This is a genomic window from Francisella sciaenopsi, from assembly GCF_045862875.1.
GTDB lineage: Bacteria > Pseudomonadota > Gammaproteobacteria > Francisellales > Francisellaceae > Francisella > Francisella sciaenopsi.
In genome coordinates, this window is sequence record NZ_BTHG01000001.1 from 57,672 (window position 1) to 115,342 (window position 57,671).

A 57,671-nucleotide genomic window follows, 5' to 3' on the forward strand; every position below is an offset into this window, starting at 1 on the left:
TGTAGAAATCAAAAAATGGAGCTACACCTGTAGCATGATTTAATAAATCTTGAATAGTTGGAATATAAGAGGTATTTTCAAATTTAAACTCTGGAATATATTTTATTATCTTATCATCTAGTTTAATTTTTTGTCGCTCATATAAATACATAATTGCATAAGTAGTTGCAAAGATCTTTGTCAGAGAGGCAATATCAAAAAGCATGTTATCTTTTAAAGCTTGTGGATTACTGACAAGATTTCCTTCTTGATTATATCTATATGCATAACCAAAATTATTTTTATAAATAGGTTTATTATGAAAAACCACACTCACAGCTACCCCTGGGAAGCCATGTGAAATATCATGGTTAATAATATTTTCTAAATTCTGAAAATCCATTTTTAATATGTATCTATACTACTTACAAATATTAAAGCATAACTTGATACAAAATAGATATTTAAAATTTTTGTAAGGGATATAAAAGAAATTTAATTATGAAAAAGAATTAACAGAAATAGCAACTAGTTTTGGTAAGCCTCATCCCAGTTACCAGTTAGACCTGCAACCTCATATTCAGTCACACGGTTTTCAAAGAAGTTTGTATGATCAGCACCATTTAAGATCCACTCTAACCAAGTAAGCGGATTTTTATCAATATTATATATTTCATTTAAACCAAGCTGATTTAAACGTCTATCTGTAATATGTCGGATATATTCTTTTACTTCATCAGCTTTTAGACCTTCGATAGTACCAATCTCATAAGCTAAATCAATAAATTTATCTTCAAGCTCAACGGCTTCGCTAGCCATTAGGTATATTTCTTTTTTAAATTGATTATCAACTATATAGGGATTTTCTTGACAGTACATTCTAAATAATGCAGCGTTACCTTCGACATGCATTGATTCATCACGGATTGACCATTCAACGACTTTACCCATTCCTTTCATTTTACCAAAGCGTTGGAAGTTAAGTAACATTGCAAATGATGCAAATAGAGCCACGCCTTCATTAAAGACAGTCTTAGCAAGACAAAGTCCTAAACCACGACGAGTACTAGGATTAGCATCCATCATAAACTCGATTTTATCTGTCATTGCTTTATATTCTAAGAAAGCGTGATATTCAGAGTCAGGAAGACCAAGAGTATCATTTAGAAGGGCGTATGCTCTTTGATGAATACCTTCACGAGCTGCAAATGAACCTAGCATATTTCTAACTTCATTATTTTTAAAAGCTGGGATGAATTGATCATAATAGTTTTGACCAACGGCTACATCAGATTGAGTAAATAGCCTTAGAATATTAGTAATATACTCTTTTTCAACTTTAGTGATTTTGCCATTTTTCCAATCAGTAACATCTTCTGACAAATCAATCTCATCTTCTATCCAATGAGCTTTTTCATGTTTGACAGTTAGATCAACAGCCCAAGGATAGCTAAAAGGTTTATACGTTTTTGAAAAGGTTGTTAATGATGAACCTTTAACACGAGCAATAACCTCGCCAGCTCTAGCCATAAGGTTGTCATAGCCACCAATATGGACATCACCAACAAATATCTGAGGCACAGATTTAATATGCTCTTCAACAAGAAGAATATTCTTATTTACTTCAGTATAGAAATTTAATCTTTCTTGATCATCATCAAGAGTAATTTGTGTAAAAGGAATATCATTTGCACCAAACCAACTTTTTGCAAGGTTGCAAAAAGGACAGTTTGTTTTTGTATATATTTTTACTTTCACTATTATTTACCTATTTTTTAGCTAAAATTTCTTTTGCATTAGCTTTAAGATCTGTAAAGCCACCAACATGTTCATCATCAATAAATATTTGTGGTACAGTTGAAATTGGAAATGCAACCTTACCACTTTGATTCATTTCTTCATAGAATCTAAGACGTTGAGAGTGATCATCTATTATGGTTTCTTCAAATATTATTTCATTTTCATCAAACCATTGTTTAGCCCAAACACAAAATGGGCAACCATTTCTTGTATATATTTTTACTTTCATCTTTTATCCCTCGCAAGCTATACATTCATTCTCAGATTGCTTTAATTCAGAGAATTCTACAAGCCTATTCTTTTCAACTTTTTTAGAGATGTTTTCAGCTCTATTAGAAGTTTCAGTTCTCAAGTAATATAGTCCTTTACAACCATACTTCCAAGCATTAAAGTGTACTTTGTGAATATAACCACGTGAAGCACCAGCTGGAAAAAATATATTTAAAGACTGCCCTTGACACAGATATTTTTGTCTTTGACCACCTAAGTATACTACCCAATCTTGATCCATTTCAATAGCTGTTTTAAATACAGACTTAATTTCATCACTTAAAAAACCTAGCTGTTGGACTGAGCCACCGTTAGTAATAATATCTGACCATACCTCTTCAGTATTTTTGCCAATTTTTTCTAATTCTCTTTCTAAATATTTATTTTTAGTTAAATGCGAACCCACTCTAGTTCTAGATGTAAAAGCATTTGCTTTCCAAGGCTCTATACTTGGAGAAGTATTTAATATTAAGGAGCTATTAGCATTAGGAGCTATTGCTAATAAATGGGCATTTCTACGACCTGTACTAGCCATATCAGGAGCTTCTCCTTTTTCACGACCAAGTATTAGAGTTTCTTCTACAGCTTGTTCTTTTATGCGCTTAAATATCTCTTCATTAATTTCTTTTGCTCTTTGAGATTCGAAAGGTACATTGTGTTTTTGTAAATAAGAATGAAAACCCATCGCACCTAAGCCAAGACTTCTTTCACGAGAAGCACTATATCTAGCTTTAGCGATCTCATCACCTGCATGATCTATAAAGAATTGTAGAACATTGTCTAAAAATCTAATTAAATCTTTGATAAGAGATGTGTCTTTCCACTCATCGTATTTCTCTAAGTTTACTGAAGAAAGACAGCAAACTGCTGTACGTTTTTCATCAGTTACTAAGTGAATCTCGTTACATAAATTAGAACCTTTGATTGTCAAACCTAGTTCTTTTTGAGACTTTGGTAAAGCTCTATTTGCTGTGTCAATAAAGTTTAGATATGGTTCACCTGTACGATAACGCGTTTCAAGTATAGTTTCCCATAATTTACGAGCTTTTATAATATCTCTGACCGTTTTATCATCTGGATCTATAAGTTTCCAATCTTCATCATTAGCGACTGCTTGCATGAAGTCATCAGTTAAGTTGACAGCATGGTGCAGATTTAAGCATTTTCTATTTACATCACCAGTAGGGACACGTATGCCCACGAATTCAACTATATCAGGATGAGATATATCCATATAAGCAGCATAAGAGCCTTTACGAGTCTTGCCTTGTCTATAAGCAACCATATCTGCATCAACAGTATGCATAAAAGGTATTGGACCAGGAGCTTTATCGGAAACTGCTCTTACATTAGACCAGTGACCACCAACACCACCACCTTTTACAGATAGCCACCTTAGTTCAGATGAGTGCTCAATAAGACCTTCTAATGAATCAGGCACGTAAGACAAAAAACAACTAATTGGCAATGATTTAACTTTTGCACCCGGAAGAGGTGCGTTTGAAAGCACAGGAGATGCAAACATAAACCAACCTTTAGATGCAGCATCATATATACGTTGTGCAAGATTAATATCACCAAAAGAATATGCAACAGAAGCTCTTGCAAACGCATATTGTGGAGAGGGTTCATTCTCAAGACAATAATAATTAGTAAGTAATTGTTGTGCTTGTTCTGAAAGCTCACGATCCTTAGATATATCTATATCTATGCCAAGGTATTTTTCATTAGACATAATAAATAAAAACCCTATTTAATTTTAAAGTATTTTCAAAAACTACTAAGTTGAGCATAATCTATACTAAACTAGTATAATTGATATTTTAGATAGTGAAATTTTATCAATTTTTTCTAATTTTAGAATACTAAAAAGTCAAATATTATACTTGACTTTGTTGAATCAGTTATGAAATGTAGACAGTACAATACTTGCTGTCTAAACTTGTCAGAAAATTAATTTGCTAAAATCTCAGCAGCGGCTTTGTTTAATTCTTTTACAGCATTGATTGATACTTGTAATTGCTCTTTTTCTTTATCAGAAATTTCAACTTGTATAGGTCTTACACCATTTGCAGAAATTTCAGTAGGTACACCTACAAATAGATCTTCATCAACACCATACATACCAGCTTTTATTTTTGCAGCACATGGAAGAATCATTTTTTTATCTCTTAGATAACTTTCTGCCATTTGAATACCTGCAGCAGCTGGAGCATAGTAAGCAGAACCAGTTTTTAGTAGAGCAACAATCTCACCACCACCATTTCTAGTTCTAGCTACTATAGAGTCTAGTCTTTCTTGGCTGATTTTGCCTTCTTTGACTAGTTGCTCTAGAGATACGCCAGCAACATTAGACATTTTTGTAAGAGGTACCATAGTATCTCCATGTCCACCCATTACATAAGCTTGAACTTGTTGTACAGAAACATTTAGCTCATCTGCTAAGAAAGTTCTAAATCTAGCTGAATCTAGTACACCAGCCATCCCAACGATTTTATTATCAGGAACACCTGAGAACTTTTGTAGCATATTTACCATGATATCAAGAGGATTTGTGATACATATTACAAATGCATCTGGGCAGTTGTGTTTGATACCTTCACCTACAGCTTGCATTACTTTGATATTAATACCAAGTAAGTCATCACGAGACATACCAGGTTTTCTTGGTACACCAGCTGTTACTATTACTACATCAGAGTGTTCTAGATCTTTATAATCATTTGTACCTCTAACTTTGAAATCAACTCCTTCAATAGGGCAAGTTTGTAATAAGTCTAGAGCTTTACCTTGAGGCATGCCTGGAGCTATATCAAAAAGAACCACATCACCTAGCTGCTTGATTAGTGATAAATGAGCAAGTGTTCCACCAATATTACCAGCACCAATAAGCGCTATTTTCTTTCTAGCCATTAAAATCTCCTTAATTATGCTAAAAAATGAATCAAAAAAGATATTTCATAATTATAACTAATAGTTTAGCTGTTATTCAATGAAAACTTTTGTAACGATTATAGTTTATAATTATAATAGTTTTCAATTAAACTTATTTGATTTTTTGTATGTTAAAAAAAGTTATGAATAACTCCGGCTTATTGGTGGGAATTATAGGCTTAATTATATTCATGTTTGGTTTAGTTGAAACAGATGTTACTCAAAAAAATCTTATAGTTTTTTTTGCGACTTTTTTCTTGTTTTTATCAGCTGTTATTCAAAAGGAACCATTTTTTAGTGGTTTGCAAGGTATTGCATTTGTTAGCGCTACAATGGTCTTTTTTAATTTTCCTCAAACATATAATTTGTTAGTATTTATGATCCTAGCAGTTGTGTTTTCAATCTTTTATTTTAGCAAATATAAAATAAATATAGCTAGAGTTTGTGCTTTTGTAGGGCTTGTGGCTTTGTGTTTTGGTATACTATTAGGTAGAAATGAGCCCATGGTAGTTTGTGGTATAGTGTTGGCTATCTATGCTATGTTTTCTATTAAAGAAGGATACTCTGTGGGTTGGGTATTTTTGATACTTAATTTGCTTTTTTCATTTGTCGCTGTTAATGCGCTATTTGGTTTTATTTAACTAGGAAGATTAGTTATGAGAAAATTATCTTTTTTAGACAGAGTTGTTGAGGAAATTGATAGTTATGCAAGATTTACAAAACAGCCTCTTAATCCTAATAGAAAGTCACCAAGTGGTGATACGGTAGATGGTCAACTATCAGATGATGATAAAAAACATGCTGCTGGATTAATGCGAGTTGATTATACAGGAGAGATTTGTGCTCAAGGACTCTATAGAGGGCAGGCATCTGTAGCAAAATCAGCGCAAACTAAAGAGCATTTATATCATGCTGCCGATGAAGAATATGATCATCTAGCATGGTGTGCGGAGCGATTAGAAGAACTAGGAGCTAAGCCAAGTTTATTTAATCCTTTTTGGTATTGGGCATCATTTGGAATAGGGGCTACGGCGGGCTCTATCAGTGATAGTTTAAGTTATGGTTTCGTTGTAGAGACAGAAAAGCAGGTTATGAAACACTTGGATTCACATTTGAAAAATTTGCCGGTGAATGATAATCGCTCACGAGAAATACTTAAACAGATGTATCTTGATGAATCAGATCATGCGATAGAAGCAGAGAAAGCAGGAGGTAAAAAGTTGTCTAAACCTATAAAAGCTATAATGAAACTTCAGTCAAAGGTAATGACTACACTGGCATATAGATTTTAGATTTTGCAGTCTTTAAGCTGAGATTTATAAAGAGTGGTATATGCTTTAACTTTATTTGCTATATTTTTATCTTCTTCAATCTTAGCTTTATTTTTAAATGTGCCAGCTTTATAGCGTTTAAATCCTGTTGCTCCAAGCATATATGCCATGTATAGATTTTCGCTATCACTAATATTAAGTTTTAAAGATTTTGCAAGTTGGGACATATACCAACCTATAAACTGTACGCTATCATCAAAATTATTTCTTTTGGCATTTGACTTAACCTCATCTTGAAAATGTTTCCATGTGCTATTTATTGCCTGGGCATAACCGTAAGCGGTTGAGTAGTTACTTTTTGCCTCAGCATCAAAGCGAGATTCTTGATAGATTAGCCCCATTGCAAAAGCAGGAGGAAGGTTATATTTGTCTTGAGCTTTTTTAAGAGATGATTTCCAGCTATGATTTTGATCTAGTATCTCACAAGCTCCCATATTAGCGTCAACTTGTATATCAGATGATCTATTTAAGAAAAAAACTGCGACAACTACAATTACTATAACAAGTAGTACATATCTAAGTCTGATCTTTTTTGGCATTCTTTTAAATGATTTATTGATTGTATTATATCTATTAGGGTAAATGATATAGAAGCATATTTCTAGGTTTTGAATATTATTTATTAAAATCATCACCAATAATATCGTTGATGACAATACCTGCTATTGTAAGACCAAATAGTGAAGGCATATAGCTGAGGGTTCCATTTGTTGCTCTAGATCTACCTTGTTGATTTGGCTCTGGATCACTTGGTGGAAGAGGGCTGATGCCTTTCTGTGTTGAGAATACAGCTTTGATCCCCTTTGAAACAAGCTGTTTTTTTAATCTTGTTCGCATCGTTCGTGCTAGGGCACATACATCAGTTTTATATATATCTGCTACTTTTATTTGTGTGGGATCAGTTTTGCCTCCAGCCCCCATACTTGATATTGTTTTTATACCAAGATCTTGATGAGCTATTTTTACGAGATTAACTTTAGCATTAAGAGTATCTATAGCATCAATTACATAGTCGTATTTCTCATTGCTAAGTAGCTCAAGGGTATTTTCTGGATTTATAAAAGTTTCTAAAGCATTAACCTTACATAGAGGATTGATATCATTGATGCGTTGCTTCATAACTTCTACCTTAGGCTTACCAATAGTGCTATGTAAAGCAATAAGTTGGCGGTTAATGTTTGATGAATCAACCCTGTCCATATCAACTATAGTAAGATTACCAATCCCCGCTCTAGCAAGAGCTTCAATCACATAAGAACCAACGCCACCACAACCTGCAACAAAAATATTAGCATTCTCAAGTTTTGTAATTCCAATTTCATTTACTAAAATACTAGTTCTTTGAGTAATTGCATCAATCATAATCTTATAAGTATACCTTATTCATATCATCAATATATTTGTATGCGAAAATATTAGCATAAATTTCACCAGATATATGATCAACATCAGATATATTGAAGTTTGTAAATGGAATCCAGCTTAAAATACTAGTAGCTATTATTTGTTTATTATCTAGAGTGAAACCTGTGACATTATCATTAGCATCTTTCATGAATTTATCATAATTGAGAACTGTAACAACAGAATCCTCTTTAAGACTGAATAGAAATAGTGGTGTAGTTGTAGTTTTACCATAATCTATTATATCTGCATCTTTCATGGTTTGTATAAGTTCGTGATCTTTGAAAGTTTCTTTATTAAATAAATCATACATTGAATTATTTCCACTAGGAAAATAGTAATGAGATGCTGACTTTTGAGGATATTTACGATAGATAGAGTTATAAAATATGGCTAAAACAAAAGAAAATTCTGAAAACCTCTTTAATTTAAAGATATCTTGTAAATTATATTGTTTACCATTTATATTACATAAAAATTGAAATGTACAATCCATGTTGAAGAAATTTTTATCAAAATCATTTATGCTAATAGTTTTTCCAATATTACTATAGAATAGATATCCTATCATTGCATTAGTAACTAAAGCAGGCTTGAGCATAGTAGTTAATGATTTGTTATGTAGTTTATATTCTTTTACATTATTATTATCGATTAAAAAATTAAGAGTAATATTTGATATGTCGTAAGCTCCTGCTAAACCAGCTGCTGCTATGTAGTTATATAGAGTATCTAATTTACTTACATTCGGACAGTTTTTTTCATTTTCAAAACATTTTGCTGTCCATATTGAGTATGCACCGCCTTCAGAGTAACCAGCAGAAAAAAAGTTTATTTTTGTAGTAGATGATAAATTATATTTTTCTCTAATAATATTTGCAGAGCTATTAAGTAAATCAATAGCAGAATTAACAGTTTGTTTCGGATAAAAAACATAGGGATGATAATTAGAATAGTCTATGCCTTGGCCAATATAATCAGGTGCAACAACTATATAGCCATTTAAAGCATATATGGCAGCATATAAGTTATCGAACATTTGTGTAGTTATATTTTTACTTTTAAAGTTTGATGGAATGCCTGAATTATTAAAAACAGTTGGATGATAATATAAAATTATACCTTTGGGCTTATTTGTATTTGGCATCATTAAAAGTCCAGAGACTTTTGATGTAATTTCACCTGTGGCTGGGAAAGTATTTGTTGTGTAATATGAAATTTTGTCTAATGTAACTTCATTGATATTTTTATCTGCAAAATTATCAATATTTATTCCAGATAGTTTAGTTATATTTGTAATATTATTATTACATGCACTTTCAGAAATAGTTAGATTACAGAAATATTTATTTTTATAATTATCCTTGATGTCTTTAGCTTGCCATATACCAGTAGCTATTACATTTGCAGAAAGTAATTGGTAACTGATAATTATGATTATTAAACAAGATAAGAGTTTTTTATACATTGATATCAATATTGTAAAAATGATATATTGATTATATCTATAGGAAGTTTAAATTACCATATGAAGCTAATTTAGATATAAACCCTATTCATATCATCAATATATTTATATGCAAATAGATTTGCATAAGTCTCACCAGTAACGTGATCTACTTCATTGATATCAAGTTGAACTGGTAGCCAATCTGTAGTATTCGTTAGAATTTTGTTGTTATCTAATACAAAACCATCAACAATGGCATTAGCATTTTGCATGAATTTGTCATAATTAAGTCGAGTTACTACTGAGTCCTCTTTGAGTGCAAATAGATATAAAGGAGTTCTGGTTTTTTTGCCAAAATCAACAATGTCCGCAGCTTTCATGGTTTCAATGAGTTCTTTATTGGTAAATATTTTTTCATTAAATAAATCATACATTGAGTTATTACCAGTAGGTATGGCATAGTGAGAAGCGGATTCTTGGTTAGGGAACTTTTTATATAATGCGCTATTAAATATAGCAGCAGCAAATTGATTGTTTGGTAAATGCTTTTGTAAGAATAATGTGTCAAAGTTATAATGTTTGCCTTCAATATCACACTTTTCTTGAGAGAATGTTGAGCATTGCATTTCAAAAAAGCCTTTATCAAAATCATTTATGCTAATGGTTTTTGAAACGTTACTATAATTTAGGTAGCTCATAAAAGTATTTGCCATTAATCCAGGTTTTAGCATTGATGTGATAAGCTTGCTATGCAGGAAATATTTACTAGAATCATTGTTATCAGTCATGAAATTTAAAGTGGTCTTACTGACATCGTAGGCTCCACTTAAGCCAGCTGCAGATCTATATCTATATAGAGTATCTAATTTATTTACACCTTCACAGTCACCACGCAAACCTAAACATTTGGCTGTCCATATAGAGTATGCGCCACCTTCAGAATAACCAACAGAAAAAAGATTTAGCGTAGAATTATCTTTTAGACTATATTTCTTACGAATATTAGAGCTAACATTATTCAATAAATCAACTGCTGTATTAATAGTCTGTTTGGGGTATAAAACATAAGGGTGGTAGTTTTTATAGTCATATCCTTGACCAATATAATCAGGAGCAACAACAATATATCCATTAGCAGCATATATAGCAGCATAAATTGTATTAAGATATAAGCTCGTTTCATTTTTTTTATCTAAATTAGAAGGGACGCCAGCATTATCAAATACTGTAGGGTGATAGTATAAAACTACTCCTTTTGGATTATTAGTATCAGGAAGCATTACAAGTCCAGATACATGAGACGTTATCTCTCCAGTAGCTGGAAAAGAATTAGATGTTGTATATGATATTTTGTCAAGCTGGATATCTTTTACGTCTTGGTTACCAAGAGAATTAACATCTATACCATATTCTTTCATGTTTTTAAAATTTTTATCACAATCCTCTTTTGATAAGTTTTTATTACAAAAGTATTTTGTTTTAAAATTCTTTTCAATATCCTGAGTTGTCCATGTTGCTGTATCTACAACCTGTGTATATCCTAAAGAGGAGAACAACATCATGCTCAAAAGTATACTTTTTTTCATAGTTTAAATTTGCTCTTTCTTATCTTAAGTTAATATTTCTAACATCAGTAATAGTCATTCCAGCCTGCAATGCGCTAATAAGACCTGGTACGCCATCTTCAAACACGTGACATTCACGAGGTTTGACATTGTATTTATTAGCTAATAATGTGAACGCTTCAGGCGAGCTTTTATTTGGATGTGAGTCATCCGCTGTAATTATCTTATCAAAATAATCAGTAAGTCCTAGAACATCTAGCGATCTAAGTACATTGACTTTTTTACCACCAGATATAACAATCATGGGCATTTTATTGTGATAATGGATAACTAAATCAACTATAGGTTGTATAGGTTTTGTTTGGCTTAGCAGTTCGTAAGAAGCTTCTTTAATTTTTTCAGCAATTATTGGAGTTTCAACATCACTGAATTTAAAGACTTCTTTGAGTATATATTCACTTGGTAGTCCATTATATTTATCGAAATCAATAGATTCTACTTCAGGCTTGGTATTTTTTAAAACACTAAGCCAAGCATCTATATGAATATTCATATTATTTGCAATTGTTCCATCACAGTCAAAAATTAGGAGTTTAGTATCATTATGAACAGGTAAAAGCATATTAAATTTTGTTAATAAGTATTATTATCAATATTATATACGATAAATAGAGTTGACATAAGTATAATTAGTAAGCAAAATTAGAAGCGTTAAATTTAGAAATTGACCATAAAACTTTGTATAAATGGAGGATAAAATTATGGTATTAGTAGGTAAAAAAGCCCCTATATTCAATGCACCAGCTGTATTGGGAACTGGTGAGATTGTTGATAGCTATGACTTCGCTAAAGCTATTCAAGGCAAGTATGCGGTTGTTGTATTCTATCCATTAGACTTCACATTTGTTTGTCCATCTGAGCTTATCGCTTTAGATAAAAGAACAGCTAAATTAAAAGAACTTGGAGTTGAAGTAGTTTCTGTATCTATAGATTCTCATTTTACACACAATGCGTGGAGAAATACTCCAATTAATGAAGGTGGTATAGGTCAAGTTCAGTACACTATGGTTGCAGATATTAATCAAGAAATAGTTAAAGCTTATGATGTACAATCAGAAGGCGGTATGGCATTCAGAGGTACTTTCTTGATTGATAAATCTGGAGTTGTTCGTCATCAGGTTGTTAACGATCTTCCACTAGGCAGAAACATGGATGAAGTAATAAGAATGGTAGAAGCATTACAGTTCCATGAAGAGTATGGTGAAGTTTGTCCTGCTGGTTGGAACAAAGGTGATGAGGGTATGAAAGCATCTCCTGAAGGTGTAGCTGAGTACTTATCAGGTCATGTTGTAGATTTATAATTTATCGATTATTCTATTATTTTCTATTTAAATTTAATCAAGTTTATTGCGCATAGATGAAAAATATTTTTCTAATACTAATAAGTTTGCTTATGCTGACTTATAATGTCTATGCTACAAGTGATGTTACAGACATCAATACACAACAAAAATTAGTTGATACTGATGAATCAAAAGGAAATGTTTCTCAAGATGATTCAGCTTTGGATACTGTTGAGCAGTACGAAGGAGAATCTATCACACCAGGATCAACTTTTGATGTGGGAGAATCACTTTTAAAATTATCTCACGCAGATAAGGTTAAACCACCATTCTATCAAGGAATAAAAAATAATGTAATATTTTCTCAAGCAATGCTTAATACACAGCAAGAAACCGGTGATCCAGAGTTTGTTATTTTATCGCGTCAGAATGGTTTGTTAGATGATGATTATTTATATGTAGGGGGTATGGCTTCCTTTACACCCACTTGGGGTAGAAATTCTCAAAATGGTGTATCAGCAAATTCAATTAATAATTATGCACTAGAATATTATGTGGCGAGTACATTGGGTGAGTGGACTTCTATATATGCCTCTTTAAGTACCTACACGATTAACGGTAAGTGGTCTGCAACTCCAGGTGGCGTGTACTTTATATTAGGTAATCTCAATAAATTACCTGTTTATACATATGCTGCATTATCAACTGTAAATTTTGGTAATTTTGATGAAACTACTAACATTATACCAACATTAACACGTTTATATTTTATGCAGTCAGGTGGTAATGTTAATCTTTCATATAACAAAGATGGCTTGCAGACTAATTTTGTATTTTTAGCTACATCTAAGGATGGTTTTTTGAAAGTAGCTAATGCGTATGAAGGTAATTCTAAATTAAGTTTTGCTGTTAATATGAAATACACTCAAGATTTACAAAGCGTAGGAGATTACTGGTATGTTGGTGCTGCCTACTCAAATGTTTCGGGTTTTACAAATGATCATAATGACAATATTGGTGTAGTAAATTTTAATTTAGGAATGAATATTAGTAAACTTGAATTTGTTAATGAGTTTGTATTTACAGATAAGGGTGTAACGTCAATGACGGATGTATCGGGAGGTTTTAATCTAAGAGAATCTTTTGCATCGTCAATATTTCCAGATTTAACTTCAAATCAATTTTTAACAAGTGGTGGTAATGTTTTTGGTTGGTCATCACAGCTTGATTATACAGCAAATGTTATGAACAAAGATCTAGTTCCTTTTGTTAGTTATTCTCAAATTCAACAAGCATCTGATAATTATGCAGCATCAGTTTCTACAGGATTTAGATATAATGTTTTTGCTGATGGGTGGTTAGGTTTTAGTTATACATACGTTAAAGGACAGGCAAAAAACTTTTCCGAGCAAGATAACATTATGACTATGTACTTAAGAATATTTATCTAAAACAGATTGTTAATAATATAATAAGATAAATAAATATAATGAATAGTAATTCGAAGTCTATAATGTTATATTAATGCACACTAAAAAAGTTATAGGAATTTTATGTCTGATTATCCTTTATGTCCTAAATGTCAATCTGAATATGTTTATCAAGTTGATGAAATGTTAATATGTCCAGAATGTGGTTATGAATGGCAAGCAAATGAAACAGCTGAGGAACAATTGGTTGTCAAAGATTCAAATGGTAATCTTCTTGCTGATGGTGATACAGTTACTGTAATTAAAGATCTCAAATTAAAAGGGTCGTCACAAGTTATTAAAGTAGGTACTAAAGTTAAAAATATTCGTTTAGTAGAAGGAGATCATGATATCGATTGTAAAGTTGATGGCTTTGGAGCTATGAAATTAAAGTCTCAATTTGTAAAAAAAGTATAAAATGAAATCTACAAGGATATTTTTTCTTATTATTTTTGGATTTATTTGTAGTTTTTGCTACGCATATTATATAGAAGAAAATGGTAAAAAAATTCCTGTGAGCAAAAAAGTAGCTGATACTGTGGATAATATTGAAATAAAAGAAGGTGAAGCACTAAGTCAGCAACAGATTGTTGACATAATAGAACAAAATGACAAGGACTTAGGTAACAAAGAATTATAGTTTCATGCTTAGAAAATTAATGGCTTTAGCAAGTGTTTTAACAATATTTACATTTAGTATGGCGGTTAGTGCTACGCAAAGTACAGATTCGGATTTAGACCCTGATATTTCAGACTCTGGAGAAAGTAGCTATGATCCTGATAATATTCGTAGACTTGAATCCAATGCTTATAGGAGAGTTTTTCCTAATCAAGATTATATATTCAATAAAGCTCCTTTGAGTGTTGAACAACAAGAAAAAATTGAAAAGCAAGCGATTCAGGATTTAGCAGTTAAAGAAGGTGAGGCTCTTACAGATGGTGAAAAACGTGCATTAGCTAAGAAGACCTTTGATACTAAAGTCAATCAAGCATTGAATATTAATGCTATAAAAACCTCATGGTTTAATGGCTTTAGGGTCAGTGAGACATTAACTCACGCCATGCTTAACGTACAGTCAGATACTGGAGATCCTTTATTTATGCTCCAAGCTAGACAACAAGGTATCTTAGATGATGACTATATCTATTTTGGAACTAAAATAGCTCTAATAGACTGGCAAAGATTAAATAAGGTACCGCCTGGAGGAGAAAATAAACTTTTTTCTTATGCGGTGGACTTTTATGCTGCTTCAACAATTTCTAAATGGTTTACATCTTTAGTTGGTTTTACATTATACCAAGATCATAGTGATGGCTTTAATATTGATCCTAATACGATATATTTAATTGTAGGAAATTTATCTGAAAGCCCATTTTTCGGTTATGTAGCAAACTCAACTGTAATGTATGGTAACTTTGATATTGTATCAAACTATGTTTCAACATTGACTAGAACATATTTTATGCAGTCTGGAGGTAATATAAATTTTTCTTACCATACTGAAGATCTGCATTTAAATGCGGTACTTCTAAATGCAAATTCTAATAGTTATTTTGGTGTTACTAATGCACAGAGTAAAAGTGGTGTAGGATTTTCTTTAAATAGTAAATATGTTTATGATATGGATACTGTTGGAGACTATCAATTTTTTGGAGCAGCATATTCAAATGTATCAGGTTTTCAAACTAAAAATGGTGGAAATGTTGGAGCATTTGATGTTAACTATGGTTTAGCTATTTCAGATATCAACTTTGAAGCAGAGGCTCTTTTAACAGATAGAGGAGTTGGAGGTATCAATAATTCTTCTTCTGTTAGCCCAAATAATATTGCAGGAGTTCCATTTTTTGGCTCAGTAAGACCTAGTGCTGCACTGATATATGATAATTTCTTAGGTACAGGAGAAAATGTAGGTTCCTGGTCTTTACAGTCAAGCTATACAGCAACAGTTTATGGCAAAAGACTTATTCCTTATATTGACTACTCACAGGTTTTGCAAAACAAATCAAACTTTGCTTATCAGTATGGAGCTGGTTTGAGATATAACGCTTTTTATGGTTCCTGGTTAGGTTTGGATTATACAAATATTTATTCACGCAGTAGTAATTTTAGAGAACGACAGAATTACCTTTCTCTAAACTACACTATATACTTATAGACCTGCACTGTTATAATTAAACGTTAGTAAAGTTAATGAGGTTTTTTGATGTCTAGGCAAGTTTTTATAGATACAGAGACAACTGGTTTTGATTATAAGATTGGTAATAGGATCATAGAATTTGGAGCAGTTGAGGTTATCGATAGAAAAATTACAGGTAATAATCTGCATTTCTATTGTAATCCTAATTATGAAGTAGAAGCTGGTGCATTAGCTGTTCATGGACTTAGTAATGAATTTTTAGCAGATAAACCACTTTTTGAAGAAAATGTTGAAAAAATGATCGATTTTTTAAAAGGTGCTGAAGTGATCATTCATAATGCAGCATTTGATGTGCCATTTATAAATTGGGAACTTGGGCTTCTAGAAAATAATAAATACGGTACTTTAGAGCAGCATGTTGCAAAAATTATTGATAGTTTAGAACTTGCTAGAAAAAAACATCCTCTTCAAAAAAATAATCTTGATGCTCTTTGTAAGAGGTATCACATTAGGAATGACCATCGTACTTTTCACGGAGCTTTATTAGACAGTGAGTTGTTAGCTGATGTCTATCTTGCTATGACTGGTGGACAGACTAATCTTGTTTTACAAACCACAAAAAATGCTAGTAAGAATAGTATAGATATTGACTTTGATAAGTTAAATTTGCGTTCAGCCTCAGAAAATATTATAAATATCTCAGCGCATGATAAATATCTTTGTGATATATTGAAATTAGAAGAGTCTGCTAAATGGTAAAAAAAATAATATTTCCTGAGGCTAACAAAGAAAGTTTATCTCATGTGGGTAAAGACTTCTTTGATCGAGATATATTTCTAGAAAAATCTACACATCTAGCGTGGTTAGAATTACATAAGGCAGCAACAAAAGAAGGTATTTTTTTATATATAGTATCGGGCTTTAGAAGCTATGAATATCAACAGAAAATAATAGATAGAAAACTAGCTAATGGCCAAACTCTAGAACAAATTATGAAAGTGAATGCTTTGCCAGGAGAAAGTGAGCATCATACAGGAAGAGCTATTGATTTAACTACTGATGGTGAAGAAGAGGTCTTAACAGAGTTGTTTGAGAGTACATTGGCTTTTAAATGGTTAAGCAAAAATGCTTATAGATTTGGATTTAAAATGAGTTTTCCTCGTGATAACGAATATGGATATATTTATGAACCTTGGCATTGGTGTTATCAAAAATGAAGAGAAATAAAATAAGTAGACTTCTAATACTAGTTATATCTATAGTTTTTTTAAACGCATGTACCACTACTGATAAAGAAGTGACAAAAATAAAATTTACTTCTTATAACTATCCTTGGATATTTGCTCCAGTAAGAAAGAATCTTGTGGAAAATAATATATCTGAGGCTATAAATAAAAATAATAATATTGCTAACATAAAGCAGTTAAAAAATCTTAATTATCTTGAATCAGGAAGATTGCTTCAGCTTAATGATAATTACCCAGAGTCAATAAAATTCTATGATAAAGCAATTCAATCTATACCAAAGAATGAAGAAGAATCACTAGAGCAAGCAAAGAAAATTTTATTAGATAAAAATACATATAATTATTATGATATTAGAACAGCATATAACATTCCTGATTATGCAATAAGCTTTTTGTATACATATCAAGCGCTTAATTATTTAAAAACAAATAATGTCGATCAAGCACTTAAATCATTAGATAGCTTAGGTACTGCTAAAATATGGCGTAATGAACAAGAGTTAATCGCAGGAGGCATGAAAGAGCTTGGTAAAGAAGATCTTGATAGAAATGATATTACTAATGATAATTTAGGGCTTGATAGCTTCAAATCATTAAAGTCGATGCTTGAATTTTCAGCAGTGATTCCAAATGCTTATGGTAATCCAATGACCTACTATCTAAAAAGTTTATTAGACTCAGCTATTTCAAAAAATTATCAAGAATCATTAAATGATCTTGAAAATGCTCAGAAGTATACAGTTGGTAATAGATATCTTGATCAAACTGCTAATGAATATCGATCTGCAATAATTGGAGAAATATCGCCTTTTTCTATGGGTATGGGAAGGGTTGTAGTTTTTTATGAACAAGGTCTTGTCAATATACGTAAGTCTGCCAAAGCTAATCTTGATCTAGGAGATATAGGAATTAGAAAAATGGAGTTTCCTGTATATAAAACTAAGTATAGTTTTTTTGATCCTAAGAGAGTAATAATATCATCAGGTGATAATATATTAGCGGATACCTATACAGAAACTTTACTTGATACGACTTTGTATGCCATGAAATCACTTATTGAAAGTTATTCAAAGGTTGTTACTCAGAATGTTGTGATCGAAGCATTCAAATATGATTATGATAAAAATTTCCCTTTAGGAGGTATTTTAGGCAGCCATTTAAAATTTGATTTGTCAAACACCGATCCAAAAAGAGCAGATATGAGATCGTGGTTGTTATTACCTAATAGCGTTGATTTATTTGAACAACAGATCGATAGTGGTAATTATACAATTCAAATTAATAATATTCGTCAAAAGATAGATGTAAAGCAAGGTAAAACTACTTTATTATGGATTGTAGATATTGGGAAGTTTAAAAAAGTATACTATTTCATTTTTTAAAATATAAAGTTAGTATTCTCATAGTTTTAAATTAATTAATTATTTCTATTTTTTAACATTTATTTATTAAGTATCTTCAAAATAACTAATAAATCTAACACGAATTATATTTACTCATAGCAGCCCAAGTGATATAAATTAAAGTACAAGAGGAATAAATTTGAGGTATTTATGAAAAATATCGTAGTACTTGGTGCCGGCAGAGTCGGGTCTTTAGTTAGTTGCTTACTAGTTGAAAGTGGTGATTATATTGTTCATTTAATCGATAGATATATTCCACATGACAAACCAATTTTAGAAAAAAATGTAGATAATTTGATATACGTGGAACTAGATGCCACTAATTCTTCAGACTTAAAAAACTATGTGCAGCAGAATGATATAAAAACTATAGTTTCATGTTTACCGTTTTTTCTTAATAAAGATATAGCTAAGATAGCAGGTGATTTAGGACTTAATTACTTTGATTTAACAGAGGATGTAGAAGCTACTAACTACATTAAAAATATAGCAGATAAAGCAGAAAATAGTTTCTTTGCACCACAGTGTGGCTTAGCCCCAGGATTTATTAGTATTGTATCTAATAATCTTATGCAAGAGTTCGACTCAATTGATACCGTACGTATGAGAGTAGGGGCTTTACCTTTAAATGTTTCAAATACACTTCAGTACGGTTTGACTTGGTCTACAGAAGGTCTTATAAATGAATATGCTAAGCCTTGTGAAGGAGTTGTTGATGGTGAAAAAAGAACTCTAGCTCCATTAGCTGATGTTGAAGAGATAAAAATAGATGGGCTTACTTATGAGGCTTTTAATACCTCTGGTGGTATTGGCTCGATGATCGAGACTTATGCAGGTAAGGTTAAAAACATAAACTACAAAAGTATCCGTCATCCAGGGCATTGTGATAAGATGAAATTCTTGATGCAAGATATGAAGCTAGGTGAAGATTTGGACACTATGGTTAAGATCATGGAAAGAGCGATTCCAAGAATTAATCAAGATGTAGTTCTTATATATGTATCAGTTGATGGTATCCGAAAAGGTCTAAAAGCAGAGCGTCATTTTGCACAAAAATATCCTTCAAAACGTTTGTTTGGTAAATATTTCTCAGCATTGCAATTAACTACTGCTACAAGCTTGTGTGTGAGTATAGACTTATTGCTGAACTCTAAAGATAATCCTATAGGATTTATAAACCAAGAGTCTATATGTTTACAAGAGTTTTATGATAATAGATTCGGTAAGTACTATAGAAATTCAGGACTTTTGATACAAGCAGATTAATTTGGGGGTAGTAATGAGTATTTTACAAGAATTAAATTTAGGTTTAGAAGCATATATAACTGATGATAACAAAAATGTTATAGAAACTTTAAGTCCAGCAACTGGTGAACTTTTGGCTAAAGTCAAAAATCAAAGTCTAGATGATATGCAATATGCTATTACAAAAGCTGCGGAGGCTGCTAAACAATGGCGTCAAATTCCAGCACCTAAAAGAGGTGAGTTGGTTAGACTGATTGGCGAAGAACTCCGTAAAAATAAAGATCATCTAGGAAGTTTAGTGTCTCTTGAGATGGGTAAATCGAAGCAAGAGGGTGATGGTGAAGTTCAAGAGATGATTGATATGGCAGATTTTGCTGTAGGACAATCACGTATGTTATACGGTGTGATGATGAATTCTGAGCGTCACGATCATAGAATGTATGAGCAATGGCATCCATTAGGAGTAGTTGGAGTTATTTCTGCATTTAATTTCCCTGTAGCTGTGTGGTCTTGGAATGCTTTTATAGCTGTTATTTGTGGTAATACTGTGGTGTGGAAACCTTCAGAAAAGACACCGTTATGTTCAATTGCTGTACACAATATATGTCAAAAAGTAATTCACGAGCATGGTTATCCTGAAATTTTTTATACAATAATTTCTAAAGAGATTGAAGTTTCAAAGGCATTAGTTAATGATGAAAGAGTAAACTTAGTATCATTCACAGGTTCTACAAAGGTTGGTCAAGATGTAGGGCAGCAAGTAGCTAAAAGATTTGGTAAGTCAATTCTAGAGTTAGGCGGTAATAATGCTACAATTATTGATGAATCAGCTAACCTAAAATTAGCAATACCAGCAGCTGTTTTTGGAGCAGTTGGTACAGCAGGGCAGAGATGTACTTCTCTAAGAAGACTATTTGTACATGAATCGATCTATGATTTGGTCAAAGATAAAATGGTCAATGCCTACAAACAAGTTACAGTTGGTGATCCACTAGATCAAAAAAATCTTATGGGACCTCTTATAGATCAAGCATCAGTTGATAATTTCTTAAAAACTGTAGATCAAGCTACAATAGAAGGTGGTAGAATTTTAACTGGTGGTAAAAAAATCGCAAAAGCTGGTTTCTTTGTTGAGCCAACCATAATTGAAGCAAACACTAATATACCAATAGTAGCAGAAGAAAATTTCTGTCCTATTTTATACATAATGCCATTCAAAGATATTGATGAAGCAATCAAACTCAATAATAGTGTTAGATATGGTTTATCAAGCTCTATATTTACTGATAATATCCAAAATGCAGAGAAATTTTTATCTAGTTTAGGTAGTGATTGTGGTATTGCGAATGTGAATATTGGTACATCAGGTGCTGAAATTGGTGGCGCGTTTGGTGGTGAAAAGCATACTGGTAGTGGTCGTGAAGCTGGTTCAGATGCGTGGAAAGCATATATGCGACGTCAAACTAGCACTATTAATTATGGTAAGGATTTACCGTTAGCACAAGGAATCAAATTTAATCTGGAGGATTAGTTTATGAGTTTTAAGATTTTAGATAAACTTTGGGATCAGTATATTGAGACTAATCCACATGTCAAGCAGGTTTATGACGCATTTGTAGAGGAGGGTGAAAAACCTGTTAATGACCATATAGCTTTAAGGACTTTAGATAATCCAAAAATAGATATAAATGTATTATCAAAGCCTTTTATAGATATTGGTTATAAGATATGTGGACATTATGACTTTGAGGTCAAAAAGCTAAAAGCCATACATCTTGAGCACAGTGATCATACTCAACCTAAAGTTTTTATTAGTCAGCTTTTGGTTAAGGAATTTAGCCCATTTTTACAAAAAACAATGGAAGCTTGTGTAGAAGCTATACCTAATAGTTTACTAAAAAATCCTGAAGCTTTGTTGACATCTGGAGCTAGTTGGAGTTTTATAAGTTACAAAACTTACCAAAAGCTTCTTGAAGAGTCTGAATATGCAGCTTGGTTTTATGCTTTTGGTTTTAGAGCAAATCATTTTACTGTTTTTATCAACGATTTGAAAAAATTTAGAGAAGTTTCTGAGGTTAATGATTTTCTAAAATTAAATGGCTTTGTATTAAATATTTCAGGAGGAGAAATCAAAGGAACACCCGCAGATTATTTAGAACAATCAAGTACTGTTTCGGGCAATTCTGAAGTTAAATTCATAGAAGGCAAGAAAGAGATTCCTTGTTGCTACTATGAATTTGCAAAACGTTATCCTGATCAGAGTGGTAAGTTATATCAAGGTTTTGTAGCCAAATCAGCAGATAAAATATTTGAAAGTACAAATGTCTCTAGATAATTAATCATTTTAAACTTAATTTTTCTTACTATATAAAAGATACATAGATATTTATCTTTGATAAAATATACCTATATAGGGTATATTGAGATTAAAGAAAATGTCTAATCCTTGCCATAAAAAACAACTTGGTAAATTAAATAGAGTTACTGGTCAAGTTGAAGCGATTAAAAATATGATCAACGATGAGCGTTACTGTGTGGATATAATCATACAGTTAAAAGCCGCTCGTAGTGCATTAAAATCTATTGAGTTAGCAATTCTAGAAACACATATGAAGTCTTGCTTAGAAAAATCTTGTCACCAGGATGCAGATATATCTTTAGATCAAAGAATATCTGAATTAATGAAGCTGCTTAAAAAATACGAGTAAGGAGAGAGTAATGAGTAAATCACAAGTAACTATTTATAGAATGGTTACTGATAAGCATATATGTCCCTTTGGTATTAAGGCAAAGGATTTATTAAGACGTAAAGGTTACTCAATAAAAGATATTCATCTTAAAAATAGACAAGAGATAGATGATTTTAAAGCTAAATATAATGTAAAAACTACACCTCAAATATTTATAGGTGAAAATAAAATAGGGGGATATGATGATTTACTTAAGTTTTTTAATTTAGCAAAAGATAAAAAAGAAAAATCTTATAAGCCAGTATTAGCTGTATTTGTAATGACTTTTTTATTAGCACTAGCATATAGTTATTCTATATTGGGTAATATTTTTGATTTGCTAGTTATAAAATTATTCATGGGCTTAAGTATTTCTTTCTTAGCAACACTAAAACTTCAAAATTTAGATAGTTTTTCAGACCAATTTATTACTTATGATTTATTGGCAATGAAATATGTACGATATTCATATATTTATCCATTTGCAGAAGCATTTGTTGGAATATGTATAGTTGCATCGATATTCAGTTATTTAGCAGCCATAATAGCTATTATCATTGGTCTAATTGGAGCTATATCTGTATTTTATGCTGTATATATCCAAAAACGTGATTTAAAGTGTGCATGTGTTGGCGGAGATAGTAATGTGCCTCTTGGCTTTTTATCATTAACTGAAAATATAATGATGATCGCTATGGGTATTTGGATGTTGTTTTTATAAAGGTTATACAAATGAAACAAAGAACTAAAGTAACAGCTATATTAATCATTTTTATAACATTAGCATCTATAGTAGCTATTTATCCTTACACAAATAGTAATAGCACAGAATTATTCGTTATAGATAAAAATCTAAAAGTAGATGGAAAAAATATATCTGTAAATACTATAGAACAGTCAGATGGGACTTGGGGTTATTATGCAACAATTGGTGATGAGTTTAATGTTACTGTCAAAAATAAATTAAAAGAGCCTATTGTTCTACATTGGCATGGCTTGCTATTACCAAATAAAGATGATGGTACAGAACTGACACAAGAATATATTAAGCCTAATAACTCATATTCCTATAAGTTTAAACTAAATCAAAGTGGAACATTTTGGATGCATTCTCACTATGGCTTTCAAGAGCAAACATATGTAGAGGCACCACTAATAATTTATCCAAAAAACTATAATAATAAAAATGATATTGTTGTGATGTTTCAGGATTTCAGTTTTAAGAAACCTGAAAAAATAATGAGTGATTTAAAACATAATGATAATAGTAATAGTAATGATCATATGCACCATATGCATAAGGGTGATATGGATATGAAGCCAAATATGCAGATGGATTTAAACGATGTTGAGTATGATGATTTTTTAACTAATTACAAAACAGATGATAATCCTGAGATTAAAACTGTCATACCAGGTCAAACATACAGATTAAGGTTTATAAATGGTTCTGCATCGACAAATTTCTGGATAAATTTAGGTGATTTAAAAGGCAAGGTTATTGCTGTAGATGGAGTAGATGTTAAACCTTATCAGAGTAATATTTTTCAGTTAGCAATTGCCCAAAGGATGGATATTGAGGTTACAATTCCTAAAGCAGGAACTTTTCCTATTTTAGGTCAAGTTGAAGGGCAGAAAAAACAAACAGGAATTATCTTAACTACTGATAAAAGTAATGAAGACCTTACAGTTTCTAAAGAAGCAAGTATCGATTTAGGGGCTTTTAATTATAAACAACTAGAGATGTTACATCCCAAAAAAGATTCTATCAAAGTAGATAATGTTGAAAAAACTATAGATTTAAAACTAACAGGTAATATGAAGGATTATGTTTGGAAAATTAATGATCAGACATGGCCAAATGTCACTCCTATAGAGTTAAAATATGGTAAGACGTATTTGTTTGAAATAGATAATGAGACAGAGATGCCTCATCCTATACACATTCATGGTCATGATTTTAAAGTTGTTAAAATTAACGGAAAATCTATAGATGATGGGGTTATAAGAGATACATTATATGTAGAGCCTAAATCTAGCGTAACCATAGCACTAAAAGCAAATGAGTTAGGAAAATGGTTTATTCACTGTCATATGCTTTATCATATGCATTCAGGAATGATGACTTTTATAGAAACCAAAAGAACTAATGTTTAACAGTATTTGAAATTATTTCACTAATTTTTATAAATAAATCTTCATAAATCGAGCTTTTACGCATAACTAAATCTATTTCTCTGAAGAAATCACCGTTATCAATATCGATATATTTAACATTTTCAGCTTTAGTACAAGCTGTCTTAGGAATTAATGTAACACCTTCATCAATAGATACCATCTGTCTTAGAGTTTCTAAGCTGCTGCCTTTGAAGTCATTATTATTAAAATCTTTTAATGAACACAATTTCAATGTTTGATCTCTTAGACAGTGTCCTTCATCAAGCAACATAAGATTTTGTTTAACAATCTCAGTTATACAAATTTTTTTATTTTTTGCTAGTGGATTAGTCTTTGCCACGGCTACATAGAATTTATCATCAAAAACTTTTTTTCTTTTAAACTGATAGTTATCCGTAGGAGTCGCCAAAAGAGCAAAGTCGATCTTACCTTGATCAAGCATATTTACAAGCGTATCAGTTTTTTCTTCAATTATAGAGATACTTAGATTCGGAAATTCTTTTTTGATTTCAGGTAAAACTTTTGGCATCAAGTATGGGCATAATGTTGGGAATGCTCCTATTGATATGCTTATTTTTCCATTATTTAAATGTAGTTCGGATATCTTTTTTAAATTTTTTACTTCATCTAAAATTTTATAAGCTTGATTAACTATTTTCATACCAGCTTTTGTAATTAAAACTTGTTTCGTACCACGCTCAAAGATTTGAATACCGATTAGTTCCTCAAATTTTTTTATTTGCATACTTAGAGCTGGTTGACTAACATAGCACTTTTCTGATGCTGTAATAAAGCTTTTAGTTTCATATACGGAAATGATATATTCAAGAGTACGAGTATTCATATAAGTAAAGCTTATAGTTTCTATAAAGATTATATATTTTAAATTATCTGTCAAAGTAATACAATATCAGTGTAACTTAACAAAAAAGGAGTTAGATATGACTAAAAGAGTTCCTAATGTAACTTTTAAAACTAGAGTAAGAGATGAAAGTATCGGTGGATCAAATCCATTTAGATGGCAAGATGTTACATCTGCAGATATTTTTGATAACAAAAGAGTAATAGTTTTTTCATTGCCAGGGGCATTTACTCCAACTTGTTCTACTTATCAGTTACCAGGTTTTGAAAATAATGCAGCTAGGTTTAAAGAGCTAGGAATAGATGAGATTTATGTTTTATCTGTAAATGATAGCTTTGTAATGAATAAGTGGATACAGGCTTTAGATGTTAAAAATATTAAACCGATTCCTGATGGTAATGGTGAGTTTACAGAAGCTTTAGATATGTTAGTAGACAAATCAAACCTAGGCTTTGGTAAAAGGTCTTGGAGATATGCGATGATCGTTAATAATCACGAAATCGAAAAGATGTTTGTAGAGCCAGGTAAGCGTGATAATGCTGAAGATGATCCTTATGGAGAGTCTTCTCCTGAGAATCTTCTAAAATATTTAGAAGCTAAATAGCGATAAACGGAGTCTTTAATGAGCAAAAAAGTAGTTCTAATAGGTGCTAGCGGAGTAATAGGGTCAGCAACTTTTAATAAGTTTATTAGTGCTGGTTATGAAGTTATTCCCGCAACATTTAGTGGAAGTAATGACTCACACCATATTGATATCGAAGATATGGAATCTATCGAGAATTTCTTTGAAAAAGTAGGTTCTTTTGATGCTTTAATATCTACTACTGGTAAAGTTGCTTTTAAAGCTGTTGATGAACTAACTCAAGAAGATTGGAATTTTAGTTTTAGAAATAAGCTACTTGGGCAAATTAATCTAGTGCAAATTGGTGCAAAATATATTAATAAAGGTGGTTCATTCACTCTAACTACTGGGATATTAAATGTTGAGCCAATTGCTTTGGGTGTTGCAGCAGCCACTGTTAATGCTGCAGTAGAAGGATTTGTAAAAGCAGCAGCTCTTGAATATAAAGATTTCCGTATTAACACTGTTAGCCCAACTGTAGTCAAAGAAGCATTAGCAAAGTATGGACCATTCTTTGTGGGTTATGAAGCTGTAGAAGCAGAAAAGGTAGCTAACGCATATCTAAAATCAGTAGCTGGTCTAGCTAATGGAATTGTTATAAAAGTTGGTTATTAATTTTTAATTATCAAAAAACTATTCTGCATTTGAAGTTCCTAATAATATTGACCAATTTATATACTATTTTAGTTAGTAATTACTTTTACGATTATATCTGATAATTATTGTTATACTTGTGATATAAGTAATCGATATTTATCTAATGAGGAGAAAACATGAACAAAATATTAACTACAGCAAATGGTGCTCCAGTACCTGATGATAATACAAGTATTAGTGCAGGTAAAAATGGTTCACTCACATTTGATAATTTTCGATTATTTGAGAAGTTAGCACATTTTAATCGCGAGAGAATTCCTGAGCGTGTAGTACATGCAAGAGGTACTGGTGCATATGGTACTTTTACTCTTGAAAAAGACTTATCAGATTTGACAGTAGCAGATTTTTTAATAGATCAGAACAAACAGGCTGAGGTTTTTGTACGTTTTTCTACTGTTGGAGGAGGTCAAGATTCAAGTGATTATGTTAGGGATGTGCGTGGCGCAGCTATTAGATTTTATACCAAGCAAGGTAATTTTGATATTGTAGGTAACAATACTCCAGTATTTTTCATAAGAGATCCTAGTAAATTTCCTGATTTTATTCATTCTCAAAAAAAGAATCCTCAAACTAACTTACCAGATCCTGCAGCCCAGTTTGAATTTTGGTCAAAAAATCCACAGTCTTTGCATCAAATGACAATATTGATGTCTGATAGAGGTATTCCAAAGAACTATAGACATATGCATTTATTTAGCTCACATACATTAAGCATTTATAATGAAAAGGGTGAGCGTTTTTGGGTTAAATGGCATTTTAAAACACAACAAGGAATTAAAAATCTTACAAATAAAGAAGCAGCTAAACAACCAAGCTATGGAGCTCAAAAAGATTTGTTTGATGCTATAAAGAGTGGTAACTATCCCAGGTGGGATGTTAAATTACAAATTATGACTGAGGATCAAGCAAAACAATATAAAATAAATCCTTTTGATTTGACCAAGGTTTGGTCTCATAAAGATTTGCCACTCCAAAAAATAGGTGTTTTAGAGTTAAATCGTAATGTTAATAATTATTTCGCTGAAGTAGAGCAAGCTACTTTTGCTCCTAATAACCTAGTACCTGGTGTTGGTGCATCTCCGGATAAGATGTTACAAGCTAGATTACTAGCTTATCAAGATGCCCATAGATATCGAGTAGGTGTAAATGCAAGTCATATACCGGTAAATGCTTCAAAATGTCCCATGCATAATTATCAGCGTGATGGAGCAATGGCTGGTACAGCTCTTAATATATCACAAGCGGATGTACCTAATTTTTATCCAAATGCACATTCTGATTCTCCTTCAGATACTAAGCAATATATAGAACCACCTTTAAAAATAGATGGTTATATTGATTATTATGATGCTCAAGGAGAAGATAACTATTCACAAGCTGGAGATCTCTTTAGATTAATGAGTGAATCTCAACAGCAACAGTTAGCTAGTAATATTGCAGAAGGATTGGTACATGCTAATCAAGAGATTCAAGAAATAATGCTTGACCAGTTTGCTCAAGCGGATAAAAACTATAGAGTTAAGGTCAAAAAAGCTCTTCAAAATACTAAATAAGACTTATTTCTTATTCATCTTCCAGAGTAGGCTACTAATATAAGCTCGTCTATTTTCTTTACAAGCAACCATTAGTAATTTAGTAATTTTTAGATTATGTGCATCAGAAAATAAAATAATCAGCATTTCTCTAATATAGTTTGTATCTAAAGTAATGTAGTTATCTGTGCCAATACCCAGTTTGATACCTTTTTTCTCCCACCAGCTAAAAGGGTGGTCTTTGTAGTCTGGAATAGCTGTAGTTAATTTGAGATTTGAAGAAGGAAGACCAACAACACCAATATCTTTACTGATAATTCTATTTAAAACATCGTGTTGATATCTTTCTATTTCAATAGCTGTATGGAATTTTATTTTTGTAAATTCTAAAACTTCATCAGAATTTAGTTTTATTCCATTTGTGATTTTATCTCTAATTGAAGAGTTATTTTCATTCCAATGAATTTCTTGTATCTCTCGATATTCCATAGATTTGTCATCAAGAGGTTGAGAATTTTGATTAAGTTTTAGAACCTTTTGTAGCAATCTTTGAAAGTAGTAGTTTGGATTGATACCTATTGATAGACCATGCTCTAGCGTATCAATATTCCAAATATTTAGAGCATTATCAACTGCTTGAACACCTTTTTTTAGTGTGTGGAAAGTCTCTCCGTGGTGCGAACGAATTTTGAAACCATAATATTGCAGTTTTCTAATTCCTTGTTTTAATGTTTCAAAATGGGCTTTTTTGTAGATATTTTTTTCATCACCAACAGTATCTATATCTTTCATTACATTCTGTAGAAATGGATACTTTTCTAATATATCGATTAGACAGTTTACTTGGTGTTCAAAGCTTTCTTTTTTTGTTTTAAACTTTGTAGCATCAAAAAAATTAGCTTCTTTTCTAAATGATGGAGAAAGCACATAACCAAAATCTGGATATTCTTCTTTGAATTTCTCAAAACCTTCATGAAGTCCTAGAACTACATCTTCTTCTGTAGCTAAATCCTCATTCAAAATTGCTTCTTTTTCATCACTTGTAGAGCGTGATAGTGTGAATTTAAGCCTAATACTTCCAACATTATATTTATGATATAGTTCACTAGCCATGTGATAAGCAGCATCTATATGATCTTGTTTTGTATTGAGAATAATTTTTGCAAGATACAAAAGATCTAAATATCTCGAGAATTTTTCACCATCTTTTAAAACTATAAGTTTTTCAACATCTCCTATAGAGTTTATTGGTAGTGCATTTTCGCCATAGATATTTACTATTTTTTGGCTATAGATATTACCATTTTTACCATCTAAAAGTTTCTTGAGACGCGGGTAAATAAACTCTGCTGAGAGAGAGCCTGTTAGGTGGATATGTTCTTCATGATATTTAAGAGGGAAGCTCTTTAAAAAGTCATAAAATGCTATACCAATAGGATGATTTAGTAAGTCTTCTATATCTAGCTCATCATTATTAAATAATTTGAGTTTTTTTATAAAATCTTGAAGGCATTGTGACTCTTGTTTATTTAGATTCTCATAACTTAGTAGTTCAAGAGTATTAAATATTGATAAACCATTTGTTTCAATAATTATTTTATTTAACTTTTTATTTAGAGAATTAATTTCAGACATTGATTAATTTGGTTAAAATCTTTTTTAATCATGTAATTATAAAGTTATTTTTATCTATGATAAAGTAGAATTATTAGCAGCGTTTAGTTTGAGTGGAGTTAGACAAATGAAAATAAATTTAAAAGATATCAGTTTTGAGGCATTTAAGCCAGGAGTTTCTAAAAAGTTATTAGCTAGAGATGATTCAAGAAACTTTCAAATAGATTTTATTAGATTAGAGCCAAATGCAAAGTTAAGCCAACATAGCCATCCAGATGTTGAGTGGGTATATGTTATAGAGGGTTCTATGTGTGATGAAAGAGGAGAGTTTAGCAAGGGTGATTTTTTTATCAATCCTATTAACTCACAACACTCTGTTGTTTCTGGAGCTAATGGTTGTGATATTCTATGCTGTTGGTGTGGCGAAATTAAAGATTGTTAATATGATTTAAAACTTTTTGGAAAACTTCTTCGATAGATAGGTTGCTAGTATCAACTAAAATAGCATCATCAGCAGGCTTCAAAGGAGCTACTTTTCTATTTCTGTCTTGAAAATCTCTTTGCTCGATATCATTTTTGATTTTATCAAAATCAGGGTTTTCACCTTTTGTCAGTAACTCATCATATCTTCTTTGGGCTCTAACTTCTGAGCTAGCGTCTAAGAAGAATTTGTATTTAGCATCAGGGAAAACAACTGTACCCATATCTCTACCATCCGCTACAAGTCCAGTATCAGTTGCAAAAGAGAGCATTTTATCATGTAACATTTGGCGTACTTTTGGATATGCAGAAGTTTTTGATGCTAGCATACCAGTTTGTTCGGTACGGATAGCTTTAGTCACATCAGCATTATTTAGAAGGACTATTATAGAATCATTTTCGACTTTAAACGATATGTCTAGTGATTCAAGCTTACTACAAACATCATCTTCACTATCTAGATTAGCACCAGCATTATCGCAGTGTAATGCTGCTATTCTATATATTGCGCCACTATCCAAAAGCTTATAGTCAAAATACTTTGCTAATTTTTTTGATAATGTTCCTTTACCGACACCACTTGGTCCATCTACAGTTATTATTTTAGAGTTGTTCATTCTCAAAGCCTTGCATAAATTGTACTAATTTTTCAACATCTTCTAGACTAACAGCATTATAAAGACTAGCTCTACAGCCACCGACACTTCGATGTCCTTTTAAGCCATAAAAACCAGCTTTACTAGCCTCACTTAGGAATTTATTGGTTAATTCCTCATTCGATAAATGGAATATAACATTCATGTTAGAACGATATTCTGGCTTGATATCATTTTTGAAAATTTTTGAATTATCTATAGCTGAGTAGAGTAGATTTGCCTTTTGATTACTAAAAGTTTCTACATTTTTCAAATTTTCAAATTTGTTAATTAAATATTCTAGAGTCAACTCGAAAGTAACCCATGAGATAACAGAAGGAGTGTTGTAAACTGAATTTGATTTCTTAGTAACTAGATAGTCAAATACTACTGGAATATTATTCTTGGCTTTGATTAAAGAATCTTTGACTATAACTATAGTCAAACCAGGTATACCAGCATTTTTCTGCGCGCCAGCATATATCAAACCGTAATCACTAATATTTATAGGCTTTGATAAAAAGCTTGAGGACATATCACAAACTATTTCTGTGTTGCAAGACTTGGCAAGTTTGTTAATCTGAAAACCGTCTACGGTCTCATTATCTGTGTAATATATATAGTCGTATGTATCAGCTTGGAAACTTTGAGCAATATTATCATCATATTTCACTGCATCTACAGACGTAAATTTAGCAGCTTCTTGAGCAGCTTTTTCTGACCATTGCCCACTACATACATATAATGCTCTATTATATTTATCTGATAAATTCATAGGTATAGCAGCAAATTGTGCAGTAGCGCCGGCTTGCATTAGAAGCACAGAGTAGTTATCCGGAATGTTAAGTAAACTTCTCAGATTTTTTTGAATAGAGGCGTGTACTTCATCAAAAACTTTATCACGATGTGAAATAGATAATAAAGATACGCCAGTATTTTTATAATCAACCATCATTTGTTGTAACTGTTCTATTATAGATGTAGGCACAACAGCAGGACCTGCACAAAAATTAATTTTCATAATTTAAAAAACCTCTAATAATTTGAGCTTATTGTAACATATTTATTTTTCACATAAATGATATGTTTTTTACTTGTAAACACTATTTAATCCAATCTCTTGGCTTTATATATTCATATACTTTTTCTTCTTCACAACCAGGCTCAGGTTGCCAATTATACTTCCAAGTAGCCATAGGTGGCATTGATGATAGTATTGATTCTGTACGCCCACCACTTTGAAGGCCAAATATCGTACCTCTATCGAAGACTAGATTAAATTCGACATATCTACCACGACGGTAAAGTTGAAAATCTTTGTGCTTTTGTGAATATGCGATATTTTTTCTTTTTTCTACTATTGGTATATAAGCATCTAAGTATGAATTTGCACATTCAGTCACAAATTTAAAACATTTATCAAAAGATTTGTCATTCAAATCATCAAAAAATAACCCTCCAATGCCTCTACATTCATCACGATGTTTTAAATAAAAGTATTCATCACACCATTTTTTGAAACTAGGATAGTAGCTAGCATCATGCTTATCGCAAATATTTTTTGCAGTTTGGTGCCAATGAATAGCATCTTCCTCAAAAGGATAGTAAGGGGTTAGATCAAAACCACCACCAAACCACCATATAGGATTATCTGTATCTGCACCAGCAACAAAGATTCTAAAGTTAGCATGAGATGTTGGTACAAAAGGATTGCGAGGATGAATAACTAGTGAAACACCTGTCGCAATAAATGATTTACCAGCAAGTTCTTGTCTCTTTGCTGTAGCTGATGGTGGTAAAGCATCTCCGTAAACTCTAGAGAATGCAACAACGCCTTTTTCAAAAATTTCGCCATCCTCTATAATCATAGAGTTACCATAGCCTTTGAGCTTTTGTTCAGGAGTGTTTGGCTTTTGCCATTTATCACTGATGAATTTAGCCGAGCTAGTTTCAGATTGCTCAAGAGTAGATGTGATTTTTTGTTGTAGTTGAGTTAAAAAGTTCTCAAATTGTGTGATTTTTTCTTGCATAAGAGTTATAGCCTTTTATGTTGAGAATTTTATCTTAAAAGAAATATTTAAATATATTATATTTTAACAGTAGGAGTATAAAATTGCTTGTAAAAATATGATTTGAATTTTGATTGTTTATATTAGAAGTTAAATTTTACTTTTTGCTTTTTTACGAGCTATCTCTTTTGCTTGTTGTTTTTGTTGTTTATTTAATTTTGCTAATTTTTTGGCATCCTCACCAACATGTGAAAATCCTCTTTCAGCAGCTATTTGAGATTGTTTTTCACGTTCTGCAAAGCGAGCTTTTTGCTCTTCTGTAATATTATCATAGCAATGATGACAGCTTATACCTTTGACATACTCTGGGCGTTTTTTGTCCTCTTCGGTGATAGGCATACGACAAGCAAAACATTGATCATAGCTACCTTTCTCAAGATCATGATTTACAGCTACTCTTGAGTCAAATACAAAACATTCACCTTCCCACATAGATTCTTCTTTTGGTATCTCTTCTAGATATTTTAAGATACCACCTTTTAGGTGATAAACCTCATCAAAACCTTTAGCTTTCATTAAAGCTGTAGATTTTTCACATCTAATACCGCCAGTACAAAACATGGCTACTTTTTTGTGCTTTTTAGGGTCTAAGTTTTTGTCGACATATTCCGGAAACTCTCTAAAAGTCTCTGTACTTGGATTGATAGCATTTTTGAATGTACCTATTTCTATCTCATAATCATTACGAGTATCTACAAGTATAGTCTCTGGATCTGATATAAGAGCATTCCAATATTTAGGCTCTACATACTTTCCGCAGACTTTATTTGGATCAATCTCATCGATACCAAGAGTTACAATCTCTTTTTTAAGTTTTACTTTTGAACGATAGAAAGGCATTTCTTGATGATAAGATTCTTTGTAGTCAATATCAGCTAATCTAGAGTCAGATTTTAGATATGCTAATAAAGCATCTACACCTTCACGAGATCCTGCTACTGTACCGTTAATACCTTCATTAGCAAGAAGTAGTGTACCTTTGACATTATTTTTTATCATAGTATCAAGCAGAGGCTGGCGCATAGCTTCATAATTTTCAAGTGTTACAAATTTGTACATTGCGCAAACAACTATTTGTGACATATTTATTCCTAGAAATTCATAATTAATATAATTAAAGATTTGCTATTATAACAAATATTACAATTTTTGTTAGAATGAGTTAATAATTGTGTCATCTCATAAATATAGTATTTGGCTAATACCAGCACAGAAATATCTCTTAGCTCTAGCTAGATATATCAACTATAATTCTTATATTGCTAGGCAACCATCATTTATACCTCATTTAACACTATTTAGCTCTGCTAAAAATATTGTTGAAGATTTTGGGTATTGGGCAAGTCAGCTTGATTATGAGAGTATCTCATCAGATATTAATAGTATAGCTACAGATAGAGACTCTTATTTTATGAATTATTATCTCAAGTTATCAAAAACTATACAGCTAGATAATCTTTTTGCTAGTGTAAGAAAATTAGATATAGAAAGTGAATATAATTTAGATCCTCATGTTAGCTTAGTGTATGGTGCGACTAATCATGACAAGCTTTTGAAATATCAATTTTCTAATAAAATTATCTTTGACAAAATAGCTATAATCAAATATTTCCCAGCAGATACAGCAACAACAGTCATGAGTTTTGAGATAGTTAAATCATATAAACTATTAAATTTGTAGTTTAATAGTTTTACTTTATGATTAGATGTTTTATTATTTTGAGACAGTTTTATTATATTTAATCATTTTTTATGTTTTTTAAAAATCTTACAGCATTCAAAATTACTGATATTAATATAGATATTTTTGAAGATTCGATGAATAAACTCGCATTTATTCCTTGTAGTAATTCTCAGAAATCTTCGAGAGGTTTTACAAATCCATTTATAAAAGATGAACAATGCCTTTTTAAGTTTAATCATTTAGCTGCATTTTGTTTGCTTACTGAAGAAAAGATCCTTCCTGCTCAAGTTATTAACCAACAAGCACAAGAGTATATTCAAGAGTTAGAGCTTACTAGATATGTGAGTAAAAAAGAAAAAACACAAATAAAAGAGGATATGGAGCAAAAGCTACTACCTCTAGCATTTAGTAAGTTTAGAAAGATTCATGGTTATCTAGATCTGACTAATAACTATCTAATAATTGATAGTGTTTCAGAAAAGCAGATTACAGAAGTTTTAGATCTATTGCATAGATGTGAAGCAAGGTTTGAACCTGTTATCAAAGAAGAGACGGATATTCTAACAGAATGGCTTGTCGAAGATACTTATCCAGTAGATATTGAAATTGCAGAAAAATGTAAGCTAACAAGTGCTATAGGCGATAGTATTGCAAATATCTCATGTCAAGGTAGTTCGATGTTGAATGATAATATCAAATCATTTATTGATAGTGGAGGGTACATTACAGAGCTAGCTGTAACTTGGAAAGAGCAGCTTGCTATGACAGCAAATACTAAGTTACAGTTTAAAAGTATTAAATTCTTAGATGGTATAAAAGATTTAAACAAAGAAGATAATGTTGGTCATGAAGTTGATTTATTGCTAATGGCAGATATTTTTGCTGAGCTTATTACAGCTATGCAAAGTTGGATCAAAGAAGATGAGAGTTTGTAAATATGATATTAAATGATAATCAATTAAAAGCATACGAATATGGTCTAGCACATCACCCAAGTTTAAAAGAAGGGTGCAAAATTTTTTTAGAAAAAGATTTTTTGAAAGTTCAGCTGACTGAAAATGACGCTACGATAGAAAAAATATTCAAACATGATAATACTAAAGCAGGCTTAGTAGCATTGCTAAAAAGTGATGAAGTGAAAAATTTATTAGGTTTTGATTTTTCAAATTTGATATCGATTATGTGTATTCGATAGTTGAGATAAACTACTGGTACTCGCAACTGGATTTTAACAACAAAATAAAAACCTTTATTTTCAATGCTTTAGGTTTGATGTGATTTTTTGTATACCATGCTTTGTATACCGCTATATTGAATTAACTTATTTGTTTTGATGTTTTTTCTATAAGCCCTATAATATTTTGATAAATTTCAGATTTATATTTATTATCAGTATTTAAGTCTTGTTGAAGTTGTTTTGCAATAGGTAATATTTTGCTAGTTATATTTTGTATTCTTTTTATACAATATGCTTCTTTAAAACCAATAGATGTACCTAGCTCTAAAAAGTGTTTTTTCTGTATTTGACAAAACTTATATTTACTATCAACCTTCATTGACATTTTAGCCTTTTGATATGGTTGACCATAAATTATAGTTGATAAAATATCATACAAAGGAGCAAGCTCTATTTTCGAATTTTTATATAATAGTGAAAAGTTTTTTGCATGAGCATCACCATTTCCTATTAAAAAATTGAAAATACTAGCATCAAACAGAGCTACTTTATTAGTTAGAGACATCTTACCATGTTTAATAAGAGTATTTATTAATTCAAAACAGTCAATAAGTGAAGGTCCACCTTCATTTTGATATTTAATATCTGGTTCAATATCCAAAGCTTGACAAAAATCTTCTTGATGGAGTCTAATAATTTTTCCGTCAGGTGAGACTTCTCTATCATATCTCTCTACTATATAAAAAGGATTATTTTCTAACCAAATAATATCTGGATTTGAAGTGTTTAATCCCATAGCACTAGCTAATCGCATACAAAAAAACTCATTAAAGACAGTATCATCTAGCCCATCAATTGCTGGTTTAATAATATGAGTAGATGGAGTATTGTGTAGAGGAATAGCAACTTGATTATCTACCAGGGCTATCATCATCTTATCTTGAGCACCAGCCCCAGAAATTCTAAAATCATCCTCACCAATAAGCAAAGGTCGAACTTTAAGTTCATTAAAAAGCCTATAAGCTTCGTCATCCTTTAAAATACGATAATCATTATCTGTATGATTATCAACTGATGGTTGCCCATCATATACTGATATAGCGCCAGCACACTCGCCACCAATAGCTTTGAGAAGCTCAAAAGTATTCTTATTAGAAATATGTAAATATTTTGCTAATCTTGATCTAGCAGGCTCATCAGGTAATAATCCAGAAAAAAATGGGTGAACTACTTCATGCTCATACTCGTTTTCAGATATAGGAATGCTTATGGATATAGGTTGAGCATTCTCTAAATCTAAATATTCTTTTGAATAATTAAAGCTTAGTTTTGAGCCTTGTTTTTTTAGATATCCAATATGTATGTCTTTTAAAAATACATTTAGTTGGTTAGACATTATCAATCCTCCATCCAATCACATCCAACAGAAATTACTAAGCCTAAACTACTAGCAAGTTGTATAACTTTTCCGATATGAGCTGTACTCTTACCATTTTCAACTTCACCTATAAATCTAGTTCCTAATCCAGAAATACCAGCAAGATCAGCTTGAGTTAAGCCTTGCTTTTTTCTAGCCTTTCTAATTAATAAACCTAAGTCTTTACTATCAAATATATTTTTTTGCATACCATATTCCCTATCGGTAAGAATCCATGTTATAAACTCAAAAAAGATAATATTAATTACCGTACGGTATTATTATATATGTTTTTGATATATTTATTCTAAAATATTACCGATAAGGAATATTTTCTAAAAGTAGATTACAACAATTTTGTCATCTCAAAAGCGTGACATCGTGACAAGCTTTAATTTATCTGATATATGCAGGTATACCCATTATTTGAACTTATGTGACAAAACCAGTAGCTGAACTTGTGAGAATATTTGAAATTTTTAATTTCTAATATTCGCAACAAGTAAAGACCGAAGGTCGCTATCTTGAATTAAATATTCTGTCAACAACTAATGCAGTAGTTTCTTGACAAAGTTTAGTCTGTTTAATGTCAAAAGCAGTTTGAATTTTCATTCATAATTTTCCATAGGTCGGAATTCTCCTGACCTAAAAATATTAAATACGTTAAGAATGAACTCAAGGAGACTAGAATGAAGAAAATAATAAAATTGCGAGCTGTAATAGAATTAACAGGATTATCACGATCAACGATTTACGATTATATGTCTAGAGGCATGTTTCCAAAACAGATAAGGCTTGGAGAGAACTCAGTAGCTTGGCTTGAGTCTGAAATAGTCGAATGGCTCGATGAGAAAATTAAACAAAGAGATGAGGCTTAATATGATAACTAATATTAAAGATGCTCAGATTGTATTTGAAGAATTAGCTAAGCTTGATGACCTTCAATATGAGCGAATATATGAAGAGAAAGCAAAGGAGCTAAATGTGAAGCCTTCTTTTGTAACTAAGCAAGTAGAAAAAATCAAAACATTAGCAAGAAAAGAAAATGATGATATTGTTGAGAGTATTGATTGTTTTGATGGTTCTGTTTGTGGTGTTGAGCTAGCTAATCAAATTGAGAATATATTTGATAGATATGTATTTTTATCTGAAGGTGGTAATACAACTATTACATTATGGATCATGGGAACCTATGTGTTTAATTCATTTAGAATATTTCCCAATCTATCTATTACCAGCCCTGAACGCAGATGTGGCAAAAGCTCTACTCTTGATCTAATTGAGGCATTAGCTAATAAGTCACTATTAACTAGTAACATTACGCCAGCAGCTATTTTTCGACTAATAGAAAAATATCAGCCAACGCTTCTTATTGATGAAGCTGATACTTTTGTATCTGGTAGAAACGATGACATGATAGGAATCATCAACTCTGGTCATGCAAAAAATAGAGCTGTAATTATTCGAACAGTTGGTGATAATTACGAGTCGAAGAAATTCTCTACATGGTCACCTAAGGTTTTTGCATCAATAAAACCATTACAAGGAACAGTTATGGACAGATCAATTGAAGTACGACTACGTAGAAAGACTATACATGAAATTGTAGATCGTTTACCAGTCAACTTTAAGGATGAATGTTTAGATATTCGATCTAAACTTTTAAAGTGGGGAGTTGATCATCAGGATGATATTCGCTTTGCCAAAGTATCTCTACCACGCATTGAAAATGATCGAGCTATGGATAATTGGCATCCACTATTTTGTGTTGCTGAGAATTTAAATAGTGATTGGCTTGATAAATGTATCAAGGCTTACAAGGTTATTACATTTAATAGAGATGAGAAAACTCATCAAATACAGCTACTTGAAGATATAGCAGAAATATTTGAAGTTACAAATTATGAGCGTATTTTTACTGCTGAGCTCATTTCACACCTCATACAAATGGAAGAAAGACCTTGGGTTAGTTGGCTTCATGGTAAACCTATAAATGCAAATGCTCTTGCTAAAATGTTAGCTGGATTTGAAATTTACTCTTCAACTCTTAGACGAGATTATAATCGAAAAAAAGGTTATAAGCGTTCAGATTTTGAAGACGCATTTAATAGGTATTTGAGCCGAAATAGCTAGATAAATTAGAAATAAAACATAACGGCAAAGCATTAACTTTGGGTGAGTTTTTAGATGATTTATTACTTTTGTCAAAGTAACTAAATAATCAAGGTAATTTATCAAGCTATTAAATAAACCCCAAAGGCTAGAGTTTCTCAATATCGTCCGCCCTTAGCTGTAAGCAGGGCGTTTGACAGAGCCGATATTTGACTAACTCTTCGCCGCTTCCCCAACAATTTGGGGAATGCTCAGCCCACCGTCTGCGCTACGCTTGACCAACGAGTTTCACACGATGGACTAAAGCCGAGCAAAGCACCCTGTCGCAGGCTAAGGGCACAGTAACAAGTTTGCTAGTCTAAGTTCCATCACGCTGAAGCTGGCAAAACCCGTTGGTCAACCCTATCAGGCCGACGGTGGGCAAGGCGTAATGCTTCGCATAATTTAATACTTAGAAACGCTAATGTAAAAGATTTATATAACCCAACGGTCATCTAAATCTACTAGCGTTTCAGATTAGGAGTTAAAAAAATGAAACAAGATATATATAAAAATAATATCAATATACAGATATTACTATTAATGCTGATTTTATTACCAGTGATTTCAGCTATAGCAATTTTAATATCAGCAAGGAGTCCAAACCTACAAGGATTGTTTACAATTTTGGAGAGAATATCAGGAGGTTTTGGCTTTCATTCTGACTATGGTTGGCTTTGGCGAGCTGTGATATTTTTTCCATTTTTAAGCGTTGCACACTATATAGGTTTTACGATGCTTAAATCTCAACAGCAAACTTTTGGTATTCAGAGTTTAAGATTAAGCGTCAGAGCATTATTTATATTTGTCATTTCATGCTTTTTAATAGGAGCTGGTTGGGTAATAGCAGTTTATGTATCCAAAGTAGTGAATTTTATGAATTTCTACGGAAATATATTCGATAGGGTAGCAACTTTAACAAATCAGTACCCATACCTAAAAGCTTACTCTTTGCTAGAGGATTATATATGGGCTAACTTAGTATATTTCTATATAACATTAGCTATAGTTATAGTAATTCATATAGTCTTATCTAAAACTGTATACCCTAGAAAAATAGAGCCAGTATTTAGTGATTATATTTCTAACATAGCTTCTAGCAATAAAAGAAGTGAAGGATTAACCAGCTCTAAAGATGAACTTGATGAATTAAAATATAAGCTTGGTAATCTAAAAAACTTTGATCCAAATAAATATTTTCAAAATCATCATACTTTCATTGCTAGAGATATAGATAATAAAGCTAAGCCTATTTATATCAATGATAGAAAAATCATTGATAGAGAATTGCCACATTTTGCTATAGTTGGCGCAAGTGGTTCTGGTAAAGGTGTATTCTCGCAGTCATTTTTGGTGCAAATGATTAATAAAGGATATCCAGTAATAGCTTTTGATCCCAATAACGATGAGCATGTTATGAAAAACCTAAAATATAACGCTGAAAAGATGGGTAAAAGATTCCACTGGATAAACTTTAAGGACTATAACAGACCTCAAATAGATTTATTACAAAACTGTAGCCCTTATGAGTTTAAAGAGCTAACTAACTTACTATTCCCATCTCTAAAGATCAAAGATACAGATGGTAACTATTATGCTCAATTCTCTAGGGATGCTAGACAAAACTACTATGAGAAAGAGCTAGATGGTGTTAGCTGTATGTATCACTTACATAAAAAAGTATTTGATAAATATGGCGAAGATGCTTTAAAAGATGATAATGGTAATTTACCGCAGTTTGTAAAAGAATTTCTTAACTTTGCTAACATTGAAATGTTTAAGGTTCAAAATAGCCTATCAATAGCTGATGCTATTGAGGATGGAGATGTTATTTATATATCATGCCCAGAGATGTCCGCTGATGATGAAATAACTTATTTATGTAAAGCTTTCTTTATAAGGATTCTACAGATAATTAAAAATAGAGATCCAAATAACTCTAAGCATGTCTTTTTGTTTGTGGATGAGTTCGCAGAGTTTGTAAATAAATCTGTTAAATCGGCTATAGAACAAATAAGGAAGAAAGGTTGTACTATGCTAATGAATATGACCAGTTTCGAATCTCTAGAAGGTATAGATTCTGATGTTAATGGTAAAGCAGTTATGACGGCTGTTAAGATAAACTCATTAAAGCTTATCTACCAACAACCACATGAAGAAATATCAGCTAAAGCTAGCAAAATGACTGGTGAAAAAATCATCAAAGTTGAAAGACAGCATATAAAAAGAAATGAAGCCTTAAAAGAGTTAGATCAAATAGCTGAAACTATTCAAACCTCACAAAAGACTAGTGTATTTAGTTCAACTCTTTTAGAAAACCTACCTGCTAAAGTCGGTATCTTTATTGGACAAGGAGAAGCTAAGCTAGTACAAACAGATGTACTTAGATATCCAAGTGATACTGAATATCCTACTCTTATACAAGCAGAGCCTTATAGCTTAAGTAATTCTAGACTTGTTCAAGAAGAGAGTAATGACATTATGGGAGCTTTATAATGATTGAAACAAGAGGTAGAAAAGATCTTATAGAACAAGGTAATAAAAGAATAAAGCTTGCTTTAAATTTCTTAGCTGATGAAGTCTATACCAATAGACAAATTTTAAAAGAAGTGACTGGGATTACCTCATCTCAAGGTATTGGTGGATTTATCAAAAGGCTAGAAAAACTAGGCTTTGCTAGAGAGATAAATTTACCAAGTGTGGAAGAACCAAATAAAACTTATAAGATAATAGGTATCTCTTCACAAGGTATGGCAGAAACTAATCATCTTGATAGAAGAGGTTTTGAAATAAGCAAACTTAAACATGGCCAATTATTACATAAGTTTCTATGTCAGCAGATACATTTACAAGCCATTAAACAGAATGACAAATATATTAGTGGTAGATGGCTAACTGATGAATGGTTTGGTGGTAAAAATGTCAAACGACCCGATGCTATTATCATTACACAAGATAACCAAAAAATAGCTATAGAGGCTGAGCGTACAATTAAGAGTAAATATCGCTATCAGCAGATAATAGTGCAGTACCTTAAAATGATAAAAGCTAATCAAATATCTAAAGTTAGATATGTTATGCCAGATCAAGCTAAGACACAAATGGTTGAAAAAGCTATGAGATCTATAAAATCAGTGACTATCTCTACTAATGGTCAGAAACGACAATTTAATCTAACTGAAGATGTTTGGAAGTGGTTTGAGTTTATAAATATAAAAATCTAATTTAAATCAAAAATCTATAAAAAAATCCTTGAAATATTGTATTTAACCCTCATTTATAAATAATGTGCTAATAAAAAATAGCACTATTGTGAGTACATGGTGTGAAGGATTTTGAACTGAACAATCACAATTCTAACTATATGTACTCCATTTTGCAACTAAAAATTTAGCAAGGAGCTAAAATGGAAAAAAATATAGATAAATGGTTATCAAAACTTTATGAAGATATAAAACTTGGATATAAAGATGGGAGTGATATAAAGAGTAAAAGAACTCAATTGTTAGGTGAAGTGAAAGAAAAACTTAAAGGTAGCGAATATAACTTAGTTGATTCTTTTGATCAAGGATCATATGCACTTAGGCTAGGAACTAAACCTATAGGTTCTGAATCATATGATATAGATGTAGCTCTTGTATTTGATAATATACCTGAAAATGAAGAATGTAAGAAAGTAAAAAAAGAAATTTTCAATATTCTTAATAAAGTACACATGAGACAAGTATATTATAAAACACCTTGTGTAACTGTAGAGTATAATGATGGTTACCATATTGATTTTGCTATATATAAAAAGGATAGTTACGAAGATCTATATCTAGCATATGGAAAAGAATCATCAAATAATCAAGAGTGGAAGCAAATGGACCCAGAAGGTCTAATAAGTCATATAAAAGAGCAATCAAATAATAATGAATTGTTTAGACAAATAACTCGGTTAATAAAGTATTGGAAAAAGAAAAATTATCAAAACTTAAGTGGTGAACCTGCTTCAATAGGCATAACACTTATGTTAGTTGATTATTTCAAATGTTTTCCAAGTAGTTCATCTAACGTAATCGAAAAACTATTGTTAGCATTAAAATATTTAAAGAATCAAAATTTTGAGAGCTATAACTTACCAGTAGAAAATTATTCAAATATTTTTTATAAAATGACTACTAAACAGGCAGATGATTTTAAAAATAAGTTAGGTGATTTTATTGAAGCATTAGAGTGTGCTATCGAAGAAGATGATATAAAAATTCTGCAAAAATGTTTTGGGCGAAAAGATATTGATGTGAAAACAGAAAGTGTTAAACCGTATGTTACGAGTGGTTTAAATGCTTGATTTAGATAAATTAACCTTTGAGAAGGTTATAGATAAAGAGATTAGAGATGATTCTTTGTTTGTGACCTTGAGTGGGAGACAAAATTTAGTTTTCAATGTTGAAATTAGAGGATTAGATGTTTTACCTTTTAGTTTTCCTTCTGTTTACTTAAAGAATGAAGATTTAATTGGAAAAATTCCTCATATTTCAGATAACGGTTTAATATGTTATGAAGCTGCTAAAGAAAGGACTATTGTAAATTATCATCTCTCATCTGATGATTTATTGAATGTTTATATACAAGATATTTTAAAATTTCTAGATAGATGTAGTTTAGCTGTTTATAAAGATGAGCTTTATGATGAAATAGAAGGTTTTTACTCGGAATTAAAATATATTTATTCTGGATATTATGCTACGAATGAATCTTCATATATCTATCTAAAAACAAAGGATATGAAAGATCCCTATTTTATATATGAGAATATCAGAGGTATTGGGAACCTTGATAAAGAGATATCTAAAAACGATATTATTATCAATGGTGTTCATTTTGCTTTAGATGATTATATAGATCCTGTTGACTTAGACGATTTATTTAAAAATATTTGGATTAAAATCAAGTCTGAAGAAAAGAGAAAGTTTAATCTTGACTTCAATAGTAAGAAGCCGCTATATATTTTAATTAGTCTACCTAGAATCTCTAATGATAATGAAAGAGCTCAGTTTTTATTTAAAATAATATCTGAAGAAAATAGAAATAGTAATTTATTAGATATAAATCTTGAAAAAATTCAGATTGAGATATTTAAGATTAAGAGAGTAAATAAAGAATATTTAACTCAAAGAGGCGGTGCAAGTCTTATTCATGATGAGATTTCAATCATAGGGGTTGGCTCTGTAGGCTCTGAAATCCTATCAATATTATCTAAAAGTGGTATATCAAAATTTAATATCTTCGATTTTGATTATATGAGCACGGATAATATTTATCGACATAGATTAGGCTTAATATATACAGGTTTTCCAAATAGTATTAGAGGATGTAGTAAGACAGAATCCTTAAAAAATCATATTGAAAAAAATATTCCTTATGTAACTATAGATGAGAAGCGTTGTTACTTTACTGAAGATAATATAAAAGAGCTCAACAAATCTTCTATTACAATAGTTTCGACAGGAGATGTTTCACAATGTTTGAAACTTAATTCAAAACTTATTGAAGCTAATATTAAAAATATAATTTATGTTTTTAATGAGCCAAATGGATATGGCGGTCATGCAATATATATCAATATGGAAGAAATGTGCTTTGAGTGTTTATTTAATTTTGATAATCAAATTGAGGATTCATTTGGGTTTATAAAATCAGATGAATCTAAAGTTACTAAAAATCTCACAGGATGTGCTGGTACATTTACTAGTTTTAGCTACTTAGACTCTGTTCAAACAGCTACACTAGCATCTAGGTTAGCTTTGGAGGTTCTTTTTAACCAAAGAAGTAAATCCACTATCTTTAGTTGGAAAAGTGAATTTGCTGAAGGGTTAAGTACTACTAGCAATTTTGATAATATATCAAATGCATCACAGATTAAATTTCTTGAAAAGAATATTAATTGTAGGTGTTGTAATGAGGATTAATATTTCAAGCTCATGCTTAAAAAAAATCAAAAATCATATTCAATACGGAAATAAAAAAGAGAGCGGTGGAGTTCTTCTTGGTAAATTTATAGAAGATACTTATTTTATTAATGATATTACCGAACCACAACTAGAGGATAAGGCAACGCGTAATACCTTTTTTAGATCATCTGCACATAATATATTAGTAGAAAAGCTCTGGAAAGAAAGTTCTGGTGAAATAACTTATATTGGGCTTTGGCATACACATCCAGAAGAATGTCCTATGTATTCAAATGTAGATGAAAAAGATTGGATGAACGCATTAAAAAATTCTATTTATGAAAGTGAGGGGTTAATTTTTCTGATATTAGGTACTAAATCATTGAATATTTGGTATGGTGAAGGTGATAAATTAGTTTTTGTTAAGGATATAATATATGAAAAATTTGAATGAATTTGCTGAAAATATTGAAAAATATGGTTTCCGTGTTTTTTTTATTGCTATGGGTTGTGCAGCTTTAGCTTTAGGACTTGCAAAAGAGCCATCTACTAAAATGCTGTGGTATTACATACCAGCAGTAATGCTTTTTGTCTTAGCTTATGTTTTTCGTAAGAAACCAGATGTAACCTTAATTAGAGTTAATGGTTTTATGAAAATGCAAGGTAATGAGGAAAGATTAATCAAATCAAAATATAAAAATAATTTTGTAGAGCCTTTTAATTTATCAGTAGAAAAATTAGATGATCCAGAAAAATTGATTGAGGTGTTTAATAAAGAATATACTATAGATGTTACTAAGTACTTACCTCAAAAAACTAAGAAAGTAATAATTGGTAAAGCAAGAGTACCTTTCCTTTTTATTTATGGATATATGCTTAGGGAATATAAAAACAATATAGGTTTTATTGAAATAATAAGGGATACTCCTCCTCTTTTCCTTAAAAAAGAAAAAGATAGCAATAGGCATTTGGAAACTGAAATAATTAAACACAAAAACATTGATACCTCAGAAGTAAATGAGTTAGCTTGTTTAGTATCTATAACAGGTAGTATTAAAGAGAGTCAGCTACCAGAGGATTTAACACTTGATGAAATAGTAGAGATTAAAAGTTCTAAAACTGGCTATGATCAAATTAGGTGTAAAAATGATATTGATAATATAGCTAAGAGTTTTAGAGAGGATCTACTTACATATCCAAATATAAAACATTTACATTTATTTATATCAGCACCAACAACAGTTGCAATTAGATTAGGTATGGAATTTCAAGAAGGTACTATGCCTGAAATATCTATCTATAATTATAACAGTGGTGAATATAACTACTGTATATCTATTGATAAGCAAAAGTGCTTTAAACTCAATCACCCTCTACAATAGCTAGTAAAAATAGCCACTTCAAACACCTAACAAATCCACAAAATCATCTGATGCCAGCCCAACAGCTTTAGTATAGCCACTACTAAAAAAGTATTTATAACCTCTAAAAAACATCTAACTTTGCTAATCCATAAGTACCTAGATAATCATTGCATAGCTTTAGCTAATGCGATGACTAAAATAAGCTCTTCGTTTGTATTTTTTGCCTAATGCCTTTTGTCACTGTAATACACCAAACCAGTTTGCCAATACCATATAAAATCAAGGTTTTGCCTGTGAGTTCCACCATGATTTTCTATGTTTTGTAATTGGCTGTCCTTCAAGTTGTTGTAACAGTGAATACAAAAGGAGTAAAAAATGACAACAAACTACGAGCCTCAAATTTATATCGCATGTTTAGCAAGCTATAACAATGGTATCCTATACGGTAAATGGATTGACGCAAATCAAGATGTTTCAGCTTTAGAAGAAGAAATCCAAGAGATTTTAGCAGAATCACCTATGCCAGATGCTGAAGAGTGGGCAATACATGATTATGAAGATTTTGATAATCTAGGTTTGTCAGAGTATGAAAGTTTAGATACTATATCTCAAGTAGCTCAAAACATAGTAGAACATGGTGAGATTTTTATAGAAGCTTATAAATATACAAATAGCATTGATGAAGCTATCGAAATGATAAATGATCGTTTTATAGGCTTGTATGACTCAGTTGAAGACTATGCAGAAGAAACTACAGATATTTCATCAATTCCCGAATATCTAAGATACTATATCGACTTTGAATCTTTAGCTCGTGATATTGAGTTATCAGGTGACATCACGACCTTTGAAATTGATAATCAAATAGCTGTTTTCTTTTAAAATATCTTATGTCTTTTTATTTTTTATCTAGCTAAACTACAAGTAAAAACTCATTCAAAAACTATTTTTAAATGAAAAGCAAAAGTGACTACAATAAAACTCTAGATAGGCTCCTAATAATTTTAAATTATCTAAATAATAACCCCAATGGTTATACATCAAGTGAGCTAGCATCAGAGTTAAATGTTTCTATAAGAACTATCCAAAGAGACTTATCTGAAAGATTATCAGCATTTCCAATATATAAAGAAGCTCGGAAAAGGAGGTTTGTTAAAGGCTATGATTTGAATAATAATATGAGTACAAAAGACATTTTAATATTATCTATCATTGATAAATTTGCAGAAAGTATCGGAGGTGATTTTAATAAAACTACTAAGAGAATTCTATCAAATGTAGCTAATACAAATATTAGTTCAATATATACTTTATGAAACAATAAATAAAATTACAGTGATTATGAATAATACTAATCCAATAGAAATAAATGTGAAATATACTATTACTAATGACTATATCTTTGAAACTAGGATAGAATCTTTAGAGGGAGTTGTAAACGTAGATGATGAGTCAAGGATAAAGTTTTTATCTGACTATAAAAATATTACCGCAAAAGAATTTTTAATTTCGGAACTTGAAAAAGTATCAAGTTTTGTTAACGATTTAAACGTAAAGTATAATAAAAAACATGCTATTAATTATGTGTTTTCTGCAATTTTCACAGAGTCACTAATGAATATACAGCCAATTATAGATATTTTTAAAGTTAAAGAGGTTGATGTCCATTTAAAAAAAATATCTGAGTCATATTACGATCAAAGTTTCAAGGAAAAAACAATTGCTGAAATTCATAGGTTATTTCAACAAAGATATTTAGCATATTTTATATGTGCTTTTATCCATCATAAAGATAATGTTTTCTCTGCTTTGAAGTGGCAAGAGTATAATACAGATATCTTTCCTATAGATGATATTGAATTTAAAAATGTAGAAATTATTCAACATGAATTAGAAGAAACTTGTTTAGGTAATCATTTTTTAGATAAGGATAATATAAATAACAATACGATAGCGAAAGTAATATATGGATATCATACAAAAGTTATGTGTGAAAAATTTCAAGATAACTGGGGTAAGAACCGTTTTTCTAGAGAAATATTTGATTATTTTGATATAAATATAAGTAAATTTATTCTGAAGAGAAGTGAGTCTAGTCGACCTGCTAAACTAACTTTTTCAGCAAATCCTAAACCTAAGAAACAATTTAAAAATCTTGAAATTAGAGAGCTAAGAAATATAATTTTCTCATTACTACTTTGCTATTGTAACTATGCAAAAGTATACATAAATTTCTATGAAGCAGATAAGCTAAAAAAGAAACTTAATGATGGAAAGTATGAAAAAGGAGCAACAACTGATATTGAAGTTGCAAAACTAGAGTATGTTTTAGAGTATTTAAAATCCCTAAAAGACGGTAAAGACATTCAAGATAAAATATTTACATTTAACTCTCATGATATATCAGGTGTAACAAACCCATTTGCTACAGATAATAAAGATGCTATTTATGATGACAGACTTCCTAACTCAAACATAAAATCACAAAATGCATTTATTCAACATTCAATGGGCATTGCTGGTAATATAGAATTATCTATTACTGAGTATAGAAAAGAGTTATCAAAACTAAGTATATTTCAAAAGTATAAAACAAAAAAAACATCTGAGTTATATGAAGAGTTCTATACTGAATCAAATAAACTACAAGAAAATAAAGAGCTATTAACAGAACAGTTAAACGACTTTTGGATTAATCAAGGTCACCTTTATATGTTAGTAGTATTTGTTTATGATGAAATATTTAATAGTATGAATGTCCCGAGTTTCATATCAAAGTTAATTGATATCAAGTCAAAAAGGCGAGATAGATACTTAGCTAATATTACCGCTAGATTCAACTATGACTATTGCCGTTGGCTATCTTATGCGGCGGATATTTATGATTTATAGCGCATTGTTTGATTAAAAATAGCTATACTTTCGGCTATAATCTAACTCATACATTTAAATATATTTTTCATTATGACAACGACACAACAACGCGCCGACCTTCAACGCCAAATATGGACTATTGCTAACGATGTGCGAGGCTCAGTGGATGGCTGGGATTTTAAACAGTATGTACTGGGTACGCTGTTCTACCGCTTTATCAGTGAGAACTTTGTCAACTACATCACAGGCGGAGATGAGAGTGTTAACTATGCTGCCATGTCTGACGATGATGAAAATATTAAGCTTGCTAAAGAAGATGCCATTAAAACCAAAGGTTATTTTATTCTTCCAAGTCAGCTATTCAGTAATGTTGTTGCTAATGCCCATAATAATGAAAATTTAAACACCGACTTAGCAGCAATTTTTGATGCCATTGAAAGCTCCGCTAATGGCTATGATTCTGAACAAGATATAAAAGGATTGTTTGCTGATTTTGATACGACTAGTAATCGTCTGGGTAATACTGTAGAGGCAAAAAATAAACGCCTTGTAGCAGTGTTAAAGGGCGTGGCGGGTTTAACCTTCGGTAACTTTGAAGACAATCAAATTGATTTATTCGGTGATGCTTATGAGTTCCTTATTTCAAACTATGCAGCGAATGCCGGTAAATCAGGTGGCGAATTCTTCACCCCTCAGCATGTTTCGAAACTTATCGCACAGCTTGCTATGCACGGCCAAACTAGTGTGAATAAAATCTATGACCCAGCATGTGGTTCGGGATCATTACTACTACAAGCCAAGAAACACTTTGATGTGCATATCATTGAGGATGGATTTTTTGGCCAAGAGCTCAACCATACCACCTATAACTTGGCCCGTATGAATATGTTTTTACACAACATTAACTATGACAAGTTCAACATCCAATTGGGTGATACCTTGATTGATCCGCATTTTATCGATGATAAACCTTTTGATGCGATTGTTTCTAACCCGCCTTATTCCGTGAAATGGATTGGTAGCGATGATCCAACCTTAATCAACGACGACCGCTTTGCACCGGCAGGTGTACTAGCTCCAAAATCTAAGGCTGACTTTGCTTTTGTACTGCATGCGCTGAGCTATCTATCAAGTAAAGGACGTGCGGCGATTGTTTGTTTTCCTGGTATTTTTTACCGTGGTGGTGCTGAGCAAAAAATTCGCCAATATCTTGTTGATAACAACTATGTCGAAACCGTGATTTCACTGGCACCAAACCTGTTCTTTGGCACCACCATTGCCGTGAATATTTTAGTGTTGTCTAAACATAAACCCGACACCAGCACCCAGTTTATTGATGCCAGCGGCGAGGCATATTTCAAAAAAGAGACCAATACTAATGTGCTGACTGATAAACACATTGAAGACATCATGAAGGTGTTTGCCAGCAAAGATAACGTGGAATATTTTGCTAAATCAGTAGATTTTGATGAGATCGCTACCAATAACTATAATTTGTCTGTTAGTAGTTATGTGGAGGCGAAAGATAATCGTGACGTCACAAACATTACTAAACTCAATCGAGATCTAAAAGCCACTGTTGCTAAAATCACTCTACTTCGCAGAGATATCGACGCCATTGTGGCGGAAATTGAAGGTGAGGAGATTGAGGCATGAGTCATTTGAGCTATTTAGAGAAGCTACTGGGTGGGGTTGAGGTTGAAGAATTAGCTTTAGGGGATGTAACACAATACGAACAGCCGACAAAATATCTAGTAAAAACGAAAAACTATGATGATTCGTTTGAAATCCCTGTATTAACTGCGGGAAAAACTTTTATTTTAGGTTATACGGACGAAAAAGACGGGATAAATAGAGCTTCAGAAAATCCTGTAATAATTTTTGATGACTTTACTACTGCTAATAAATGGGTTGATTTTGACTTTAAAGCTAAATCCTCAGCAATGAAAATGATTAAATCTAGAGATGATTCAAAGTTCATGTTGAAGTACGTATATTATTGGATGAATACGCTACCGAGTGACTTGATTGAAGGTGATCATAAACGGCAATGGATTAGTAATTACTGTGCTAAAAAAATCCCCATCCCATGCCCAGATAACCCAGAAAAATCGCTGTCGATACAAGCTGAAATTGTGCGCATTCTGGACGCATTTACCGCCATGACCGCCGAGCTGACCGCCGAGCTGACCGCCGAGCTTAACCTACGAAAAAAACAATACAATTACTACCGCGACCATTTGTTAAGTTTTGAAGAGGGTGAAGTTGGGTGGAAGACATTAGGTTGGGTCGGTGAGGTTCGCATGTGTAAACGCATAATGAAGAATCAGACTTCTGACATTGGTGACATCCCATTTTTTAAAATAGGGACTTTCGGAAAAGAGCCCAACGCCTTCATTTCCCGAGATATTTTTGAAGAATACAAGGGTAAGTATAGCTACCCCAGAGTAGGGGAAATTCTAATATCAGCTAGTGGGACTATTGGCAGAGCAGTAATTTTCAATGGTGAAGATGCTTATTTTCAAGACAGTAACATTGTTTGGCTTGAAAATGATGAAAGTAAAGTGTTAAACAAATACCTGTTTTATTTTTATCAAATAGCAAACTGGAACGTTTCTGACGGCGGTGTAATTAAGAGATTGTACAATGACAATATCAAAAAAACGCTAATACCTGTGCCATACCTCGACGATCCTGAGAAATCACTAGTCGAGCAGGCGCGTATTGTAGCTATATTGGATAAGTTCGACATCTTAACAACTTCGCTCCAAGAAGGTCTCCCACGAGAAATCAAGCTACGTCAAAAGCAATACGAGTATTATCGTGATCTGTTGTTGAGATTCCCTAAACAGGATGAGGTGGCTTAATGAGTAAAACGCTAACAGAAATAGCAGGGCTGTTGAAAGCTTCCGACAAAAAAGTACAATTGATCTATGCCTTTAATGGCACAGGTAAAACGCGTTTGTCGCGTGAATTTAAAGAGATCATAGCGCCGAAAGACGATGGGCAAGATGCGTTTGACGATGCAGAGCAAGCGCATCTGTCGCGCCACAAGATTTTGTATTACAACGCGTTTACAGAAGACTTGTTTTACTGGGATAACGATTTAGATGCTGATGCAGAGCCGAAGCTAAAAATCCAAACCAATACTTTTACCGATTGGATCTTGCAAGACCAAGGGCAAGATATGAACGTGATCAGCACGTTCCAGCATTACACCAACGATAAACTCACCCCCCGTTTTAACCCACAGTATACAGTCAAAGATAAAGATGGTAAGGAAGTTACTATCAAAGCCTTTTCTGAGGTTACATTTTCACATCAAGGTGGAGATAATGAATCAGATAGAAAAATTAAAATATCAAAGGGTGAAGAAAGTAATTTTATTTGGAGTATTTTTTATTCATTGCTCGAACAAGTGATTAGCATCTTAAATGTACCTGAAAAAACTGAGCGCGAAACTGAAGAGTTTAACGATTTAAAGTATGTGTTTATTGATGATCCTGTTAGCTCATTAGATGACAATCATCTTATTGACCTAGCTATAGATTTAGCACTGTTAATAAAATCCAGCACGAATAATAAACTTAAATTTATTATTACCACACATAACCCGCTTTTTTATAATGTTTTGCATAACGAATTTAAGAATGCGTCTAAGTCTGTTTTACGTAAGCTTGATGATGGCAACCATGAGCTGGCTGAGCAGAAAAATGACTCTCCTTTTTCGTATCATTTATATTTAAAAAATGAACTTATGAAAGTTGCAGAGTCTGGACAAATAAATAAATATCACTTTAATTTTTTACGCAATGTTCTTGAAAAAACGTCGACGTTTCTTGGTTATGAAAAGTGGGGAGAATTATTACCAGCAGTAAAAGGGAGTCACTCTCAAGATAATGACAACCCTTATGCAAGAGTTATCAATTTATACAATCATGCAAAACATTCTACTGAAGAAATTTCAGAAGTAGAGGAAGATCACAAACGAGTTTTTAAGTTTCTAGTAAATGAAATTGAAAAAATTTATAGAGGAACTCGAACATAGGTTAGACAAAATGACAAAATATAAGACTATTGCAGAGTCAAACAATTTTATCGTCTTAGATAAATATACGAAACAAGAACAGATAGCCGAAAACTATCAAAGCGAAGCTGATCTTGAGCGCGAGCTGATTCAGGATCTAAGCAATCAGGGTTATGAGTATTTACCTGCCTTAACGACACTCGATGCAATGATGGTGAATGTACGTAAACAACTACAAGAACTAAATAAAGTAGAGTTCACTGATGCCGAGTGGGCTCGTTTTTGCGAGCAATACCTAAACACACCAAGCGACAATATTCTTGATAAAACCCGCAAAGTTCATAGTGATTATATCTATGATTTTGTCTTTGATGATGGACATATAGAAAACATCTACCTGTTCGACAAGAAAACTATTGCTCGCAACAAAGTGCAGGTGATTAAACAGTTTGAACAAACGGGAAGCCATGCCAACCGTTATGATGTGACGATTTTGGTTAATGGTTTGCCTTTAGTGCAAATTGAACTGAAAAAGCGTGGTGTGGCGATTCGTGAGGCGTTTAACCAAATACATCGTTATAGTAAAGAAAGTTTTAATGCTGAAAACTCGTTGTACAAGTTCTTACAACTTTTTGTGATCTCTAATGGCACCGACACGCGCTATTTTGCCAATACCACTAAGCGCGACAAAAATAGCTTCGATTTCACGATGAACTGGGCAAAGTCAGACAATACGCTGATTAAGGATTTAAAAGACTTTACGGCTACTTTTTTCCAGAAAGAGACATTGCTTGAAGTGATCTTGCGTTACTCGGTATTTGATGTCAGCAATAACTTGCTAGTAATGCGCCCTTACCAGATTGCAGCCACTGAGCGCATTTTATGGAAGATAAAGAGTGCTTTTAACGCTAAGAACTGGAGCAACACTGAAAGCAGCGGATACATTTGGCACACCACAGGTTCAGGTAAAACACTCACCAGCTTTAAAGCAGCACGTTTGGCCACCGATTTAGACTGTATTGATAAAGTCTTTTTTGTGGTTGACAGAAAAGACCTCGACTATCAGACCATGAAAGAGTATCAGCGGTTCTCGCCTGATAGTGTGAACGGTTCAGACAGTACTGCAGGGCTTAAGAGCAATCTAGATAAAGACGATAACAAGATTGTCGTCACCACAATCCAAAAGTTAAACAATTTAATCAAAAGTGAGAGCCATCTACCTATATACAATAAGCAAGTGGTATTTATTTTTGATGAGTGCCATCGAAGTCAGTTCGGTGAAGCGCAGAAAAATCTAAAGAAGAAATTCAAAAAGTACTACCAGTTCGGTTTTACGGGTACGCCAATTTTCCCAGAAAACGCTTTGGGTGCAGAAACTACGGGCAGCGTGTTCGGTCAGCAATTGCACACGTATGTGATCACCGATGCCATTCGTGATGAGAAAGTACTCAAGTTCAAAGTGGACTATAACGATGTCCGCCCGCAATTTAAGAGCATTGAGACTGAGCAAGATGATAAGAAGTTTAGTGCCGCTGAGAACAAGAAAGCGTTTTTACATCCTATGCGGATTCGTGAAATCTCACAGTACATTCTAAGTCATTTTAACCAGAAAACGCATCGAGTTTATTCGGGTGCGAAAGGATTTAACGCTATGTTTGCGGTCAGCAGTGTTGATGCTGCTAAAGCGTACTATGAAACCTTCAAAACATTACAGGCCGAGACTGAGCATAGCCCTACAAGTAAACCTTTGCGCATTGCGACTATCTTTTCCTTTGCTGCCAACGAAGAGCAGGATGCCATTGGTGATATTTTAGATGAGAGCTTTGAAGTCAGTGCCATGAATAGCAGCGCAAAAGAGTTTTTGAGCACCGCAATTACGGATTACAACGACATGTTTAAATCTAACTATAGTGTCAATAGTAATGGCTTTCAGAACTATTACCGTGACCTTGCCCAGCGAGTTAAGAATCAAGAAATAGATCTACTCATTGTGGTGGGTATGTTTTTAACGGGCTTTGACGCGCCTACGCTCAATACCTTGTTTGTTGATAAGAATTTACGCTATCACGGCTTGATGCAGGCGTTTTCTCGCACTAACCGCATTTATGATGCGACTAAGACCTTTGGCAATATTGTTACCTTCCGTGATTTGGAACAGGCAACCATTGATGCCATAACCCTGTTTGGTGACAAAAACACCAAAAATGTGGTGTTAGAAAAAAGCTATAGAGAATACATGGAAGGCTTTAACGATATTACTACTGGCCAAGCGCGCCGAGGTTTTATTGGTATCGTAAAAGAGCTGCAAGAACGCTTTCCAAACCCAGAAAACATCGAAAAAGAACAAGATAAAAAAGAATTTGTAAAGCTTTTTGGTGAATACCTTAAAGCAGAAAATATTTTACAGAACTACGATGAGTTTGTTGGTCTAAAAGCGTTGCAAGGCCTAGATACCAATGATGAACAAGCCGTTGAAGAGTTCAAGTCAAAATACTACCTAGACGATTCTGATATCGAGAAAATGCAGGTCATCGATATGCCTAGCGAACGTGTTATCCAAGATTATCGCTCTACCTATAATGATATCCGCGATTGGTTACGTCGTTATAAAGATGGTCAGGCTCAAGATAAGTCAACGGTAGAGTGGGATGATGTGGTCTTTGAAGTTGATTTGCTTAAATCTCAAGAAATCAATCTCGATTACATTCTTGAACTGATTTTTGATCACAATAAGAAGAACAAGAACAAAGAAGGCTTAATTGAAGAAGTCCGCCTTATGATTCGCGGTAGCCTTGGCAATAGAGCGAAAGAGAGCTTAGTGATTGATTTTATTAACCAGACAAATCTTGATGAGATCAATGACAAAGCCAGCATAATCGACGCCTTCTTTAAGTTCGCTCAGGCGGAACAGAAGCGCGAAGCAGAGGCTATCATTGCTTCTGAAAAGTTGAATGAAGAAGCAGCTAAACGCTATATTGCTTCGTCATTAAAGAAAGAGTATGCGTCTGAAAATGGAACTGCTCTGAATGAAGCATTACCTAAATTAAGTCCATTAAACCCTCAATATCGCACTCAAAAACAAACTGTTTTCCGAAAAATAGCTGCTTTTGTTGAGAAATTTAAAGGTGTAGGAGGATTCCTCTAAAAAATTATATTTGTCACGATGTCACAACTAAATAGGTTAAACCTAAGAGTTTTTTAAATTATCTATCCAATCCGCATACACTTGCATTATTTTGGCACGCTCACCTAATTTATCTGCGAAATTATAACTAGCTCTAGATCTATTTTTATCACTATGAGCTAATACAAGCTCTATAGCTAATTCACTGAAATGATGTTGCTCTTGCAACTCATGAATAGCAGTACTATAGATATGTCTAAATCCATGCAATGTTTGCTTAGGTTTATCAATCCCATTATAGCCCATTAGCCTGATAGCCTTACCAAGCGATTCATAAGAAATATGACCAGTCCTATCTCTATAAAACGATGGGAATATGTATTCACTGTCATAACTTTCTGATCTAAGATTCTCAAGTATTTGTTTGGCTTGTTTTGATAGACAAACAATATGATCTTTACGCATTTTCATTACTTCAGCAGGTATTATTATTCTAGCTTTATCAGCATCATATTGATCCCATTTAAGAGATACTATTTCTTTTGGTCGTAACACTATATATGGTAGTAGCATTAGAGCATGTTTGATTACTGTAGTTCCTTTATCATAGTTATCTAAATCTATTAGTAACTCTTTAAGTTGTTTTTTATTGTGTAACGGACTTATATGAGACATAGGCTTAGCTTGATACTTGGGCAAGGCATCAGATAGCTCATTAGCAGGGCTATGTTCTATCAAGTCTTTGTATATAGCTGTTCTAAAAATACCTTTTAGTGCTGATAGAGTTTTTTTCCTAGTTGCTCCTTTATCAGCTAGAAGCCATAGTAATTCTATACAATCTTTTCTTTTTACTGATTTGACACTTCTATTACCAATTTGTGGGATAATATGATTATTGATAACATTAGTCATCTTTTTGATAAAATCTGGAGTACGGTTATTAGATTCTTGAAAGAGAATA

General features: G+C 32.1%; 57 protein-coding genes (2 of these 57 cut by a window edge). 38 read left to right on the forward strand and 19 right to left on the reverse strand.

The features are described 5' to 3' along the window. The 5 genes from ACKTR7_RS00275 to mdh form a co-directional block, all read right to left on the reverse strand. Window positions 1-382, reverse strand: the 5' portion of a protein-coding gene (locus ACKTR7_RS00275; RefSeq protein WP_407876491.1) for a serine hydrolase. 773 nt of this gene lie to the left of the window's left edge; 382 of the gene's 1,155 nt are visible here — the first part of the coding sequence; its start codon is at window positions 380-382; its stop codon lies beyond the left edge, outside the window. Between the two features lie 125 nt (window positions 383-507). Beyond that, window positions 508-1,740 (reverse strand): ribonucleotide-diphosphate reductase subunit beta, encoded by a 1,233-nt coding sequence (locus tag ACKTR7_RS00280; protein WP_407876887.1) that lies wholly within the window; start codon window positions 1,738-1,740, stop codon window positions 508-510. Between the two features lie 7 nt (window positions 1,741-1,747). Beyond that, window positions 1,748-2,008 (reverse strand): glutaredoxin, encoded by a 261-nt coding sequence (locus ACKTR7_RS00285; protein WP_407876492.1) that lies wholly within the window; start codon window positions 2,006-2,008, stop codon window positions 1,748-1,750. 3 nt (window positions 2,009-2,011) lie between these two features. Next, window positions 2,012-3,784, reverse strand: coding sequence for a ribonucleoside-diphosphate reductase subunit alpha (locus tag ACKTR7_RS00290; protein WP_407876493.1), 1,773 nt, complete (start codon window positions 3,782-3,784; stop codon window positions 2,012-2,014). A 218-nt stretch (window positions 3,785-4,002) separates the two neighbouring features. Then, complete coding sequence (gene mdh, locus ACKTR7_RS00295; RefSeq protein ID WP_222829782.1) at window positions 4,003-4,962, reverse strand: malate dehydrogenase; 960 nt, start codon at window positions 4,960-4,962, stop codon at window positions 4,003-4,005. Between the two features lie 149 nt (window positions 4,963-5,111). On the opposite strand from mdh, the gene ACKTR7_RS00300 reads away from it, so the two are divergent. Further along, window positions 5,112-5,624, forward strand: coding sequence for an MFS transporter (locus tag ACKTR7_RS00300; protein ID WP_407876494.1), 513 nt, complete (start codon window positions 5,112-5,114; stop codon window positions 5,622-5,624). Window positions 5,625-5,639: 15 nt separating this feature from the next. Beyond that, the gene (gene coq7 / locus ACKTR7_RS00305) at window positions 5,640-6,275 is read left to right on the forward strand and encodes a 2-polyprenyl-3-methyl-6-methoxy-1,4-benzoquinone monooxygenase (protein ID WP_407876495.1); all 636 of its coding nucleotides are present in this window, start codon (window positions 5,640-5,642) and stop codon (window positions 6,273-6,275) included. Here coq7 and ACKTR7_RS00310 read toward each other — a convergent pair. The 5 genes from ACKTR7_RS00310 to ACKTR7_RS00330 all read right to left on the reverse strand — a co-directional run bounded on the left by ACKTR7_RS00310 (window position 6,272) and on the right by ACKTR7_RS00330 (window position 11,355). Beyond that, the gene (locus tag ACKTR7_RS00310; protein ID WP_407876496.1) at window positions 6,272-6,853 is read right to left on the reverse strand and encodes a transglycosylase SLT domain-containing protein; all 582 of its coding nucleotides are present in this window, start codon (window positions 6,851-6,853) and stop codon (window positions 6,272-6,274) included. The two genes, coq7 and ACKTR7_RS00310, sit on opposite strands and share 4 nt — an antisense overlap. 76 nt (window positions 6,854-6,929) lie before the next feature. Further along, entirely contained in the window at window positions 6,930-7,676 is a 747-nt protein-coding gene (locus ACKTR7_RS00315) for a tRNA threonylcarbamoyladenosine dehydratase (protein ID WP_407876497.1), read from the reverse strand. 4 nt (window positions 7,677-7,680) lie between these two features. Then, window positions 7,681-9,186 carry an alpha/beta hydrolase family protein gene (locus ACKTR7_RS00320; RefSeq protein WP_407876498.1) on the reverse strand — a complete coding sequence of 502 codons (1,506 nt, stop codon included), beginning with the start codon at window positions 9,184-9,186 and terminating at the stop codon, window positions 7,681-7,683. Window positions 9,187-9,257: 71 nt separating this feature from the next. Then, entirely contained in the window at window positions 9,258-10,754 is a 1,497-nt protein-coding gene (locus ACKTR7_RS00325) for an alpha/beta hydrolase family protein (RefSeq protein ID WP_407876499.1), read from the reverse strand. 19 nt (window positions 10,755-10,773) lie between these two features. Next, complete coding sequence (locus ACKTR7_RS00330) at window positions 10,774-11,355, reverse strand: HAD family hydrolase (RefSeq protein ID WP_407876500.1); 582 nt, start codon at window positions 11,353-11,355, stop codon at window positions 10,774-10,776. A gap of 139 nt (window positions 11,356-11,494) precedes the next feature. On the opposite strand from ACKTR7_RS00330, the gene ACKTR7_RS00335 reads away from it, so the two are divergent. The 14 genes from ACKTR7_RS00335 (at window position 11,495) to ACKTR7_RS00400 (ending at window position 24,464) form a co-directional block, all read left to right on the forward strand. Beyond that, the gene (locus tag ACKTR7_RS00335) at window positions 11,495-12,094 is read left to right on the forward strand and encodes a peroxiredoxin C (protein ID WP_456237542.1); all 600 of its coding nucleotides are present in this window, start codon (window positions 11,495-11,497) and stop codon (window positions 12,092-12,094) included. 56 nt (window positions 12,095-12,150) lie between these two features. Continuing rightward, a complete protein-coding gene (locus ACKTR7_RS00340) occupies window positions 12,151-13,527 on the forward strand; it encodes a hypothetical protein (protein ID WP_407876501.1) in 1,377 nt (458 codons plus the stop codon). Window positions 13,528-13,629: 102 nt separating this feature from the next. Beyond that, the gene (locus tag ACKTR7_RS00345) at window positions 13,630-13,962 is read left to right on the forward strand and encodes a zinc ribbon domain-containing protein YjdM (RefSeq protein ID WP_407876502.1); all 333 of its coding nucleotides are present in this window, start codon (window positions 13,630-13,632) and stop codon (window positions 13,960-13,962) included. Between the two features lies 1 nt (window position 13,963). Then, window positions 13,964-14,185, forward strand: coding sequence for a hypothetical protein (locus ACKTR7_RS00350; protein ID WP_407876503.1), 222 nt, complete (start codon window positions 13,964-13,966; stop codon window positions 14,183-14,185). Window positions 14,186-14,189: 4 nt separating this feature from the next. Continuing rightward, window positions 14,190-15,701 carry a hypothetical protein gene (locus ACKTR7_RS00355; RefSeq protein WP_407876504.1) on the forward strand — a complete coding sequence of 504 codons (1,512 nt, stop codon included), beginning with the start codon at window positions 14,190-14,192 and terminating at the stop codon, window positions 15,699-15,701. A gap of 48 nt (window positions 15,702-15,749) precedes the next feature. After that, window positions 15,750-16,442, forward strand: coding sequence for a DNA polymerase III subunit epsilon (gene dnaQ / locus ACKTR7_RS00360; protein ID WP_407876505.1), 693 nt, complete (start codon window positions 15,750-15,752; stop codon window positions 16,440-16,442). Then, window positions 16,436-16,900 (forward strand): M15 family metallopeptidase, encoded by a 465-nt coding sequence (locus ACKTR7_RS00365; RefSeq protein ID WP_407876506.1) that lies wholly within the window; start codon window positions 16,436-16,438, stop codon window positions 16,898-16,900. The genes dnaQ and ACKTR7_RS00365 overlap by 7 nt, the downstream gene beginning before the upstream one ends. Further along, window positions 16,897-18,312 (forward strand): hypothetical protein, encoded by a 1,416-nt coding sequence (locus ACKTR7_RS00370; RefSeq protein WP_407876507.1) that lies wholly within the window; start codon window positions 16,897-16,899, stop codon window positions 18,310-18,312. Before ACKTR7_RS00365 ends, ACKTR7_RS00370 begins: the two co-directional genes overlap by 4 nt. Before the next feature lie 171 nt (window positions 18,313-18,483). Beyond that, on the forward strand, window positions 18,484-19,599 hold the full coding sequence (locus tag ACKTR7_RS00375) for a saccharopine dehydrogenase family protein (protein WP_407876508.1): 1,116 nt from the start codon (window positions 18,484-18,486) through the stop codon (window positions 19,597-19,599). 13 nt (window positions 19,600-19,612) lie between these two features. Then, complete coding sequence (gene amaB, locus ACKTR7_RS00380) at window positions 19,613-21,109, forward strand: L-piperidine-6-carboxylate dehydrogenase (RefSeq protein WP_407876509.1); 1,497 nt, start codon at window positions 19,613-19,615, stop codon at window positions 21,107-21,109. A 3-nt stretch (window positions 21,110-21,112) separates the two neighbouring features. Then, window positions 21,113-21,913, forward strand: a complete 801-nt coding sequence (locus ACKTR7_RS00385; RefSeq protein WP_407876510.1) for a DUF1338 domain-containing protein — start codon at window positions 21,113-21,115, stop codon at window positions 21,911-21,913. A gap of 100 nt (window positions 21,914-22,013) precedes the next feature. Beyond that, window positions 22,014-22,286: a metal-sensitive transcriptional regulator gene (locus ACKTR7_RS00390; RefSeq protein ID WP_012280937.1), complete on the forward strand. Its 273-nt coding sequence runs from the start codon at window positions 22,014-22,016 to the stop codon at window positions 22,284-22,286. A gap of 10 nt (window positions 22,287-22,296) precedes the next feature. Further along, window positions 22,297-23,028, forward strand: a complete 732-nt coding sequence (locus ACKTR7_RS00395) for a MauE/DoxX family redox-associated membrane protein (RefSeq protein WP_407876511.1) — start codon at window positions 22,297-22,299, stop codon at window positions 23,026-23,028. 11 nt (window positions 23,029-23,039) lie between these two features. Continuing rightward, a complete protein-coding gene (locus tag ACKTR7_RS00400; protein WP_407876512.1) occupies window positions 23,040-24,464 on the forward strand; it encodes a multicopper oxidase family protein in 1,425 nt (474 codons plus the stop codon). Here ACKTR7_RS00400 and oxyR read toward each other — a convergent pair. Continuing rightward, window positions 24,454-25,329 (reverse strand): oxidative stress transcriptional regulator OxyR, encoded by an 876-nt coding sequence (gene oxyR / locus ACKTR7_RS00405; RefSeq protein ID WP_407876513.1) that lies wholly within the window; start codon window positions 25,327-25,329, stop codon window positions 24,454-24,456. The two genes, ACKTR7_RS00400 and oxyR, sit on opposite strands and share 11 nt — an antisense overlap. A 97-nt stretch (window positions 25,330-25,426) precedes the next feature. Here oxyR and ACKTR7_RS00410 point away from each other — a divergent pair, with 97 nt between their 5' ends. The 3 genes from ACKTR7_RS00410 (at window position 25,427) to ACKTR7_RS00420 (ending at window position 28,179) form a co-directional block, all read left to right on the forward strand. Beyond that, the gene (locus ACKTR7_RS00410; protein WP_004287651.1) at window positions 25,427-25,951 is read left to right on the forward strand and encodes a peroxiredoxin; all 525 of its coding nucleotides are present in this window, start codon (window positions 25,427-25,429) and stop codon (window positions 25,949-25,951) included. 18 nt (window positions 25,952-25,969) lie between these two features. Next, window positions 25,970-26,584: a short chain dehydrogenase gene (locus tag ACKTR7_RS00415; protein WP_407876514.1), complete on the forward strand. Its 615-nt coding sequence runs from the start codon at window positions 25,970-25,972 to the stop codon at window positions 26,582-26,584. 158 nt (window positions 26,585-26,742) lie between these two features. Beyond that, on the forward strand, window positions 26,743-28,179 hold the full coding sequence (locus ACKTR7_RS00420; RefSeq protein ID WP_407876515.1) for a catalase: 1,437 nt from the start codon (window positions 26,743-26,745) through the stop codon (window positions 28,177-28,179). 3 nt (window positions 28,180-28,182) lie between these two features. Here ACKTR7_RS00420 and ACKTR7_RS00425 read toward each other — a convergent pair whose 3' ends face one another. After that, a complete protein-coding gene (locus ACKTR7_RS00425; RefSeq protein ID WP_407876516.1) occupies window positions 28,183-29,793 on the reverse strand; it encodes an amidohydrolase family protein in 1,611 nt (536 codons plus the stop codon). Window positions 29,794-29,899: 106 nt separating this feature from the next. On the opposite strand from ACKTR7_RS00425, the gene ACKTR7_RS00430 reads away from it, so the two are divergent. Further along, window positions 29,900-30,214, forward strand: coding sequence for a cupin domain-containing protein (locus ACKTR7_RS00430; RefSeq protein WP_044526079.1), 315 nt, complete (start codon window positions 29,900-29,902; stop codon window positions 30,212-30,214). Here ACKTR7_RS00430 and cmk read toward each other — a convergent pair. The 4 genes from cmk to trhO all read right to left on the reverse strand — a co-directional run bounded on the left by cmk (window position 30,201) and on the right by trhO (window position 34,039). Further along, window positions 30,201-30,869, reverse strand: a complete 669-nt coding sequence (gene cmk / locus ACKTR7_RS00435; RefSeq protein ID WP_407876517.1) for a (d)CMP kinase — start codon at window positions 30,867-30,869, stop codon at window positions 30,201-30,203. The two genes, ACKTR7_RS00430 and cmk, sit on opposite strands and share 14 nt — an antisense overlap. Next, window positions 30,856-31,908 carry a 3-phosphoserine/phosphohydroxythreonine transaminase gene (gene serC / locus ACKTR7_RS00440; protein WP_407876518.1) on the reverse strand — a complete coding sequence of 351 codons (1,053 nt, stop codon included), beginning with the start codon at window positions 31,906-31,908 and terminating at the stop codon, window positions 30,856-30,858. Before serC ends, cmk begins: the two co-directional genes overlap by 14 nt. A gap of 82 nt (window positions 31,909-31,990) precedes the next feature. Beyond that, entirely contained in the window at window positions 31,991-32,917 is a 927-nt protein-coding gene (hemF, locus tag ACKTR7_RS00445) for an oxygen-dependent coproporphyrinogen oxidase (protein WP_407876519.1), read from the reverse strand. 129 nt (window positions 32,918-33,046) lie between these two features. Then, window positions 33,047-34,039, reverse strand: coding sequence for an oxygen-dependent tRNA uridine(34) hydroxylase TrhO (gene trhO, locus ACKTR7_RS00450; RefSeq protein ID WP_407876520.1), 993 nt, complete (start codon window positions 34,037-34,039; stop codon window positions 33,047-33,049). Between the two features lie 88 nt (window positions 34,040-34,127). Between trhO and ACKTR7_RS00455 the strand changes: the two genes are divergently transcribed. The 3 genes from ACKTR7_RS00455 (at window position 34,128) to ACKTR7_RS00465 (ending at window position 35,835) form a co-directional block, all read left to right on the forward strand. Further along, entirely contained in the window at window positions 34,128-34,637 is a 510-nt protein-coding gene (locus ACKTR7_RS00455) for a hypothetical protein (protein WP_407876521.1), read from the forward strand. A 71-nt stretch (window positions 34,638-34,708) separates the two neighbouring features. Beyond that, window positions 34,709-35,575, forward strand: coding sequence for a recombination-associated protein RdgC (locus tag ACKTR7_RS00460; RefSeq protein WP_407876522.1), 867 nt, complete (start codon window positions 34,709-34,711; stop codon window positions 35,573-35,575). Window positions 35,576-35,577: 2 nt separating this feature from the next. Further along, window positions 35,578-35,835: a hypothetical protein gene (locus tag ACKTR7_RS00465; protein WP_222830844.1), complete on the forward strand. Its 258-nt coding sequence runs from the start codon at window positions 35,578-35,580 to the stop codon at window positions 35,833-35,835. A 121-nt stretch (window positions 35,836-35,956) separates the two neighbouring features. Here ACKTR7_RS00465 and ACKTR7_RS00470 read toward each other — a convergent pair whose 3' ends face one another. Then, entirely contained in the window at window positions 35,957-37,213 is a 1,257-nt protein-coding gene (locus ACKTR7_RS00470) for a type II toxin-antitoxin system HipA family toxin (RefSeq protein ID WP_407876523.1), read from the reverse strand. A gap of 2 nt (window positions 37,214-37,215) precedes the next feature. Continuing rightward, entirely contained in the window at window positions 37,216-37,443 is a 228-nt protein-coding gene (locus ACKTR7_RS00475; protein WP_071304258.1) for a helix-turn-helix transcriptional regulator, read from the reverse strand. Window positions 37,444-37,923: 480 nt separating this feature from the next. Between ACKTR7_RS00475 and ACKTR7_RS00480 the strand changes: the two genes are divergently transcribed. The 15 genes from ACKTR7_RS00480 (at window position 37,924) to ACKTR7_RS00550 (ending at window position 56,731) form a co-directional block, all read left to right on the forward strand. Continuing rightward, window positions 37,924-38,112, forward strand: a complete 189-nt coding sequence (locus ACKTR7_RS00480) for a helix-turn-helix transcriptional regulator (RefSeq protein WP_407876524.1) — start codon at window positions 37,924-37,926, stop codon at window positions 38,110-38,112. Window position 38,113: 1 nt separating this feature from the next. Then, window positions 38,114-39,367, forward strand: a complete 1,254-nt coding sequence (locus ACKTR7_RS00485) for a DUF3631 domain-containing protein (RefSeq protein WP_407876525.1) — start codon at window positions 38,114-38,116, stop codon at window positions 39,365-39,367. Between the two features lie 894 nt (window positions 39,368-40,261). Then, complete coding sequence (locus ACKTR7_RS00490; RefSeq protein ID WP_407876889.1) at window positions 40,262-41,881, forward strand: type IV secretion system DNA-binding domain-containing protein; 1,620 nt, start codon at window positions 40,262-40,264, stop codon at window positions 41,879-41,881. Beyond that, window positions 41,881-42,609 carry a TriL protein gene (locus tag ACKTR7_RS00495; protein WP_407876526.1) on the forward strand — a complete coding sequence of 243 codons (729 nt, stop codon included), beginning with the start codon at window positions 41,881-41,883 and terminating at the stop codon, window positions 42,607-42,609. Before ACKTR7_RS00490 ends, ACKTR7_RS00495 begins: the two co-directional genes overlap by 1 nt. A gap of 182 nt (window positions 42,610-42,791) precedes the next feature. Further along, window positions 42,792-43,718 (forward strand): cyclic GMP-AMP synthase DncV-like nucleotidyltransferase, encoded by a 927-nt coding sequence (locus ACKTR7_RS00500; RefSeq protein WP_407876527.1) that lies wholly within the window; start codon window positions 42,792-42,794, stop codon window positions 43,716-43,718. Beyond that, window positions 43,711-45,339 carry a ThiF family adenylyltransferase gene (locus ACKTR7_RS00505; RefSeq protein WP_407876528.1) on the forward strand — a complete coding sequence of 543 codons (1,629 nt, stop codon included), beginning with the start codon at window positions 43,711-43,713 and terminating at the stop codon, window positions 45,337-45,339. Before ACKTR7_RS00500 ends, ACKTR7_RS00505 begins: the two co-directional genes overlap by 8 nt. Beyond that, window positions 45,329-45,775, forward strand: coding sequence for a Mov34/MPN/PAD-1 family protein (locus tag ACKTR7_RS00510; protein ID WP_407876529.1), 447 nt, complete (start codon window positions 45,329-45,331; stop codon window positions 45,773-45,775). Before ACKTR7_RS00505 ends, ACKTR7_RS00510 begins: the two co-directional genes overlap by 11 nt. Further along, window positions 45,759-46,703, forward strand: a complete 945-nt coding sequence (locus ACKTR7_RS00515) for an SAVED domain-containing protein (protein ID WP_407876530.1) — start codon at window positions 45,759-45,761, stop codon at window positions 46,701-46,703. The genes ACKTR7_RS00510 and ACKTR7_RS00515 overlap by 17 nt, the downstream gene beginning before the upstream one ends. Window positions 46,704-47,060: 357 nt before the next feature. Further along, window positions 47,061-47,567 carry an antirestriction protein ArdA gene (locus tag ACKTR7_RS00520; protein ID WP_407876531.1) on the forward strand — a complete coding sequence of 169 codons (507 nt, stop codon included), beginning with the start codon at window positions 47,061-47,063 and terminating at the stop codon, window positions 47,565-47,567. Between the two features lie 71 nt (window positions 47,568-47,638). Beyond that, a complete protein-coding gene (locus ACKTR7_RS00525; protein WP_407876532.1) occupies window positions 47,639-48,001 on the forward strand; it encodes a helix-turn-helix transcriptional regulator in 363 nt (120 codons plus the stop codon). A 25-nt stretch (window positions 48,002-48,026) separates the two neighbouring features. Then, on the forward strand, window positions 48,027-49,577 hold the full coding sequence (locus ACKTR7_RS00530) for a hypothetical protein (protein ID WP_407876533.1): 1,551 nt from the start codon (window positions 48,027-48,029) through the stop codon (window positions 49,575-49,577). A 72-nt stretch (window positions 49,578-49,649) separates the two neighbouring features. After that, window positions 49,650-51,215: a type I restriction-modification system subunit M gene (locus ACKTR7_RS00535; RefSeq protein WP_407876534.1), complete on the forward strand. Its 1,566-nt coding sequence runs from the start codon at window positions 49,650-49,652 to the stop codon at window positions 51,213-51,215. Next, the gene (locus tag ACKTR7_RS00540) at window positions 51,212-52,426 is read left to right on the forward strand and encodes a restriction endonuclease subunit S (protein ID WP_407876535.1); all 1,215 of its coding nucleotides are present in this window, start codon (window positions 51,212-51,214) and stop codon (window positions 52,424-52,426) included. Before ACKTR7_RS00535 ends, ACKTR7_RS00540 begins: the two co-directional genes overlap by 4 nt. Then, window positions 52,426-53,607: an AAA family ATPase gene (locus tag ACKTR7_RS00545; protein WP_407876536.1), complete on the forward strand. Its 1,182-nt coding sequence runs from the start codon at window positions 52,426-52,428 to the stop codon at window positions 53,605-53,607. Before ACKTR7_RS00540 ends, ACKTR7_RS00545 begins: the two co-directional genes overlap by 1 nt. Next, entirely contained in the window at window positions 53,570-56,731 is a 3,162-nt protein-coding gene (locus tag ACKTR7_RS00550) for an HsdR family type I site-specific deoxyribonuclease (RefSeq protein ID WP_407876537.1), read from the forward strand. Before ACKTR7_RS00545 ends, ACKTR7_RS00550 begins: the two co-directional genes overlap by 38 nt. A gap of 42 nt (window positions 56,732-56,773) precedes the next feature. Here the strand turns inward: ACKTR7_RS00550 and ACKTR7_RS00555 are convergent, their stop codons facing one another. After that, on the reverse strand, window positions 56,774-57,671 hold the 3' portion of the coding sequence (locus tag ACKTR7_RS00555) for a tyrosine-type recombinase/integrase (protein ID WP_407876538.1). The gene runs 332 nt beyond the window's last position; only the last 898 of its 1,230 coding nucleotides appear in the window; its start codon lies beyond the right edge, outside the window — the gene reads right to left on this strand; it ends in the stop codon at window positions 56,774-56,776.

Bases quoted from the DNA above. Each gene is read 5' to 3' on its own strand.
- ACKTR7_RS00485 (WP_407876525.1), top strand. From the start codon at position 38,114: ATGATAACTAATATTAAAGATGCTCAGATTGTATTTGAAGAATTAGCT.
- ACKTR7_RS00315 (WP_407876497.1), bottom strand. From the start codon at position 7,676: ATGATTGATGCAATTACTCAAAGAACTAGTATTTTAGTAAATGAAATT.
- ACKTR7_RS00420 (WP_407876515.1), top strand. From the start codon at position 26,743: ATGAACAAAATATTAACTACAGCAAATGGTGCTCCAGTACCTGATGAT.
- ACKTR7_RS00465 (WP_222830844.1), top strand. From the start codon at position 35,578: ATGATATTAAATGATAATCAATTAAAAGCATACGAATATGGTCTAGCA.
- ACKTR7_RS00350 (WP_407876503.1), top strand. From the start codon at position 13,964: ATGAAATCTACAAGGATATTTTTTCTTATTATTTTTGGATTTATTTGT.
- ACKTR7_RS00335 (WP_456237542.1), top strand. From the start codon at position 11,495: ATGGTATTAGTAGGTAAAAAAGCCCCTATATTCAATGCACCAGCTGTA.
- mdh (WP_222829782.1), bottom strand. From the start codon at position 4,962: ATGGCTAGAAAGAAAATAGCGCTTATTGGTGCTGGTAATATTGGTGGA.
- ACKTR7_RS00515 (WP_407876530.1), top strand. From the start codon at position 45,759: ATGAAAAATTTGAATGAATTTGCTGAAAATATTGAAAAATATGGTTTC.
- amaB (WP_407876509.1), top strand. From the start codon at position 19,613: ATGAGTATTTTACAAGAATTAAATTTAGGTTTAGAAGCATATATAACT.
- ACKTR7_RS00385 (WP_407876510.1), top strand. From the start codon at position 21,113: ATGAGTTTTAAGATTTTAGATAAACTTTGGGATCAGTATATTGAGACT.
- ACKTR7_RS00490 (WP_407876889.1), top strand. From the start codon at position 40,262: ATGAATTTCTACGGAAATATATTCGATAGGGTAGCAACTTTAACAAAT.
- ACKTR7_RS00545 (WP_407876536.1), top strand. From the start codon at position 52,426: ATGAGTAAAACGCTAACAGAAATAGCAGGGCTGTTGAAAGCTTCCGAC.
- ACKTR7_RS00530 (WP_407876533.1), top strand. From the start codon at position 48,027: ATGAATAATACTAATCCAATAGAAATAAATGTGAAATATACTATTACT.
- coq7 (WP_407876495.1), top strand. From the start codon at position 5,640: ATGAGAAAATTATCTTTTTTAGACAGAGTTGTTGAGGAAATTGATAGT.
- ACKTR7_RS00475 (WP_071304258.1), bottom strand. From the start codon at position 37,443: ATGCAAAAAAATATATTTGATAGTAAAGACTTAGGTTTATTAATTAGA.
- ACKTR7_RS00520 (WP_407876531.1), top strand. From the start codon at position 47,061: ATGACAACAAACTACGAGCCTCAAATTTATATCGCATGTTTAGCAAGC.
- ACKTR7_RS00495 (WP_407876526.1), top strand. From the start codon at position 41,881: ATGATTGAAACAAGAGGTAGAAAAGATCTTATAGAACAAGGTAATAAA.
- ACKTR7_RS00285 (WP_407876492.1), bottom strand. From the start codon at position 2,008: ATGAAAGTAAAAATATATACAAGAAATGGTTGCCCATTTTGTGTTTGG.
- ACKTR7_RS00370 (WP_407876507.1), top strand. From the start codon at position 16,897: ATGAAGAGAAATAAAATAAGTAGACTTCTAATACTAGTTATATCTATA.
- ACKTR7_RS00330 (WP_407876500.1), bottom strand. From the start codon at position 11,355: ATGCTTTTACCTGTTCATAATGATACTAAACTCCTAATTTTTGACTGT.
- ACKTR7_RS00365 (WP_407876506.1), top strand. From the start codon at position 16,436: ATGGTAAAAAAAATAATATTTCCTGAGGCTAACAAAGAAAGTTTATCT.
- ACKTR7_RS00300 (WP_407876494.1), top strand. From the start codon at position 5,112: ATGTTAAAAAAAGTTATGAATAACTCCGGCTTATTGGTGGGAATTATA.
- serC (WP_407876518.1), bottom strand. From the start codon at position 31,908: ATGAAAATTAATTTTTGTGCAGGTCCTGCTGTTGTGCCTACATCTATA.
- ACKTR7_RS00400 (WP_407876512.1), top strand. From the start codon at position 23,040: ATGAAACAAAGAACTAAAGTAACAGCTATATTAATCATTTTTATAACA.
- ACKTR7_RS00290 (WP_407876493.1), bottom strand. From the start codon at position 3,784: ATGTCTAATGAAAAATACCTTGGCATAGATATAGATATATCTAAGGAT.
- ACKTR7_RS00340 (WP_407876501.1), top strand. From the start codon at position 12,151: ATGAAAAATATTTTTCTAATACTAATAAGTTTGCTTATGCTGACTTAT.
- ACKTR7_RS00535 (WP_407876534.1), top strand. From the start codon at position 49,650: ATGACAACGACACAACAACGCGCCGACCTTCAACGCCAAATATGGACT.
- ACKTR7_RS00525 (WP_407876532.1), top strand. From the start codon at position 47,639: ATGAAAAGCAAAAGTGACTACAATAAAACTCTAGATAGGCTCCTAATA.
- ACKTR7_RS00320 (WP_407876498.1), bottom strand. From the start codon at position 9,186: ATGTATAAAAAACTCTTATCTTGTTTAATAATCATAATTATCAGTTAC.
- oxyR (WP_407876513.1), bottom strand. From the start codon at position 25,329: ATGAATACTCGTACTCTTGAATATATCATTTCCGTATATGAAACTAAA.
- ACKTR7_RS00480 (WP_407876524.1), top strand. From the start codon at position 37,924: ATGAAGAAAATAATAAAATTGCGAGCTGTAATAGAATTAACAGGATTA.
- ACKTR7_RS00510 (WP_407876529.1), top strand. From the start codon at position 45,329: ATGAGGATTAATATTTCAAGCTCATGCTTAAAAAAAATCAAAAATCAT.
- ACKTR7_RS00430 (WP_044526079.1), top strand. From the start codon at position 29,900: ATGAAAATAAATTTAAAAGATATCAGTTTTGAGGCATTTAAGCCAGGA.
- hemF (WP_407876519.1), bottom strand. From the start codon at position 32,917: ATGCAAGAAAAAATCACACAATTTGAGAACTTTTTAACTCAACTACAA.
- ACKTR7_RS00550 (WP_407876537.1), top strand. From the start codon at position 53,570: ATGAAATTGAAAAAATTTATAGAGGAACTCGAACATAGGTTAGACAAA.
- ACKTR7_RS00375 (WP_407876508.1), top strand. From the start codon at position 18,484: ATGAAAAATATCGTAGTACTTGGTGCCGGCAGAGTCGGGTCTTTAGTT.
- ACKTR7_RS00310 (WP_407876496.1), bottom strand. From the start codon at position 6,853: ATGCCAAAAAAGATCAGACTTAGATATGTACTACTTGTTATAGTAATT.
- ACKTR7_RS00540 (WP_407876535.1), top strand. From the start codon at position 51,212: ATGAGTCATTTGAGCTATTTAGAGAAGCTACTGGGTGGGGTTGAGGTT.
- ACKTR7_RS00325 (WP_407876499.1), bottom strand. From the start codon at position 10,754: ATGAAAAAAAGTATACTTTTGAGCATGATGTTGTTCTCCTCTTTAGGA.
- ACKTR7_RS00500 (WP_407876527.1), top strand. From the start codon at position 42,792: ATGGAAAAAAATATAGATAAATGGTTATCAAAACTTTATGAAGATATA.
- trhO (WP_407876520.1), bottom strand. From the start codon at position 34,039: ATGTCACAAATAGTTGTTTGCGCAATGTACAAATTTGTAACACTTGAA.
- cmk (WP_407876517.1), bottom strand. From the start codon at position 30,869: ATGAACAACTCTAAAATAATAACTGTAGATGGACCAAGTGGTGTCGGT.
- ACKTR7_RS00415 (WP_407876514.1), top strand. From the start codon at position 25,970: ATGAGCAAAAAAGTAGTTCTAATAGGTGCTAGCGGAGTAATAGGGTCA.
- ACKTR7_RS00345 (WP_407876502.1), top strand. From the start codon at position 13,630: ATGTCTGATTATCCTTTATGTCCTAAATGTCAATCTGAATATGTTTAT.
- ACKTR7_RS00505 (WP_407876528.1), top strand. From the start codon at position 43,711: ATGCTTGATTTAGATAAATTAACCTTTGAGAAGGTTATAGATAAAGAG.
- ACKTR7_RS00390 (WP_012280937.1), top strand. From the start codon at position 22,014: ATGTCTAATCCTTGCCATAAAAAACAACTTGGTAAATTAAATAGAGTT.
- ACKTR7_RS00395 (WP_407876511.1), top strand. From the start codon at position 22,297: ATGAGTAAATCACAAGTAACTATTTATAGAATGGTTACTGATAAGCAT.
- dnaQ (WP_407876505.1), top strand. From the start codon at position 15,750: ATGTCTAGGCAAGTTTTTATAGATACAGAGACAACTGGTTTTGATTAT.
- ACKTR7_RS00425 (WP_407876516.1), bottom strand. From the start codon at position 29,793: ATGTCTGAAATTAATTCTCTAAATAAAAAGTTAAATAAAATAATTATT.
- ACKTR7_RS00470 (WP_407876523.1), bottom strand. From the start codon at position 37,213: ATGTCTAACCAACTAAATGTATTTTTAAAAGACATACATATTGGATAT.
- ACKTR7_RS00410 (WP_004287651.1), top strand. From the start codon at position 25,427: ATGACTAAAAGAGTTCCTAATGTAACTTTTAAAACTAGAGTAAGAGAT.
- ACKTR7_RS00355 (WP_407876504.1), top strand. From the start codon at position 14,190: ATGCTTAGAAAATTAATGGCTTTAGCAAGTGTTTTAACAATATTTACA.
- ACKTR7_RS00460 (WP_407876522.1), top strand. From the start codon at position 34,709: ATGTTTTTTAAAAATCTTACAGCATTCAAAATTACTGATATTAATATA.